Raw genomic sequence first — 57,254 nt, 5'->3', positions numbered from 1 at the left:
CGAACCCGTCCGCGAACCGCTCGTTGATCAGCGGCCCGTACAGGACGTCGCCCGCCGGATCGCCGACGACGGCGGCGCGGGTCGCCTCGTCCAGCAGCCGGACGAACTCGCCGTGCACCGACTCGTGGACGATCGCCGTCCCCAGCGACGTGCAGCGCTGCCCGGCCGTCCCGAACCCGGAGAACAGCGCGCCCTCGACGGCGAGCGGCAGGTCGGCGTCCTCGGTGACGACCATCGGGTTCTTGCCGCCGAGCTCCAGGCACGGCGACTGGAGGTGCCGCCCGCACAGCTCGCCGATCCGCGATCCGACCTCGGTGGACCCGGTGAAGCCGACCTTGTCGACCAGTCCCTGGCCGAGGGCCCGCTCCAGCCCCTGATAGGTCTCCGGGCCGTCCGCGTAGACGACGTTGAGGACGCCGTCCGGCACGCCCGCGTGCGCGAACAGCTGGTAGAACGCCTCCGCGCATGCCGCCGCGTACTCCGCCGGCTTCCACACGACCGCGTTCCCGCACAGCAGCGCCGGGACGATGTACCAGGACGGCACCGCCACCGGGAAATTCCCCGCCGTGATCACCGTGACGACCCCGACCGGGTCGCGGAACGTGAACAGCTGCTTGTCCGGCATCTCCGACGGCACCGTCTGCCCGTACAGCCGCCGCCCCTCCCCGAGGAAGAACGCGCAGGTGTCGGCGATCTCCTGGACCTCGCCGAGCGACTCGGCGTACGGCTTGCCGACCTCGCGGGTGACGACGCGGGCGAGGGCCTCCTCGTTGGCCTCGACGAGCCGTCCGATCGCGGCGATCACCTGCCCGCGGACGGGCGGCGGCACGTCCCGCCAGGCGTCCTGCGCCGCGCGGGCGGCGGCGCAGGCGCGGACGAGGCCGTCCGCGTCCGCGAGGGACACCTCGGCGACCACGTCGGCCGTGCGGGACGGGTCGGTGGAACGGTACGGGCGCGGCCCCGCCGGGACCCGGGCGCCGCCGATGACGGAGGAGAGCACGAGTCCAGCGTGAACAAGCCGGGCCCCTCGCGCCAAGATCGGGCAGAGCGCGGCTTCCTTACCGCGAGGCCAAGCCTCGCTGAGGCTCTGCCGGGGACGCCGTTAAGCGTTCCTTGGCCAACCGCCAACCTGTTCGGGGGCTTGCGGAGTCGACCCCGGGCCGGGCGGCGTCCCATGCTCGAACCGCGCCTGCCTCGAAACCGCGCCGTGATCCACGCAGGAGACCGCATGCCCGAGCCCGCCGACGTCCACTTCCTGGAGAAGGCCGCCGCCCTCAGACCGCCCGCCGCGCCGGTCCCGCCCGGCCCGCCGGGCGGGGAGCGCCTCCTGGAGCTGTTCGACGCCCAGCTCGGCAGCAGGCACCTCGACCTCGCCGCCCGGTGGCTCCAGTCCGAGGGCAGCGGCTTCTACACGATCGGGTCGTCCGGGCACGAAGGGAACGCCGCGGTCGCCGCCGCGCTCCGTCCGGACGACCCGGCGCTGCTGCACTACCGGTCGGGCGCGTTCTTCCTGGAGCGGGCGCGCCAGGTTCCCGGCGGCGAGCCGCTCCTCGACGTGCTCCTCGGCCTGGTCGCCGGCGCCGAGGATCCCATCGCGGGCGGGCGCCACAAGGTGTTCGGGAGCCACCGCCTGCACGTCATCCCGTTGACGTCCACGATCGCGTCGCATCTTCCTCGCGCGCTCGGCGTCGCGTTCGCGATCGAACGCGCCGCCCGGCTCGGCGTCGAGACGCCCTGGCCGCGCGACGCCGTGGCCGTGTGCGGTTTCGGCGACGCGTCCGCCAACCACTCCACGGCCGCGGGCGCCGTCAACGCCGCCGTCAACACCGCCTTCCAGGGCCTGCCGCTGCCGCTCCTCTTCGTCTGCGAGGACAACGGCATCGGGATCAGCGTCCGGACGCCGCCCGGCTGGATCCACGCCGCCTACGGGTCGCGTCCAGGGCTTGCCTACTTCCATGCCGACGGCTGCGACCTCGCGGACGCCTTTGCCGTGGCGTCGCGGGCCGCGGATTGGGTGCGCGAGCGCCGCCGTCCCGCGTTCCTGCATCTGCGGACCGTCCGGCTGATGGGCCACGCGGGCTCCGACGTCGAGTCGTCCTACCGGACCCCCGCCGAACTGGCCGCCGACGTCGACCGCGACCCCGTCCTGCAGACGGCGCGGCTGCTCGTCCGCACCGGTGTCGCGACGCCCGGCGAGATCGTCAACCGCTACGAGGCGAAGCGCGCCGAGGTGATGGCCCTGGCCGCGAAGGCCGCCGGCGCGCGCCGCCTGACGTCGGCCGCCGAGGTCATGGCGCCCCTGCGCCTTGCCGCGACCGCTCAGGACGCGGCACCGCCGGGCGGGGAGCCGGTGACGGTCGCGCAGGCCGTCAACCGGACGCTCGGCGACCTGCTCGACCAGCGGCCCGGCGTGGTCGTCTTCGGTGAGGACGTGGCCCGCAAGGGCGGCGTCTACGGCGTCACGCGCGGCCTGCTGAAACGGGCCGGGGCGGCGCGGGTGTTCGACACGATCCTGGACGAGCAGTCCATCCTCGGCCTCGCGCTCGGGTTCGGCCTGGCCGGGATGCTGCCGGTCCCGGAGATCCAGTACCTGGCCTACCTGCACAACGCCGCCGACCAGATCCGCGGCGAGGCGGCGACGATGGGGTTCTTCTCGTCGGGGCGGTACCGCAACCCGATGGTCGTCCGCGTCCCCGGCTACGCCTACCAGAAGGGCTTCGGCGGCCACTTCCACAACGACAACGCCGTCGCCGCGCTGCGCGACATCCCGGGCCTCGTCATCGCCTCACCGGCCCGGCCCGACGACGCCGCGGGCATGCTGCGCGCCTGCGCGGACACCGCCGAGACCGACGGGCGCGTCTGCGTGTTCCTGGAGCCGATCGCGCTCTACCACGTCCGCGACCTGCACGAGGACGGCGACGACGGCTGGCTCGCGCCCTCCGGCGGGCTCGTCCCGATCGGGCGGGCCCGCACCTACGGGGACGGCCGCGACCTCACCATCGTGACCTTCGCCAACGGGCTGCGCATGAGCCTGCGCGCCGCCCGCCGCCTGGAGGCCGCCGGCGTCCGGTGCCGCGTCCTCGACCTGCGGTGGCTGGCGCCGCTGCCGGCGGCCGACCTGCTCCGCGAGGCCCGCGCCACCGGCACCGTCCTGATCGCGGACGAGACGCGCCGCACCGGCGGCGTGTCCGAGGCCGTCCTGACCGCGCTCGCCGACGCCGGATTCCAGGGACGCACGGCCAGGGTCGCCAGCGAGGACAGCTTCATCCCCCTCGGCGACGCCGCCTACCACGTCCTGCTCTCGGAGAAGTCGATCGAGGAGGCGGCGGAACGCCTCCTCACTGGGACTCGATGACCGGGTCGCCGCCGAGGTAGGCGGCCTTGACGCGGTCGTCCTGCGCGAGGTCGGAGGCGGGCCCGGACAGCACGATCCGGCCCGTCTCCAGCACGTACGCCCGGTCGGCGAGGCGGAGCGTCTGGTGGGCGTTCTGCTCGACGATCAGGATCGTCGTCCCCTGCTCGCGGATCTCCCGGATGACGCGCATCACCTGCTGCGCCATCTGCGGCGCCAGGCCCATCGTCGGCTCGTCCAGGGCGAGGAGGCGGGGGCGCAGCATCAGCGCGCGGCCGATCGCGAGCATCTGCTGCTCGCCGCCCGACAGCCACCCGGCGAGCTGATCGCGCCGCTCCCCGAGCCGCGGGAACATCTCGTACACCGCCTCCCGGCGGGCCGCGACGGCGCTCCGGTCGCGGCGGCGGAGGTACCCGCCGAGCAGCAGGTTCTCGGCGACGTTCAGCGCCGGGAACACGCGCCGGCCCTCCGGGACGTGCCCGATCCCGGCCGCGACGACCTTGTGCGCGTCGAGGCGGGTGATGTCGCGGCCGTCGAGCTCGACGCGCCCGGAGCGGGCCCGGTGCAGCCCGGTGATCGTGCGGAGCGTCGTGGTCTTGCCCGCGCCGTTGCTGCCGAGCAGCGCGACGATCTCGCCGTCGCCGACCTCGAACGAGATCCCGGACAGCGCCTCGACCTGCCCGTACCGGCTGCGCAGGTCGCGCACCTCCAGCAGCGGCCGTCCGCCCTCGGTCAACGCAGCACCTCCGTGACGAGGTCGGTCTCGGGGTCGTCGGGGACGCCGAGGTAGGCGGCGATGACCCGCTGGTCCTCCTGGATCTCGGCGGGCGGGCCCTCCGCGATCGTCCGGCCGTACTCCAGCACCGTCACCCGGTCGGAGATCGACATGACGAGCGCGACGTCGTGCTCGATCAGCACGACCGCGGCGCCGAGCGCGCTGATCCGGGCGATCAGCTCCATCAGCGCCCGCTTCTCGGTCGGGTTCGCGCCCGCCGCCGGTTCGTCCAGCAGCAGGACGCGGGGGTCCCCGGCGAGGGCCCGCGCGATCTCCAGCCGCCGCCGGTCGCCGTAGGCGAGGCCGCCCGCGGGGCGGTCGGCCGCGTCCAGCAGGCCGACGAAGTCGAGGCAGCGGCGGACGGTGTCGGCGTCGTCGCGGGACAGCGGGCGCAGGAGGCCGCGGTCGCGGGCGAACCGGCCGATCAGCACGTTCTCCGCGACGGTCATCTCGTCGAACAGCCGGATGCTCTGGAACGTGCGGGCCAGCCCGGCGGCGGCGACCCGGTGCGGGGCCTTGCCGCGGACGTCCCGCCCGGCGAGCACGATCGTCCCGGCGGACGGCGGGATCATCCCGGTGATGCAGTTGAACGCGGTGGTCTTGCCCGCGCCGTTCGGCCCGATCACGCTGACGACCTGCCCGGCGTCCGCGCGGAGCCCGAGGCCGTCCACCGCCTTGACGCCGCCGAAGTTGCGGGTGAGGCCGCCCACCTCCAGCAGCGTGCCCTCCGCGGACGGGAGCTCCGGCGCGGGCCCGGCCTTCGCGGGGAGGCGGAAGCGGCGGGGCCGGTACGGCCACACCCCCTGCGGGCGCAGCAGGACGATCAGGATCAGCAGGAGCGCGAAGATCAGCCCCCGGTACTCCTGGATGCTCCGCAGGACCTCCGGCAGCGCGATGATCACCACGGCGCCGATCATCACGCCGGGCCGGCTGCCCATCCCACCGATGATCACCACGAGCAGGATCATCAGCGAGGTCAGGAACGTGAAGCTGGACGGGTCGACGGTGCCGAGCTGCGCGGCGTTCAGCGGCCCGGCGACCGCGCCGGTCATCGCGCCGAGGACGTAGGCGAGCAGCTTCACCCGCCGGGCCGGGACGCCGACCGCCTCGGCCGCGGTGTCGTCCGACCTGATCGCCCGCCACGCGTACGCGAGCCGGGACCTGGCGAGCAGCGCGGTCAGCGTCAGCACGACGACGAAGAACGCCAGCGACAGGTGGTAGAAGTCCTTCGGCATGACGATCTCGCGGCCGCCGAGCGTCACCGGCGGGATCCCGGTGAGGCCGTTCGGCCCGCCGGTGACCTCCAGGTTGATCACCGTGATCCGGATGATCTCGCCGAAGCCGAGCGTGACGATGGCGAGGTAGTCGCTGCGCAGCCGCAGCGTCGGATACCCGATCACGACCCCGGCGACCGCGGCGGCGGCCACGGCGGCGGGCAGCGTGAGCCAGAAGTTCCACTCCAGCTCCACCATCAGCAGGCCCGCCGTGTACGCGCCGATCGCGAAGAACGCGGCGAAGCCGAGGTCCAGCAGGCCCGCGTACCCGACGACGATGTTGATGCCGAGGCCGAGGATCGCGTAGATCAGGATCGTCGCGCCGACGGTCAGGCCGTAGTCGTCCATCACCTGGCCCGCGACCAGCGCCACCGCGATCAGCAGCGGCCAGCCCCCGAACCGGACGGGCGTCTCCCAGCGTCCGAGGCCGGGCAGGCGCGTCCCGAGCCGCTCCAGCGCGCGGGCCTTCACGCGCGCTCCACGACGCGCTCGCCGAACAGGCCGGTGGGTCTCAGCGCCAGCACCGCGATGAGCAGCCCGAAGATGATCACGTCGGTCCAGCGGGACGAGACGTACCCGGCGGAGAACGACTGGACGAGCCCGATCGCCACGCCCGCGACCATCGTCCCCGGCAGGTTCCCGATGCCGCCGAGCACGGCGGCGGTGAACGCGCGCAGCCCGATCAGGAACCCCATGCCGAAGCTGATCTGCACGTAGTACAGCCCGTACATCACGCCCGCCGCGCCCGCCAGCAGCGAGCCGATGAAGAACGTGACGAGGATGAGCCGCTCGACGTTGATGCCCTGCAGGCGGGCGGCGTCCCGGTCCATCGCGAGGGCGCGCATCGCCGTCCCCGTCACCGTGCGGGTCACGAACAGCCACAGCCCGGCCATCAGCGCCACCGACAGCACGACCAGCGCGAGCTGCCCCCACGTGACGCGGACGGACCCGCTGAAGATCTGCCCGCCGTCCAGCGCGTTCGGGTACGACTTGAACCGCGCGTCGGTGAGGACCTTCACGCCCTCCTGCAGCGCCAGCGACACCCCGATCGCGGCGATCAGCAGCGCCAGCCGCGGCGAGGCCAGCAACGGGACGTAGGCCGCCTTCGCGATCCCGGTGCCGACGACGCCGGTCGCCAGCGCGCCGACGAGCACGGCGGCGATGATCGCGGGCAGCGCCATCCCGCCGGTCGCGCCGATCGTGGTGAGCGTCCCGAACCCGACGAACGCGCCGATCATGAACACGTCCCCGTGCGCGAAGTTGATCAGCCGCACCACGCCGTAGATCATCGAGTAGCCCAGCGCGATCAGCGCGAGGAACGCCCCGATCGTCAGCCCGTTGACGAGGTACTGGACGAATTCGCTCATAGTTCGTCGTTCATGAGGTCTTGGCGTCCACCCACGTGCCGCCGCTCTTGTCGAGCTTCTTGTAGGCGGTGAACGCGCCGCTCTGGACCCGGACGGTGATGTACAGCGGGTCGGTCCGGTCGCCCTTGTCGTCGAACGTGATCGGCCCGGTGATGCCCGGGAAGTCCTTCATCTTGTGCAGCGCGTCGGTGATGTCCTTGCCCTCCGTGGACCCGGCGTCCTCGATCGCCTTCGCGACGATCTTCACCGCGTCGTACTCGTACACCGAGAACGGCCCGGGGTCGGCGTTGTTCGCCGCCTTGTACGCCGCGACGAACTTGGAGGCCGTGGGCAGGTCCTTGGCGAGCGGCGCCGTGGTGGCGATGTAGCCGTCGGCCGCCGCGCCCGCCGTCTTCAGGACGGTCGAGTCGGTCGTCGCGTCCCCGCCCATCAGCGTGAACTTCAGCCCGAGCTGCTTGCGCTGCTTCATCAGCAGGCCCGCCTCGGCGAAGTACCCGGTGAAGTACAGGACGTCCGGCTTCGTCGAGGCCACCTTGGTCAGGACGGGGCTGTAGTCGGACTGGCCGGGCTGCAGCGCGTCCTGGTACACGACCTGCCCGCCCGCCTGCTTCACCGAGTTCGCCGTCGCGTCCGCGAGGCCCTTGGCGTAGGTGGTGTTGTCGTGCAGGAGCGCGATGCGCTTGGCGCCGAGCTGCCCCGTCATGAACTTGGCGGCGACGAGGCCCTGGTTGTCGTCGCGCCCGCAGGTGCGGAACACCTTGCCCTTGCCGGTGTCGGTGAGGCCGGGGTTCGTGGACGCGTCCAGCACGAACGGGACGCTCCGCCGCCCGAAGATCGGGATCGCGGGCACGGCCGCGCTGGAGCAGTACCCGCCGGCGACCGCGACGACCCCGCTGTTGAGGAGCTTCTGCGCGGCCTGCGCGCCCTGCTGGGCGCTGCACTGGTCGTCGGCCTCGACGATCTGGACGTCGCGCCCGTCCACGCCGCCCGCCTTGTTGATCTCGTCGGCGGCGACCTTGGCGGCGGCGAGGATGTCCTGCCCGGCGGAGGCGGAGTCGCCGCTCAGCGGCGCCGGGACGCCGATCTTGATGGCGCCCGACCCGCCGGAGTCGTCGCCGGACCCGCAGGACGCGGCGAGCGGGACCAGCAGCAGCCCGGCGCCGGCCGCGGTGAGGAGGCGGAACCCGCGTCGGCGGTCCCGGGAAGTCGATCGAGTCATCGGCGCCTCTCCGTCGCTCGTGGGCGGGTTGGTGAAAGCCTGGAACCTCGTGGGACGGCCGTCGAGACGGGCAAGCATGCGATCTCATGTAGTGATCGATAAGAACCGCTTGCCCTTTCGGCCTCGACAGCGCGGGAACGGGCTCGCGAGGATCGCAGCATGGCCGATGTCCTGCTGCTTTCCGCCGACGACGTGCGCGCGGTGTTCGACCTTCCGGCGGCGATCGCCTCGCAGCGGGCCGCGTTCGGGGCGCTCGGCCGCCGGGAGGCGCGGCTCGCGCCGCGGCTGCTCCTGGACGGCCCGGACGGCGGCGTAGCGTTCTGCTACGTGTCCCGCCTGCCCGGCACCGGCGCGGTCTCCAAGTTCGGCAGCGTCACCCCGGGCAACGCGGCGCGCGGCCTGCCGACCGTGGCGGCGCTGGTGACCGTCCAGGACCCGGTGGACGGGCGGCCCGTCGCGATCATCGAGGGCGAGGCGGTGACGACGCTGCGGACCTCGGCGGCGAGCGCGGTGGCCGCCGACCATCTCGCCGTCCCGGACGCGGCGCGGCTCGCGGTGATCGGCTGCGGCGTGCAGGGGCGGGCGCACGTCCGGGCGATGGCGGAGGTCCGGCCGATCGGCCGGGTGGCGATGGCGTGCCGCCATCCGGAGACGTGCGACGTCGCCGCCGGGCTGTCGGCCGAGGTGGGGATGCCGGTGGAGACGGCGGCGTCCGTGCGCGCGGCCGTCGAGGGAGCGCAGATCGTCGTCACCGCGACGACCAGCGCGGAGCCGATCGTCCGGGGCGAATGGCTCGACCCCGGCTGCACGGTGCTGAGCGTCGGCTCCTTCGCACCGGACCGGGCCGAGGTGGACGACGACGTCCTCACCCGCGCCGCCTCCGTCGTGGTGGACGACGTGCCGACCGCGCTCGACCACGCCGGGCCGGTCGTGGCCGCGATCCGCTCGGGTCATCTGAGCCCGGAGCAGGTGCGTCCCCTCGGGCCGATCGTCGCGGGCCTCGCCGCCGGGCGGGAGTCCGCCGGCGACGTCGTCTTCTACAACAGCGTCGGCGTCGGCGTGCAGGACACGGCGGCGGCGTCCGTCATCGTCGAGCGGGCGCGCGCGTCCGGCGCGGGGCGGATCGCGGAACTCTGACCCGCGCCCCCGGTACACTTCGTTCGGTAAAACGAACGACGGCGGCCGGACGAGAGGCGAACGTGGGCGCGTCAGGGGAATCGGTGCGGGACGTGCTGGCCGGAAACCTGCGCCGCGCGCGGCTGGAGCGCGGCCTGTCGCTGTCGGAGCTGTCCCGCCGGTCGAAGATCGGCAAGGCCACGCTGTCGCAGCTGGAGGCCGGGGCAGGCAATCCCACGATCGAGACGGTGTTCAGCCTGTCGCGCGCGCTGGAGGTCGCCATCTCCGACCTGCTCGACCACCGGGAGCCGTCCGGGCCGACGGTGGTGCGCGCCGCGGACGTGGAGGTCCTGCGCGGCGAGGGCGTCGACCTGCGGCCGCTGCGCGGCATCGAGTCCGGCGGCGCGATCTTCGAGGTGTACGACCAGCGCGTCAGAGCCGGACGCACGCAGGACTCGCTCGGCCACGGCGGGACGGAGCACACGATCGTCCAGGCGGGGCGGCTTCGCGTCCGGGTGGACGGCCGGGACGTCGAGCTGGGGCCCGGCGACTACGTGGGCTTCGACGCCCGGCTGCCGCACTCCTACACGGCGCCCGGCGGGGACGTCCGGTCCGTCCTGCTCCTGCAGTACGGCTCGGATCAGCGGCTTCACACCGCGCCCTCGGGGCCGCCCCACCTGGTGGAGCGTTGACATCCCGCGGGCGGCCGACCTAGCCTCGAAACGTTCGGTTTAGCGAACGTCGGCGGAGGGGCGATGACGCGGGTCGTGGTGCTCGGCGCCGGGATCGTCGGCGCGGCCTGCGCCCGCGAGCTGGCCCTGGCCGGATGCGCGGTCACCGTCGTGGACCGCGCCCGTCCCGCCGCCGCGACGACCGCGCACGGCGAGGGCAACGTCCTCGTCTCCGACAAGGAGCCCGGCCCGGAACTCGAACTCGCGAAGCTGTCACTCCGGCTGTGGCCGCGGATCCTCGACGCGCTCCCGGACGCCGGGGGAGCGGAGTGGGACCCGAAGGGCGGCATCGTCGTCGCGACCACCCGCGAGGGCGCCGCCGCGCTCCGGGACTTCGCGGACGCCCAGCGCGCGGCGGGCATCACGGCCGGCGAACTCGACGCCGCCGCCTTCGCCGAGGCCGAACCGCACGCCACGAGAGACGTCGCCGCCGCCGTCCACTATCCGCAGGACGCGCAGGTCCAGCCGGTCGGCGCCGCGACCGCGCTGCTCGCCGACGCCGTCCGCGCCGGGGCCGTGCTGGAGACCGGCCGCGAAGTCGTCGGCGCCGTCACGCGCGGCGGGCGGATCACCGGCGTCCGCACCGCGACCGGGCTCGTCGAGGGCGACGCCGTCGTCAACGCCGCCGGGCCGTGGGCGGGCGAGGTCGCCGCGCGGCTCGGCGTCCGGCTGGACGTCCGGCCACGGCGCGGCGAGGTGCTCGTCACCGCGCCGATGCCGCCGACCGTCTTCCACAAGGTCTACGACGCCGACTACGTAGGCGCTGTCGGCAGCGGCGCGGGGGAGCTGCAGGCGTCCGCCGTCGTGGAGTCCACCCGCGCCGGGACGATCCTGCTCGGCTCGTCGCGGCGCCGCGTCGGGTTCGACGACCGGCTCCGCCCCGACGTGCTAGCGGTGATCGCGGGCAAGGCGCTGCGGCTGTTCCCGTCGCTCGCCGGGGTCCCCGTGATGCGCGCGTACGGCGGGTTCCGGCCCTACGTCGCCGACCATCTGCCCGTGATCGGCGCCGACCCTGACCTGGCCGGGCTCTGGCACGCCACCGGGCACGAGGGAGCGGGCATCGGGCTGGCGGCCGGGACCGCCGCCGTCCTGCGCGACCTGATGCTCGGCCGCGAACCGGACGTCGACGCGACCCAGTTCCGGGTCGGCCGGCCCGCCGTCCGGCCGGAGCGGGAGGTCGCATGAGCCTGGTACGGATCACGGTGGACGGCGAGCCCGTCACCGGCGCCGCGGGCCGGACCATCGCGGGCGTGCTGCTCGCGTCCGGCCGCCGCACCTGGCGGACGGGCCCGTCCGGCGCGCCGCGCGGCGTCTTCTGCGGGATCGGCGTCTGCTTCGACTGCCTGGTCACGGTCAACGGCGTCCGCGACGTGCGGGCCTGCCGCCGCCGCGCCCGCGACGGCGACACCGTCACGACCCAGTCCCGTGCGGCGGGCGACGCGCGATGACCCGGCACGTGGTCGTCGTCGGCGCCGGACCCGCCGGGCTCGGCGGCGCGGCGGGCGCCCTGCGCACCGGGGCGGCGGTGACGCTCATCGACTCCGCCGAGAACCCCGGCGGCCAGTACCATCGGGTCCCGTCCGACGCCTACGCCGTCGCCGGTCCCGTGCTGCGGCACCCGCGCTGCGACTGGTGGCCGGAGAGCACCGTCTGGTCGATCGAACGTCCGGACGAGGGCGTGCCGCGGGTCCACGTGCTGCGCGGCGAGGCCGACGCGGACGGGCGGGAACGGCTCGTCCTCGACCCGGACGCGCTCGTCCTCGCGCCCGGCGCTTACGACCGCGTCCTGCCGTTCCCCGGCTGGGACCTGCCCGGCGTCTACACGGCGGGCGCCGCGCAGGCGCTGGCGAAGGGGGAGCGCCTGGCCGTCGGCGACTCCGTCCTGATCGCCGGTTCCGGACCGTTCCTGCTGCCGGTCGCCGCCTCGCTGCTGCGGGCGGGCGCCTTCATCCGGGCGGTGCTGGAGGCAGGTACAGCGGCGGCCGTGGCACGCGGCTGGACGCGGCGCCCTTGGGAACTCGCGGCGCACACCGGCAAGGCCGGGGAACTGGCCGGGTACGCGGCGCTGCTGGCCCGCCACCGCGTCCCCTGCCGGACGGGCCGTGCCGTGATCGAGGCCCGGGGCGACGGACGCGTGGAAGAGGCGGTCACCGCGCGGCTCCGTCCTGACTGGTCGGTCGTGCCGGGCACCGAGAAGGCCGTCGCGGTGGACGCGCTGTGCGTCTCCCACGGCTTCACCCCGCAGCTCGAACTGCCCGTCGCCGCCGGTTGCGCGCTGCGCGACGGCCCGTTCGTGGAGGTGGACGCCGACCAGCGCACCACCGTCCCCGGCGTCTACGCGGCGGGAGAGATCACCGGCATCGCGGGCGCGCAGGCCGCCCGCACGGAAGGGCTCCTCGCGGGCTGGTCCGCCGGGGGAGGCGCACCGGACGACCCCGCGGCGGTCCGCACGCGCCGCCGCCGCGACCAGGCCCACGCGTTCGCCGCCCGCCTCGCCGGTGCGCACCCCATCGGCGCGGCCTGGGCGGGCTGGCTCCGTCCCGGCACCGTCGTGTGCCGCTGCGAGGAGACGACCTACGGCGATCTGCTCAGCGCGGCGGGCGGCCCGTCCCGCAACTCCGCCCACGCGGTCAAGCTGGCGACCCGCGCGGGCCTCGGCCCCTGCCAGGCGCGCATCTGCGGCCCCACCGTCGCCGAGCTGACGGGAAGCGGCAATCCCCACCACCGGCCCATCGCGCAGCCCGTCCGGCTGGGCGAACTCGCACGGCCCCCGATCGAGAACACCCACAGGAAGGTGAACGCCCGATGAGCGACACCGGGACCGCGAGCCTCGGCGGCGTCATCGTGGCCACGGCGCTGCCCTACCGCGAGGACGCCACCGCGCCCGCCGGGCTCGCCGTCGACTACGACGCGTACGCCGAGCACTGCGCCTGGCTGGTCGGCAGCGGCTGCCGCGGCGTCGGCCCGAACGGCTCGCTCGGCGAGTACTCGTCGCTGACCGACGAGGAGCGCCGCCGCGTCGCCCGCACCGCAGTCGAGGCGGCCGGCGGCGACGGCGTGGTCGTCGTCGGCGTGCACGCCCCGGGCTCCCACCAGGCGCGGCGCTGGGCGGAACTGGCGGCCGAGGACGGCGCGGACGGCGTCCTGTGCCTGCCGCCCACCCTCTACCGGGCCAACCCCGGCGAGGTCGTCGCGCACTATGAGGCCGTCGCGTCCGTCGGGCTGCCCGTCATGGTCTACAACAATCCGATCGATACCAAGGTCGACCTCACGCCCGCCCTCCTCGGCGAGATCGCGCAGATCGACGGGGTCGTCGCGGTGAAGGAGTTCTCCGGGGACGTCCGCCGCGTCCTGGAGATCAGGGAGAGGGCGCCGGTGCTGGACGTCGTCGCGGGCGCGGACGACGTCGTCCTCGAATCGCTTCTGATGGGCGCGACCGGCTGGTTCGCGGGCTTCCCCAACGTGTTCCCCGCCGAGTCGGCGCTGCTGTACGAGCTGGCCACCGCCGGACGGCTGGACGAGGCCCGCGCCCTCTACGAACCGCTCGTCGCCGCGTTCCGGTGGGACTCGCGGACCGAGTTCGTCCAGGCCATCAAGCTCGGCATGGACCAGGTCGGCCGGTACGGCGGCCCGTGCCGCCCGCCGCGCGGCCCGCTCACCGCCGAGCACCGCGCCGCCGTCGCCGCCGACATGGACCGCGCCGTCGCGGCGCTCGAACGGCGGAGGGCCGCCTGATGCGCTCGATCCGGACGATCACCGCCGTCGACTCCTACGCCGAGGGCAACCCCGCCCGCGTCGTCACCGGCGGCGTCGCGCCGATCCCCGGCGGCAGCATGGCCGCCAAGCGCCTGCACGCGATCGAGCACCTGGACGGCCTGCGCCGCTTCCTGATGGACGAGCCGCGCGGCCACTCGGCGATGAGCGGCGCGATCCTCCAGCAGCCCACCCGCCCCGACGCCGACTGGGGCGTCGTCTACATCGAGGTCTCCGGGTTCCTCCCGATGTGCGGGCACGGCACGATCGCGCTCGCGACCGTGCTGGTCGAGACCGGGATGGTCGAGGTGACCGAGCCGGAGACGGTCGTCCGCCTGGACGCGCCCGCTGGGCTCGTCGAGGCCCGGGTCGCGGTGCGCGACGGCAGGGCCGAGAACGTCACGCTGCGGATGGTGCCGTCCTTCCTCCTCGAACGCGACGCCGTCGTGGACGTCACGGGGCTCGGCGAGGTCCGCTACGACATGGCCTACGGCGGCAACTTCTACGCGATCACCGAGCTGGACGCGCTCGGGCTGCCGTTCGAGCGGTCCCGCAAGGACGACATCCTCCGGGCCGGGCTCGACATCATGGCCGCGATCAACGAGCGGAACCCGCCGAAGCACCCCGAAGACCCGGGCGTCGCCGGATGCAAGCACGTCCAGTTCCTGGCCCCGGGCTCGGACGCCGCGCACTCGCGCAACGCGATGGCGATCCACCCCGGCTGGTTCGACCGGTCGCCGTGCGGCACCGGCACCTGCGCCCGGATGGCGCAGCTCCACGGACGCGGCGAGCTGCCCCTGAACACCGGCTTCGTCAACGAGTCGTTCATCGGGACCCGCTTCCACGGACGGCTCGTCGCCGCCACCGAGGTCGGCGGGCTGCCCGCCGTCGTCCCGGAGATCTCCGGACGCGCGTGGATCACCGGCACCGCGAACTTCCTGCTCGACCCCACCGACCCCTTCCCCGAAGGCTTCACTTTCTGATGTCACCGAACGAAGCCGTCGCCGCCGCCGTAGCCGCCGCACCCGGATGGGCCGATGCGCCGCCGGAGACCCGCGCCCGCGCCCTGACGTCCGTCGCCGCCGCGCTGGAGGACGCCCGCGCCGAGCTGACGGCCCTCGCCGATGAGGAGACGCGTCTAGGCGCGGCCAGGCTGAACGCGGAGCTGACGCGCACGACGTTCCAGCTCATGCTGTTCGCCGAGCAGGTCAGGGAAGGCGCGTTCTACGACGCCCGCATCGACGCCGCCGACCCCGGATGGCCCACCGGCCCTCGCCCCGACCTGCGCCGCTACCGGACGGCGATCGGGACGGTGCTCGTGTTCGCGGCGAGCAACTTCCCGTTCGCGTTCAGCGTCGCGGGCGGCGACACGGCGTCGGCGTGGGCGGCGGGCTGTCCCGTCGTCGTCAAGGCCCACCCCGGCCACCCGCGCCTGTCCCGCCGGACGGCCGAGGTCATCGGCGGCGCCGGGCTTCCGGGCGGCGTGTTCGGCCTCATCGAGGGGGAGAAGGCGGGCGTCGAGGCGCTCCGGCACCCCGGCATCGCCGCCGCCGCGTTCACCGGCTCGCAGCGGGGCGGCCTGGCGCTGGCGAGGATCGCGGCGGAGCGTCCCGTGCCGATCCCGTTCTACGGCGAGATGGGCAGCGTCAACCCGTCCGTGGTGACGCCCAGCGCGGCGCGGTCGCGCGGCGAGGAGATCGTCCAGGGGTACGCGGCGTCCCTCACGATGGGCGCGGGACAGTTCTGCACCAACCCCGGCCTCCTGTTCGCGCCCGCCGGACTGCTCGGCACGGCGGCCCGGCGGCTCCGCGAGATCGACGCCGCGCCGATGCTGAACGACCGCATCGAATCCGGCTACCTGACGGCGGCGGACGCGCTGGCCGCGCGTCCCGGCGTCCGGCGGCTCGTCTGGCCGGACGACGGCGCCTCCACCGCGCCGCGCCTCCTCACCATGAGCCTGGACGCCTTCAAGTCCGACGCCGACGCCGCTGCCGAGGAGTGCTTCGGCCCGCTCGGCCTCATCGTCACCTACGAGCGCCTCGCCGACGTCGCGGACGTCCTGGCGGGACTGCCCGGCCAGCTCACCGCGTCCCTCCACGCCGAACCCGGCGAGGCCGCCGACCTCGCGGCCCTGACCGCGGTGCTCGCCGGGCGCAGCGGGCGGGTCCTGTGGAACCAGTGGCCCACCGGTGTGTCCGTCACCCACGCGATGCAGCACGGCGGCCCGTTCCCGGCGACGACCGCGCCGTCCACGACCTCGGTCGGCACGGCCGCGATCGACCGGTTCCTGCGTCCGGTCGCGTACCAGGGCTGGCCGCAGGACCTGCTCCCGCCGCCGCTGCGGGACGGCAACCCGTGGAAGATCCCGCAGAGCGTCCGCTAACCCGGGCTCAGCCGACCCAGACGGTCTTGGCGTTGCAGAACGCGTGCATACCCTCCGCCGACAGCTCCCGCCCGTAACCGGAGCGCTTCGTCCCGCCGAACGGAAGCTCCGGATAAGACGTCACCATGCCGTTGACGAACACCTGCCCGGCGTCCAGCTCCCGGACGAACCGCTCCCGCTCGACTTCGTCGCGCGTCCAGGCGTTCGAGCCGAGCCCGAAGCCCGTCGCGTTCGCGACCGCCACCGCCTCCGACACCCCGCGGACGCGGAATACCGACGCGACCGGCGCGAAGACCTCCTCGTGGTACATCCGCATGTCCGGCGTCACCCCGGAGACCACGGTCGGCGGGTAGAACCAGCCGGGGCCGTCCGGGCGCTCGCCGCCGCACAGCACCGTCGCGCCCTTGCCGACCGCGTCCGCGACCTGCTCCTCGGCCTCCGCGCGCCCCTCCTCGCTGACGAGCGGGCCGATGTCGGTGGCGTCGTCCATCGGGTCGCCGACCCGCTTCGCGCGCATGTTCTCCACGAACAGCCGCTCGAACTCGTCCGCGCAGCCGATGTCGACGATGAAGCGCTTCGCCGAGATGCAGCTCTGCCCGTTGTTGAGGCACCGCGACTCCGCGGCCGTCCGCGCCGCCGCCTCGATGTCGGCGGACGGCATCACCACGAACGGGTCGCTGCCGCCGAGCTCCAGCACGGACGGCTTGACCTCGCTTCCCGCGATCGACGCGACGGACCGTCCCGCGGGCTCGCTGCCGGTGAGCGTCGCCGCCTTCACCCGCGGGTCGCGCAGGACGCGCTCGACCTTGGACGAGCCGATGAGCAGCGTCTGGAACGCGCCCTCCGGGAACCCGGCGCGGCGGAACAGGTCCTCCAGGAACAGGGCCGTCTGCGGGACGTTCGACGAATGCTTCAGCAGCCCCACGTTGCCCGCCATCAGCCCCGGCGCCGCGAACCTGACCACCTGCCAGAGCGGGAAGTTCCACGGCATCACCGCCAGCACCGGCCCGAGCGGCTGGTAGCGCACATAGGCGTCCCGCGCGCCCACCGCCTCCGCGCCGGCGGGACGGCGGTCGGCCAGGAACTCCTCGGCGTGCGCGGCGTAGTACCGGCACGCCTTCGCGCACTTCTGGACCTCCGCGCCGGCGGCCTTCAGGGTCTTGCCCATCTCGGTCGTCATCATCGCGGCGATCTGCTCGGACTCCCGGTCCAGAATGCCCGCGGCGGCGTTCATCCACTCCGCGCGCTGTGCGACGCCGGTCGTGCGGTAGGAGGCGAACGTCTCCGCCGCCCGCCCGATGCGCCGGTCGACCTCCTCGTCGGTCAGCGCGTCGAAGGTCTTCTCGACCTCGCCCGTCGCGGGGTTGGTCGTGGCGATCGTCGTCATGGTCCGGGACGTGCCCGAGCGACCCGCCCGGAAACACCCGCCCGGACGGGCTCAGACGGGGATCACGCAGACCGGGGACGGCACCGGCAGCGGCGTCCCGGCCGGTTCGGGGACGCCGTCCGCGCCGAGCCGGAACGTCGCGATCGTGTCGCTGTGCTCGTTGGCCACGTGCATCCACGGGCCGTCCACGTGCAGGTCGCGGGGCCAGGCGCCGCCGGACGGGACGTCCGCGACCGGTTGAAGGGCCGCGCCGCCGTCCAGCACCCGGTGCGCGGTCACCACGGCGGTTCCCCGCGTCGAGGTGTAGACGTACCGGCCGCCGTCGCCGAGCTTGATCGCCGCGCACAGCGCCTGGCCGTCCACGGGCTCGGCCGTCGCGGGCGACTCCGCCACGACCTCCAGGCGCGCGTACCCGTCCAGCGGGCGCAGCACGAGCATGGACGCCGACAGCTCCGCCACCACATGGACGTGCCCGCCCGGATGGACGACCAGATGCCGCGGCCCCGATCCGGCCGGCAGCGCAGTCTCTCCGGCGAGCCGCAGCACGCCGTCCTCGATCCGGAAGGAGCGGATCAGGTCGGCTCCCAGGTCGGTCGTCAGGATCGTCCCGTCCGGGGCGTTGACGCTCGCGTGCGCGTGCGGGCCCTCCTGCCGGTCGGTCACCGGGCCGCTGCCATGCCCCTCCGCCACGTCCGGCTCGCCCACGAACCGGCCGTCCGGACCCAGCGCAACGGCCCTGACCGTCCCTGACCCGTAGTCGGCGACGATCAGAGACCCGCCGCCGGGCGTCACCGACAGGTGGCAAGGCAGCGCCCCCGCCGTCCGCGCCCCGATCTCGCGGAGCCGCCCGCCGGACGCGTCGAAGGCCACGACGCCGCCCGCGTCCTCCTCACGCACCGCGTAAAGGACGTCCCTGCCCGGATGCACCGCCAGATACGACGGGCTCACCGCCTCCGCGGCGAGCTCCGGCCCCTCCAGGACGCCGTCGTCCCGCCGCGTCACCCGGTAGATCCCGGCGCCGTTCCCGGCCTCGCCCGTGTACGTGCCGACCCAGAACGCCCGCCCGCTCAACCCGGACTCCCTCCGCCGCGGTGATCCGCCCGCCCCGGAGCGGGCGGCCGAGGGCGAGCCTAGCCCCAGCCCCGCGGCGGGATTCGCGATGTGCCAGGTCAGCAGGCTCTGACCAGGTGAAACGTGACATGTCTCATACACTTCGCCGGTTTGGAACGCGCCAAGGAGCCGTGGCGTTTATCCCGGTTTGGTGTGACCTTTGGGGGGAGAAGACCTTGGCGTTCCCGGTGATGCTGCGCTCGCTGCGCCATCACAACTACCGGCTGTGGGCCGCGGCGGACTTCGTCTCGATCACCGGGACGTGGATGCAGGTCCTCGCGCTGAACTGGCTCATCCTGTCCATCACGGGCTCGGCGACCAGCGTGGGGCTCGGCCTGGTGCTGCAGGCGCTGCCGACGATGCTGCTCGGCCCGTGGGGCGGCGTGATCGCCGACCGGCTGCCCGCCCGGTACGTCGTCGCGGCCGGGCAGGGCGCGCAGGCGCTGCTGTCGGGGCTGCTCGCGGCCATCGCGGCGGGCGACCCGTCCGGCACCGCGGGGCTGTACGCGATCTCGCTGGCGTCCGGCGTCGTCACGGCCACGACGTCCCCCGCCCTCGGACGGTTCGGCGCCGAGGTCGTCGGGCCGGAGGACCTGTCCAACGGGCTGGCGCTCGGTTCGGTGCTCAGCTCCGGCGGGCGGATCCTCGGGATGAGCCTCGCCGGGGTCGTGATCCCGCTCGCGGGCATGCCCGGCGCGTTCGTGACGAACTCCGCGAGCTTCCTCGCCGTCCTCGCCGCCATCGCGCTCATGCGCCCGAAGGAGCTGCACGCGCTGCCGCCGGCCGAGCCGGGGGAGCGGGGGCTCGCGGCCGGTTTCCGGTACGTCCTCGCCTCGCCCCGGCTGCTGATCATGTTCGGGCTGGCGTTCGTGCTGGGCAGCCTCGGCCGCAACTACCAGGTCACCATGGCGGCGATGAGCCAGGGCCCGCTGGACGCCGGCGCGGGCGGGTACGGCGCGCTGTCGGTGGCGTTCGCCGCCGGCACCGTCCTCGGCGGCGTCTACGCCGCGTCCAGAGCCCGCCTCCCGCTCCGGCTGCTGCTGATCACGGCGACGCTCTGCGCGGCCGGGCAGATGCTCAGCGGCGCCGCGCCGAGCCTGCTGCTGTTCGGCGCCGCGATGCTGCCGATCGCCGCGTGCGCGGTCGTCCTGGACACCACCGTCAGCACGCGGGTGCAGCTGGACAGCCCCGGCCACCTGCGCGGCCGCGTCATCGCCGCGCAGGGCATGGTCGGCGCCGCGTCCGGCGCGTTCGGCGGTCCCGCGCTGGGCGCGCTGTGCGACGTCCTGGGCCCGCGCACGGCGCTGGTCTCCGCGGGCGCGGTCAGCCTCGCCGCGGCCCTCGCCGCGGCCTACGGGCTGGCCCGGGTGCGCCGGGCCCGCGCCGCCGGCGCCCCCGCCGCCGCCGAGCCCGTCCCCGTGCTGGCCGCCGAGGCCGCCTGACCTCCCGGTCACGCCGGTTCGCTGCGGCGGCGGGGAGAGCCCTGATACGGTCTCGCGCGGTCGACCTATGATCGCCGGTTGGGGACGGGCGGCGCCGCGGGGGACGTCGGCGCGCCTCACCCGCCGAGGAGATGAGAGAGGCAATGGCAGATATCACCGAGTCGCCCGAGTGGTCCGCGCTGGCCGAGCACCAGGCGGCGCTCGCCGGGCGGCACCTGCGCGAGCTCTTCGCCGACGATCCGGGGCGCGTCGGCCGCATGACCGTGACGGCGGGGGACCTTCACCTGGACTACTCCAAGCACCGCGCCACCGCCGAGACGGTGCGGCTGCTGGTGGCGCTCGCCGAGCGGGCCGGGCTGCGCCGCCGGATCGACGCGATGTTCTCCGGCGAGCACATCAACGTCAGCGAGGACCGCGCCGTCCTGCACACGGCGCTGCGGCTCCCGCCGGGCGAGGCCCTGGCGGTGGACGGGCAGGACGTCGCGGCCGACGTGCACGCCGTGCTGGACAAGATGGCCGACTTCGCGGGACGCGTCCGCTCCGGCGAGTGGACGGGCTTCACCGGCAAGCGCATCACCACCGTCGTCAACATCGGCATCGGCGGCTCCGACCTCGGCCCCGCGATGGCCTACGAGGCCCTCCACGACTACGCCGACGCGGGCATCTCCTGCCGGTTCGTCTCCAACATCGACCCGGCCGACATCCTCGGGAAGCTCGCGGGCCTCGACCCCGAGCAGACGCTGTTCGTCGTCGCGTCCAAGACGTTCGGGACGCTGGAGACGCTCACCAACGCCAAGGTCGCCCGGAAGTGGCTCGTCGACGGGCTCGGCGACGGCGAGGCCGTCTCCCGGCACTTCGTCGCCGTGTCGACCAACGCCGAGCGGGTCGCCGAGTTCGGCATCGACACCGCCAACATGTTCGGCTTCTGGGACTGGGTCGGCGGCCGGTACTCCTTCGACGGCGCCATCGGCCTCGCGCTGATGATCGCGATCGGCGGGGAGGCGTTCCGGGAGATGCTCGCCGGGTTCCGCGAGATCGACGAGCATTTCCGCGGCGCGCCTTTCGAGGCGAACATGCCCGTCCTGATGGGGCTGCTCGGCGTCTGGTACACCGACTTCTTCGGCGCGCAGACCCGTGCCGTCCTGCCCTACAGCCAGCGCCTCGCCCGGTTCCCCGCCTACCTGCAGCAGCTCACGATGGAGTCGAACGGCAAGTCGGTGCGGGCGGACGGCGCGCCCGTCGTCGCGCAGACCGGCGAGATCTTCTGGGGCGAGCCCGGCACCAACGGCCAGCACGCCTTCTACCAGCTCCTGCACCAGGGCACCCGGCTCGTCCCCGCCGACTTCATCGGCTTCGCCGAGCCGTTCGAGGACCCCCCGGCCGACGGCGCGGCGGGCATGCACGACCTGCTCACCGCGAACATGCTCGCGCAGACGTCGGCGCTCGCGTTCGGCAAGACCGCCGAGGAGATCGCCGCCGAGGGGACGCCCGCCGCGGTCGTCCCGCACAAGGTCATGCCGGGCAACCGGCCGACGAGCACGATCCTGGCGCCGAAGCTCACCCCGAAGACGCTCGGCTCGCTCGTCGCCCTCTACGAGCACATCGTGTTCGTCGAGGGGACGGTCTGGGGGATCGACTCCTTCGACCAGTGGGGCGTCGAGCTCGGCAAGGTCATGGCGATGGACCTCGCGCCCGCGCTCACCTCGCAGGAGCCCCCGGAGGACGCGCCGGACGCGTCCACGGCCGCGCTCGTCCGGACGTACCGTGCGCTGCGAGGCCGGAGGGTCTAGCCCCGGGCCTCCATGACGGCGCGGAACTCCTCGAAGGAGATGAAGCCGTCGAGGTTGCTGTCGGCCTTCTCGAACCTGTCCTGCGTCTCGGCGCGGGTCCAGGAGAGGCCCAGGTCCTCCAGGACGAGGGTGAACTCCATCAGGTCGAGCCTCTGGTCGCCGCCGAGGTCCGCGCGGGTGAACAGGGTGTGCAGGTCGTCCCCGGCCGGTGTGGTCGTCATCTCGCTCCTCGTCGCGGTCCGCCCGCCCGAATCATCCCACAGGGCGGGGGCCGGACGGCCCGTCCCCGGTCAGCTCGGGGACGCGGTGCCGGTACCGCTCCAGCAGCGCGACGTTCAGCTCGTCGCTGCCGGGGACGTTCGCGCTCGTCCAGCGGAGCAGGTCCGCGCCGCGCGCCGCCGCGAGGTCGTCGAGTGCGGCCAGGACGCGCGACCACGCGTACGCGGCGAGGATCGTGGAGGCCGCCGCCGTGCGCGGCGCCGCCGCCGGGTGCAGGACGTCGCCGGGCGGGACGCAGGTGTCCAGCACGATCGAGGCGTGGTCGGCCAGCGTCGTCGCCGCCCGCGCCGCCGCGCCCTCCGACGCCCGCGCCGAGGTCACCGCGATCACCGGCACGCCCCGCGCGGCGCACTCCTGGGCGATCTCGACCGGATAGGGGTTGCGGCCGCTGGTGGAGAACACCACCGCCACGTCGGGCGGGGCGGGCGCGGCCTCCTCGACCACGGCGCGCCCGGTCCCGGCCTGCCGCTCGGCGCGGGTGCTCAGCACGGCGTCGTCGAGCGGGAACACCCGCGGGTCCCAGATCGGGCGGACGGCGGCGAGCCCGCCCGCCCGGTAGAACGTCTCCAGCACCATCGCCAGCGAATGCCCCGCGCCGGCGACGTGCACGATCCCGTCCGCCTCGACCGCCTCCAGCAGCAGCCCGGCCGCCTCGCCGATCGCGTCACCGGAGGCCGCGTCGAGGTCGTCCAGCAAAGTTCGCACCCGGTCGGGGAGCTGCGGCCTGGTGAGCTCACGCATCAGGGAGGGCCTCCTTCAGGGTGCTGGACAGGTCGTCCTGGCCGGACGCGGCGCGGAGCCGGTCGGCCAGGCCGCCGGACAGGGCGCGGGCCAGGCCGGACAGCGTCCCGACGTGCGCGTCCGGGTCGGGCGTGCAGAACGCGAGCAGCAGGTCCACCGGGTCGTTGTCGGGGTGGCCGAACTCGACGGGCGCCGCCAGCCGGGTCACGCCGACGCCGACGGCGAGCCCGCCTTCCTCCGGACGGGCGTGGACGAGCGCGAGCCCCTTCGTCAGCACGATGTACGGGCCGTTCTCCTCGACCACCCGGACGCAGGCGTCCGGGTACCCCTCGCCGGCGGCGCCCGCCTCGACCAGCGCGGAGGCCGCCTTCCGGACGGCCTCCCGCCAGTCCCCGGCCGTGACCTCGTCGGTGGCGGTGACGATCGTCATGAAAGCCAGCCCTGGGCGGTCAGGTGCTCGCGGAGCTGCGCCTCCAGGCCGTCCTTGTCGAGGAAGTCGCTGATCGTGATGACGACGGGCGCGAGGTCGGCGATCTCGCTGGTGTGCATGCCCTGCCCGATCACCACGTCGGGCGACATCCCGCGCGCCGTGGACACGTCGGTGTTCTCCACCCGGGCGTCCACGCCGAGCGAGCGGAGCGCGTCCTCGGCGGTCATCTTGAGCATGAGGCTGGAGCCCATGCCGACCCCGCAGACCGCGAGGATCTCCAGTTGCCGGTCGATTGCCATGTCGTCCTTCTCCCCTGTGATGGTGGTGGTCAGGCCTTCGCCGGTGCCTTGTCCTCGGGCGCCGGGCCCTCCGCCGCGGCGCGGCGCTTCTCGGTGCGGCCGAGGATGAGCAGCGTCGCGACCGTCGCGGCGAGCGCGACGGCGGGCACGGCCCAGACCGAGCCGTCGCCGATGACCGGGTCGACCGCCTTCAGCAGCCACGCGATCGCGTACCAGTCCGGGTCGGCGAGGGTGGCCAGCTCCGGCGCGGTCTTCTCGAACAGGTCCCACGTGACGGCCTGCCCGATCGCGAGGATCAGGCCGGTGATCACGCCGCCGAGGACGGCGCCGCGCCAGCCCGCCACCACGTTGCCGAACAGCCCGGCCGCGCCGCCCACGAAGAACAGCATGATCATGGGCGGGGCGAGGGTGAACCAGCCGGCCCCGGCGAACACGCCCAGGCAGATCAGGAACACGCCCGTGGACGCCACGAACCCGACCATGACGGCGGTCGGCGCGACGGGGAACACGGTCGGCGCGTCCAGCGCGGGACGCGTCCCCGGGATGACCTTGTCGCTGAACCCCTTGAACGCCGGGACGATCTCGCCGAGGAACATCCGGACGCCGAACAGCAGGATCGCGATGCCGCCCGCGAACCGCAGGCCGACCAGCAGCGCCCACACCCATGGGGACAGTTTGGGGTCCATCTCCGTCGCGGCCTTCGACACCACGCCGTCGTCGGCGAGCGCGACCCCGACCAGCATGATCACGGAGATGATCAGCGCGGTGCTGACGTTGACGTCCTTGAAGAACGACAGCTGGCGCGGCAGCTTCAGCTTCTCGGTGTCGTGCTTCTCACGGCTGCCGAGCGGGCGCGCGGCGTACCCGGTGATCAGGCAGGCGAGCGAGCTGGTGTGCGCGAACCCGAACCGGTCGTCCGGCATGACGCGGCGCATCAGCGGCCGCATCCACAGCGGCTGGACGGTCCAGTACGCGGCGACGAACCCGGCCCCGCACAGCACCAGCGTGAGCTGGTCGGCGCCCGGCGCGATCGTCACCAGCGACGCGACCGTCACCGTGCTGACCCAGAACATCAGGTGCCCGGTCAGGTACAGGTACCTGGCCGCCGGGAACAGCCGCACGATCAGCACGTGGACGAGGAACGCGACCGTGATGACCAGCGCGATCGTCCCGCCCTGGTCGCCGAGGAAGTCGGTGAGGGTCTTGTCGGCCTTCGGCGGCGTGGTGCCCATCGCGCTGGCGAGGACGTTCTGGAAGCTGGTCAGCCCGCCGGTGAACACCTCGACGCCGATGAACAGGATGACCACGCCGATCGTGGCGCGCAGCGCCCCGGCGAAGACGTCCTCGAACCGTTTGCGCTGCAGGATCAGCCCGATGAGCGTGATGAGCCCGATCAGGATGGGCACCTGGCCGAACACGTTGTCGGCCAGGAAGGTGAGGATGTCCTTGATGACGTCCATGGTGAAGTCGCCTCACTTCTCGGGGGTGGGGTGGTGCGCTGTCGCCCCCGTCAGCGCGGTTGGACGGCCGTGGATCCCGGGCGGCGCGCCCGGGGGCCGGTCAGTGGCCCGGTGTGTCTCGGTCGGTCAGTGGTTCGGTGGTCTCAGGTCCAGCTCCAGGCGGTACCGGTCGCCGCGGTACACCGACCGGACGTACTCGAGCGGCCGCCCGTCCAGGTCCCTGGTGATCCGCTCGAACAGGAACGCCGGCGTGTGCACGGGGACGCCCAGCTCGGCGGCCTCCTCGGCGGTGGTGACGGTCGGCTCGATCGTCTCGGTGCCCGAGGCGATCACGATGCCGCCGCCGCGCAGCAGGTCGTAGAACGACTGCCCCTCCAGGTCCTGCCGGCGCAGGCCGGGCAGCAGCGACCGCGGCAGGTAGAGCGTCTCGATGGCCATGGTGGCGCCGTCCGCCAGCCGCAGCCGCCGAATGGTAAATACCTCTTCGATGGGTGACAGGGCCAGCCGCCTGCCGATCCGCGCCCCCGCGGCTTCCGTGCGGAACGACAGGACCCGGCCGCCGGGCTTCATCCCGCGCCTGATCATGTCCTCGGTGAACGACGTCATGGTCAGCGACACGGCGATCCGGGGTTCGGCCACGTAGGTGCCGCTCCCGTGCCGCCGGTCGAGCAGGCCCTCGGCGACCAGGCCGTCGATGGCCTGCCGCAGCGTGGGCCGCGACACGCCGAGTTCGGCGGCCAGCCGGCGCTCGGACGGCAGGGCGTCCCCGACGTCCAGGCCGTCCAGCATCGCGAGCAGCTCGCGGCGCACGGCCTGCCGTTTCGTGCTCCCGGACCGGGACTCGCCGGTGGATGTCACGCCGCTCACCCCCTTCGATGCTGTTCCTGTCGTGGCACACGGTATGTCCCAATATGGCGACTGGTCAATACCACTTTGTCGATGTTTGCCGTGGTCGTGGCGCTGGGGCCCGACCTACCGTCGCGGAATGAGGAATCTCACACGCGGCGCCCTGGCGCTGACGCTTCCGCTGGTCCTGCCCGCGGCCCTCTGCGCGGCCCCCGCCCAGGCGGCCCCGCCGTCCGCCCCGCCGGGCGCCAAGGAGGGGTGGCGGTTGGTGGCGGACGAGCCGTTCAACCGGCACCTGGACGACCGCAGAGCACCCTGGAAACCGGACGGCGACGGCCCGTCCAGCCCCTACAACGTCGACATGTACGACAACGACGGCGCCTACTTCGACACCGTCGGCGGCCCGGCGTTCCGGCAGCAGCTCGCGAAGATGAAGACCTACCGCAAGTCGTTCGCGTTCGGGAAGCGCGGCTGGCTCACCGCCGAGCTCGCCGCCCGCGACGCCGACGGGGACGGCCGCCCGGACACGCCGCCGACGCTCACGTCCCGCGGGGGAGTCGCGCACCTGGACGAGCCGGCCCACCAGGCGGGCGTCGTCATCCGCTCCACCCGCGACCTGCCCGCCGAGTACAGGGTCGAGATGACGCTGCGCGGCCTCGACTTCGGCGGGCAGCGCGGCGGCTCGTGGGACTACCCGGACGGCCGGATCAACGGCTACTCCCCGGACGGCTGCAAGACCAACTTCCCCTGGGCGTCCGGCGGGGACTTCGCCAGGCCGGAGTGCGAGTGGGCGAACGTCCGCACCGACTCCAACGGCTTCTACTACATGTCGATCATGGACTACCGGCAGGTGGCGCCGCACAACAACGTGTTCGTCCACGCCCACCGCAAGGTCGCCATGGACGGCTACAACCGCTACAAGTACACCGGGACCGGCCTGCTGAACTGCAACCCCGTCACCAAGCAGTACGAGCCGTACTCCGCCGGGACGGGCAACGGCGTCAACGCGCTGTTCATGACCGACGACCGCCGCTACGCGACGATGCCGGGCACCGAGTACCTGATGCAGAGCGAATGCGGGTTCAGGAAGGGCGGCGCGATCGTCTCCGCCGTCGACATGAAGCCCGAACTGCTGCCGGAGCAGCCCTACACGTTCGCGATCGAGCGGCGCGACGGCGCCTATACGATGGAGATGTCCGGCGTGTTCGCGCACGTGGGCCGCGCGACGTTCCGGTACACGCGGGCGTTCGTGCAGGACGGCGAGCCCATCTGGCACTACAACCAGCGCCCGGACGAGTACGACGGCCGGTTCGACGCCGACTGGACGTGGCAGGGCCCGGGCGGGACGCTCACCGACCGCGGCACCTGGCCCGCGGGGTCCGCGTACCCGGACCGGTTCATGATCGGTGACCCGCACATGAATTTCTACGAGGGATCGGCGAAGGTGGACGATATTCGCCTCTACGTCCCGGACTAATTGTCGGTGGCGTCGGCTAGGTTCCGTGGGAACGTGCCAGCCTTCGCTATGGGGGGACCCGTGATCAGGCGGACGACGTGATTCGGCAGGCGACGTGACCCCGCGCACGACCGCACCGGGGGCACCGGGCGGAGGGGCCGCGCAGACCGTGCGGGGCGGGCCGGCCGGGCAGACCGTGCAGGGCGTGCCGCCCGAGCCGTCCCTCGCCGACCCCTGCGCCGAGCGGGAGCCGGCGGGGGAGCGGCTGCACGGCGGCTCGGCCGCGCCCCCGGCGCTGGACGTGTTCCTGTCCGGCCGGGTCTTCATGGACATGATCTTCACCGGGCTGCCGGGGCTGCCGCCGCCCGGCACCGAGATCGTCACCGACGGGCTCGGCTCCGCGCCCGGCGGCGTCGCGAACATCGCCGTCGCGATGAGCCGGCTCGGCCTGCGGGTCGGGCTGGCCGCGGAGTTCGGCGACGACATGTTCGGCGCCTACCTGTGGCGGACGCTCGCCGAGCAGGAGGGCGTCGACCTCGGCCTGTCCCGGCGGGTGCCGGGCTGGCCGACGCCGGTGACGGTGTCGATGGCCTACGACTCCGACCGCAGCATGGTGACGTACTCGCGCCCCGTCCCGGGCCCACCGGACGGCCCGCCGGGCGGGACGCCGGGCATGCCGCCGCCGTCCGCGCGGGCGTGCTTCGTCGACGTCGACCAGCCGCTGCCGCCGTGGGCCGCCGCGATGCGCGCGTCCGGCACGCTCGTCTTCGGCGACCTCGGCTGGGACCAGACCGGCGCCTGGCCCGCCGAGGTCCTCGACCGCCTCGACCACGTCGACGTGTTCCTCCCGAACGCCGCCGAGGCCATGGCCTACACGCGCACGGGCACCCCGTCCGACGCCGCCGAGGCCCTCGCCGAGCGCGTGCCCGTGGTCGTCGTCAAGCGCGGCGGCGACGGCGCCATCGCCGTCGACTCGGCGGCGGGGGAGCGGGCCGAGGTCCCCGCCCTGCCGGTCGAGGCGCTCGACCCGACCGGCGCGGGCGACGTGTTCGCCGCCGGGTTCGTGTTCGCGACCCTCGCCGGGCTCCCGCTCGCCGAGCGGCTCCGGTTCGCCAACCTGTGCGCCGGGCTGTCGGTGCGGCACCACAGCGGCTCGCTCGGCTCGCCCTGCTGGGGCGAGATCGCCGCGTTCGGCGAGTCCGGCGAGGTGCCCGACGCGGTGCTGGCCGACTACGCGTTCGTGATCCCGTTCATCCCGGACGCGGCCGACGAAACGGCCGAGACGGTCGTCCGCGCCGAGCCCACCCTCCGCAAGGAGCGGTAGAAGCATCGGCGCATGCGACCGCAGCGCCACGATCACAAAGCCGCACGGTCTCAGCGACCCGCATCGTGGCGTGAGGATCGACCGGCTCGCGACGGGGGTTCCAGGGGTCGCCCCCTGGGCTAGCCGGCGAGGCCGGTGCGGTACTCCTGCGGGCTGACGCCGTGCTCCCGCTTGAACGCGGTGCTCAGCGCGAACGCGTTGCCGTAGCCGACCTGCCGCGCCACCGACTCCAGCGTCGCGTCGCTTTCCCGCAGCAGGTCGGCGGCCTGCGCGAGGCGGATCCCGGTCAGGTATGACATGGGCGGCTCGCCGATCAGCTTCGCGAACCGCTGCGCCAGCGCCGCGCGCGACACCCCGACCTGGGACGCCAGGTCGGCGACCGTCCACGGGTGGGACAGGTCGTCGTGCAGGAGCCGCAGCGCCGGGCCGACCACGGTGTCGCCGTGCGCGCGGTACCAGCCGGGCGTCTCGGCGTCCGGGCGGGAGAACCAGGCGCGGAGCGTCGCGATGAGCAGCAGGTCGAGCAGCCGGTCGAGGACGACGTCCTGCCCGGGCTCGTCCTTGCCGATCTCCTCGCCGAGCACGTCGACGAGCGGCGACTTCCACGTGTCGCCGCGCACGATCGCGATCGGCGGCAGCGCGGACAGCAGCCGCTGCGTCACCGCGCCGCGCATCTGGTACGCGCCGATCAGCATGACCGCCGAGCCGTCCGGGTCGTTGCCCCAGGCGCGGACACCGAGGTCCATCGCCTCGGACATGCTCGTCCCGTCGGGGGTGCTGCAGCGCTGCCCGGGGTGGATGATGATCTGCGGTTCGGTCGCCGGGTCGTCGCCGACCGTGTACGGGTCGGGGCCCCGGAAGATCACCATGTCGCCGGGCGAGACACGCTGGGGCTCGCCGCGGTCCGGGATCACCCACGCGTCGTCGCGCACCATGGACATCAGCGTGATCGGCGCCTCGTCCTGGATCCGGACGGACCAGGGCGGGCTCAGCGACGCGCGGAGCATGAACGCTCCCCGCGCCCGCGGGCCGTCGAGGAGGTCGGTGAGCGCGTCCATGGGACCAGCGTAGACGCTCGCGTATGCGGGCGAGCTTCTCAACGATGGTGGCCGGGACCGGCCGGCTGTTGACTTAAGGGCATGACGAACAACGCGCAGAACATCATCGAGAACGGCCTCACCCTCGTCCTCGGCGGGACCGGCAAGACCGGCCGCCGCGTGGTCGAGCGGCTGGAGGCGCTGGACGTCCCGGTCCGCATGGGCTCGCGGTCGGCGTCCCCGGCCTTCGACTGGACGGACGAGTCCACCTGGGCGCCCGTGCTGCAGGGCGTCGAGAAGGTCTACCTGTCGTACTACCCGGACCTGGCCGCGCCCGGCGCGGTCGACGCCGTCCGCTCGTTCACGGCCGCCGCGGCCGGCGCGGGCGTCCGGCACGTGGTCCTGCTGTCGGGACGCGGGGAGGACGAGGCGCAGGAATGCGAGCGGATCGTCCAGGCGTCCGGCGTCGCGTGGACGGTCGTGCGGGCGAGCTGGTTCGCGCAGAACTTCAGCGAGGACTACCTCCTCGACCCCGTCCGGGAGGGCGAGGTCGTCCTCCCGGCGGGCGACGTCCCGGAGCCGTTCGTGGACGCCGACGACATCGCCGACGTCGCCGTCGCGGCCCTCACCCGCGACGGGCACGCCGGCGAGGTCTACGAGGTGACCGGCCCCCGCGCCCTGACCTTCGCCGACGCCGTCGCCGAGATCGGCCGCGCCGCCGGACGCGACATCGCGTTCGTCTCCGTCCCCGTGGAGGACTACGCGGCCGCGCTCAAGCACCAGGGCCTTCCCGACGACCTCATCGAGTTCCTCACCTACCTGTTCGGCACCGTCCTGGACGGCCGCAACGCGCAGCCCACCGACGGGGTCCGGCGGGCGCTCGGCCGCGAGCCGAACGACTTCGCCGACTTCGCCCGGAACACCGCGGCCAGCGGCATCTGGTCCAGCTGACCATCCGCAGCTTGAGAAGAAATGGAGCACGACGATGCAATCCGCACTCGCCGCCGTCGCGGCGACCCTCGCCATCATCATGGCCGCCGGCATGGCCGGGACGTTCTTCGGCTTCTCCACCAGCGTGATGCCGGGCCTGGACGCCGCGCGGCCCGCCTCGGCGATCGACGCCTTCAAGGGCATGGACCAGAAGATCCAGAACCCGCTGTTCATCTCCATGTTCGTGCTGCTCCCGGTGGCGGCGATCGCGGCCGGGGTGCTGCTGCTGACGCTCGACGAGAACTCGGCGGCCGTCCTGTTCTTCGTCGCGGCGGGCGTGTACTTCGTGGGCGCGTTCGTCCCGACCATCGCGGTCAACATCCCGATGAACAAGGCCCTGGAGGCGGTGTCGATCCCGCAGGACGCGTCCGAGGCGGCGAAGATCTGGTCGGACCACTCCGGCCGCTGGACGACCTGGAACACCGTCCGCACCGTGTTCAGCTGGGCGAGCCTCCTGGCGATGAGCCTCGGCGTCTACCACTGGGGCAAGAACAACTGACACCGAACGCACCAAGGAAACGCGGCCCGCGCTCCACCCGGAGCGGGGCCGCGTTGTCGTTCCGCCCGTCCCGCGCTAGGGAACGAGCAGTCCCCAGTAGACCGCCCAAGGGACGAACACCACGCCCGCCGTGACCAGCAGCCCCAGCCGTACGCGCTCGCCCGCCGGGACGGTCGCGGCGTCCCGCCGCCATGCCACCGCCGTCGCGATCCCGGCCGCGACGGCCGCGACGGCGAGCGCCTGGAGCACCAGCCACGGCAGCGGCCTGCCCGCCAGGACGGGTCCCGGGTCCGGCGTCCGTCCGGCGGCCATGAGATAGAAGATGTAGAAGAGCAGGCCGACCGCCGAGGTCAGCCCCGCTCCGGCGAGCAGCCGCGCCCACCGGCTCACCGGACGCACCGCCCGCCCGCGGAGCCGCCGCACCAGCGCCACCAGCGGATAGGCCGTGAACGCGACGATGAACAGCGCGAACGCCGCGAGCTGCATCCACCACGACGCCCACCACGGCGACGGCGAGATCTCCACGCTCGCGTAGTCCTGCTCGGTCGGCGTCGCGGCGTCGGCGACCGGCGGCCGTCCGCTCGTCACGTCGCGGACCCAGGTGCCGACGAGGTCGGCGTATCCGGGAGCGAGCGCCTCGCCGCGCGTGACGCCGCCGTCCGGGGTGGTGTGCGCGGCGTGGTCGGCGTCCGCGAAGAAGCGGAACGTGTAACGGGTGTTTCCGCCGCGACGGAGAGCCTGCGCGAACAGCGGCGGGTTGTCCTCGGGCGGGGTCTGGAGGTCGCGTCCGCCCCACACGCCGAGCAGCGGCTGCCGGACCCGTTCCAGAACGCCCTGCGCGTCGAAGAACGCCTCGGCGAACAGGCCCGCGTCCGCTCCGAACCGCGCGAAGTTGCGCTTGCCGTGGTCGATGAGCGAGCCGGAGACGCCCGCCCGGCGCAGCGCGGACGTCTCGTTCCAGACCTGCTGCCGCATCGGCGTCATGGCGTTGCCCCCGACGACGATCACGAACGCGACGTCCGCCGACCGGGACGCGGCGAGCGGCGCCACCCAGCCGCCCTCGCTGAGCCCCCACAGCCCGACCTTCGCGGGATCCACGCCGGGACGGGCGCGCAGCGCGCCCACGGCCCCGAGCGCGTCGTCCGCGAGTTCGGAGTAGGAGCGGCGGAAGTTCGAGTAGCCCTCGGACCTCTTGTCGTAGATCAGGACGGCGAGGCCCCGCCGCGCGAACTCCGTCGCCTCCGTCAGCAGATGCTCGCGCGGCACGCCCGCACCGGACCCGGTGACGAGCACCACACCCGGCACCGGCCGGGCGGCCTTCGCCGGCGCCAGCACCGTGCCGTGGAGGGTGAGGCCGCCGAACCCCTTGAAGCTCACATCGGCGGAGGTCAGCCCCGGCGGCGCCGGAATCGGACCGGACGCCGAGGCCGGGGCGCTGCCCAGCAGGGCGCAGACGACGAGTGCCAGCGCGACCGTGATTGCTCTCTTCATACCGAGCACCGTAGATTGCAGAGAAAGCTCTGCAAAGAGTTCTCTGCAAAGATACCTCTGTAGTACTAGACTGCTCCTCATGAAGGACGATGCGGAGCCCGTCATCCTGGACGACCCGGGACGGATCAAGGCGCTGAGCCATCCGCTGCGCCGCCGGATCCTGCACCGGCTGCGCGCGCACGGCCCGGCGACGTCCACCACGATCGGCGAGGTGCTCGGCGCCAACACCGGCACGACCAGCTACCACCTGCGGCAGCTGGAGAAGTACGGGTTCATCGAGGAGATCCCCGAGCGGTCCGCCGGGCGGGAGCGCTGGTGGCGCCCCGCCGAGACCCCGCGCGACCTGCGGCTGCCCGCCCCGGAGACCGTCGCCCCGGAGGACCGGGCCGTCCTGGACGAGCTGATCCGCGTCGGGCACGCCGAGGACCTGGAGCTGTTCCGCCGCCTGCCCGCCGAGTACGAGCGCGACCGCGCCTGGGCGCTGCTGTCGCGCGGCTTCGCGCACATGACCGAGGAGGGCCTCGCCGAGTTCTTCGAGGCCTACATCCGGCTCCTGCACGAGCACGGCCACCGCCGAGAGGACGCGCCGCCGGGCGCCCGCCCGGTGCACATCCGGCTCTTCACGCTTCCCGCCGACGGGGACTGAGCCCGCGCGCGACGGCCTACGATCTTTGGATGAGCAGTGTCCACGCCATCAGCGACTTGCACGTCGGGTTCGCCGAGAACCGCGAGTTCGTCGAGGGGCTGTGGCCCGCGTCCGGCGACGACTGGCTGATCGTGGCCGGCGACGTCGCGGAATACGTCTCCGACGTCGAGTGGACGCTCAGAACTCTGCGCGAACGCTACGCCACCGTCATCTGGACGCCCGGCAACCACGAACTCTGGACCGTCAAGAACGACCCGGTGCAGCTGCGCGGCGAGGCCCGCTATCGCGCGCTCGTCGACATGTGCCGCAGCATCGGCGTGCTGACCCCCGAGGACCCGTACCCCGTGTGGGACGGCGACGGCGGCCCCGTCACGATCGCGCCGCTGTTCCTCCTGTACGACTACACGTTCCGGCCGGAGGGGACGTCCAGCAAGGAAGAGGCCCTGAGGGTCGCGCAGGAGGCGGGCGTCGTCTGCACCGACGAGGTCTACCTGCACCCGGACCCGCACCCCACGCGCGACGCCTGGTGCGACGCGCGCCTCGCCTACACCGAGAAGCGCCTGTCGGCCCTCGAACCCGGGACGCGGACGGTGCTGGTCAACCACTGGCCGCTCGTCCGCGAACCCACCCGCGTGCTGTGGTACCCGGAGTTCGCCCAGTGGTGCGGCACCGAGCGGACCGCCGACTGGCACACCCGGTTCGGCGCGGTGTCGGTCGTCTACGGGCACCTCCACATCCCCCGGACGATCTGGACCGGCGACGTCCCGCACATCGAGGTGTCGGTCGGCTACCCCCGCGAATGGCGCAAGCGGGAGGGCGGCGCGCCGCGCGGCCCCCGCCGCATCCTGCCCGTACCGGAGACCACCTGACCGAGTGGGTCCTCGCCCCGACGCCCCTGACGCCCTGACGCCCTGACGCCCCCGGACGGCCTAGTCGCCGCGGGCGCTCTTGCCGGGGGCCAGGCCGGTGGCGGCGAGGGCCAGCAGCCGGTCGGCCGCCTGCGGGTCGCGCTCGGTGACCATCGCGATCGCGCCCGCGAGCCTGAGCGCGTCGGCGAACACGGCGTCCGCGGCCACGTCCCCGGCGTCCTGCGCGCGCCGGAACAGCGCCTCGCCCGCGTCGCGCACCGCCCGGCGCGGCCCGGACGGCTCGGGCCGCTCGTCTCGCAGTGACACCACGGCCGCCGCCGCCATTCCGGGGAACGCTGTGATCCGCACGATGAACGCGCGCAGCCACGTCGTGAGCGCCTCGCCGGGCGCGGGGGAGACGAGGAGCTCGCGCCCCGTCGCGGCCAGCCCGTCGTAGACGTCGGCGAGCAGCGCCTCCAGGAGGTCCTGGCGCGTCGGGAAGTGCCGGTAGAGCGTCCCGATGCCGACGCCCGCGAGCCGTGCGACGCCCTCCAGGGAGGCGCCTGCCCCGTCCCGCTCGAACATCTCCCCGGCCGCGGCGAGCAGCCGGGCGCGGTTGCGGCGGACGTCGGCGCGCACCGCCCGAGGCGGGCCGGGCCTCGGAATATCGTCGCTGGTCACCTGAGTCGTCGGTCCTTCCCGGCGGGTCGGCGGGCCCGCGGCGATCCGGGGGATCCGCGGCTTTGGAACGGTCCCTCGATCTTAGCCGCGCGCCGTCCGCGGCGAGGCGGCGACCTCTGCGAGTGACGAGGAGGCCCGCCGCGGCGGGCCTCCCGTCGTCGCACGGGACCGCGTCAGGTCTTGCCGGGGGAGAGCGGCAGGTAGACGCGCCCGCCCGCGGCCTTGAACTCGTCCGCCTTCTCGCGCATCCCCGCCGAGAGCGCCTCCTCCTCGGCCAGGCCGTGCTCGTCGGCGTACCGGCGGACGTCCCGCGTGATCTTCATGGAGCAGAAGTGCGGCCCGCACATAGAGCAGAAGTGCGCCGTCTTCGCCGGGGCGGCCGGGAGCGTGGCGTCGTGGAACGCGCGGGCGGTGTCCGGGTCGAGGGACAGGTTGAACTGGTCCTCCCACCGGAAGTCGAACCGGGCGTCCGACAGCGCGTCGTCCCACGCCTGCGCGCCCGGATGGCCCTTCGCCAGGTCGGCGGCGTGCGCGGCGATCTTGTAGGCGATGACGCCGGCCTTGACGTCGTCGCGGTCCGGCAGCCCGAGATGCTCCTTCGGCGTGACGTAGCAGAGCATCGCGGTGCCGTACCAGCCGATCATCGCCGCGCCGATCGCCGAGGTGATGTGGTCGTAGCCGGGCGCGATGTCGGTGGTCAGCGGCCCGAGCGTGTAGAACGGCGCGCCGTCGCACCACTCCTGCTGCAGGTCGACGTTCTCCTTGATCTTGTGCATCGGGACGTGGCCAGGTCCCTCGTTCATCACCTGGTTGCCGTACTCGGCGGCGATCTTGGTCAGCTCGCCCTGGGTGCGCAGCTCGGCGAACTGGGCCTCGTCGTTGGCGTCGGCGATCGAGCCGGGGCGCAGGCCGTCCCCGAGCGACCACGTGATGTCGTACGCGGCGAAGATCTCGCACAGCTCCCGGAACCGCGTGTACAGGAAGTTCTCCTCATGGTGCGCCAGGCACCACGCCGCCATGATCGACCCGCCGCGGGACACGATCCCGGTCTTGCGCCGCGCCGTCAGCGGCACGTACGACAGCAGCACCCCGGCGTGGACGGTCATGTAGTCCACGCCCTGCTCGGCCTGCTCGATCACCGTGTCGCGGAACACGTCGAAGGTCAGCTCCGCGGGGTCGCCGCCGACCTTCTCCACCGCCTGGTACAGCGGGACGGTCCCGACCGGCACCGGCGAGTGCCGCAGGATCCACTCGCGCGTGGTGTGGATGTCCCGGCCCGTCGACAGGTCCATGATCGTGTCGGCGCCCCAGCGGGTCGCCCACGTCATCTTCTCGACCTCGTCCTCGATGGACGACGCCACCGCCGAGTTCCCGATGTTCGCGTTCACCTTCACCAGGAAGTTCCGCCCGATGACCATCGGCTCGATCTCGGGATGGTTGACGTTGGCGGGCAGCACGGCGCGTCCGGCGGCCAGCTCGTCCCGGACGAACTCCGGCGCCACGCCCTCGCGCAGCGCCGCGAACTCCATCTCCGGCGTGATCTCCCCGCGCCGCGCGTAGGCGCGCTGCGTCACCGCGCCGCCGGTCGCGCGGCGCGGCCGCCGCGGCAGGAAACCCTCCTGCAGCGGCGGCGGCTGGAGCGGCGCCTTGCGGCCGTCGTCCTCGGGGCGGACGGCACGGCCCTCGTACGGCGCCGTGTCGCCGCGCCCGGCGATCCACGGCTCCCGCAGCGCGGGCAGCCCCCGGCGGACGTCGGTCTCCTGCGCCGGATCGGTGTACGGCCCGGACGTGTCGTACAGGACGACGGTGTCGCCGCTGGTCAGCGGCACCTCCCGCATCGGGACGCGGATGTCGGGGCGCGAGCCCCGCAGGTACGTCTTGCGGGCGGCTGGAACCAAAGGTTCGGTCATGACGACTCGATCTCTCCCTACGCCGGCATTACCCGGTCAGGTTCATGCGGTCAGCGGCCGTCTCAGCCGCTATCTCAGCCCGGTTCGCCGGACCCCCGCGATCTGTCGTGCTCGACGCTAACCCGGCCCACCCCCGTTGCGGCAACCGCCGTCCATGGGATAAGGCCGCGTCGGCGGGCGGTGTCAGGAGGACTGGCGCGCGAGCCGCACCACCATCGGCAGCGCCAGGGTGAGGGTGCGCAGCTGGTCCGGGGCGGACCGCGAGCGCTCCAGCCACATGCGGCTGTCGTCGGCGCCGGTCTTCGTCCTCAGCGACGCGGACTCGCGCCCGTCCACGCCGGTGACGACGTGGCGGTCGCCGTGCCGCCGGGTGGTGCCGAGGAGCGTCCCTCCGGCCGAGTGGAAGGACGGCTCCCGCAGGCCGTTGACCGTGCCGATGTGCCGGCCGTCCGCGTCGAACACCCGCATGCGGCCCCCGCCCGTCAGCCGGGACGTCTTCTTGAAGGCGAGCAGCCTGCCCGCGTGGGGGTCGCGCAGCACGATCGTCCGGCGGCCCCGGTCGGGGTTGCGGCGGAAGCGGGCCGGGCCGGGCCCGCGCCTGGCGAGCCGCCCGCAGGCGACGGCGATGAGCGCGCCGCCGCCCTGGTCGCGATAGCGGCCGGTGCCGTCTACCAGGAGGCGGTCGGCCTTGGACAGCGCGTCCGCCCGGGGCCGCTCGACCTCTTCGCCCTTGTCGTCGAGGACGCGCCAGGACGCGCCGAGGCTCTCGGTCGCGGCGGCGCGCACGGCCGGAAGCCACCCGGCGGGGAGCGTCCGGTCCCGGTGCAGCGTGGCCGCGTCGCCGTCGACCTTCGCAAGAGCGCTGACGTCCGGTGCCGCCTCGGTGTCGAACCAGACCGTCAAGACGGGGTCGGAGACCGGCCAGACGATGCCGACCGCGCGCACGGCGTCCGCCGGGATGACCGCCTGCCTCTTGGCGCGGCGCAGGACGAGCCCCTTCTCCCCAACGGTCACGACCAGGCGGTTACGGAAGATCACCAGGGCCCAGATGATCGCGGCCAGGGCGATGAGCGCCCCGCCGCCGCCGTAGACGGCGATGACCCGGCGGGCGTCCCCGGACTCCCACGCCGCGCTGCCGCCGGTGCGCGTGGACAGCGAGACGAGCAGGCCGACCGCGAGTGCGGCGAGGCCCACCCGGAACGGCCATCGGTAGGCGCCCCGGCCGAGCGTGATCCGGAGGTCCGGCAGGGAGCGGGTCGGGGGAGGGACGGACACGGTCAGCCCTTCGTGATGGAGTTTGCAGAACTATAGGGCGGGACGACCCCCTTCATCCCGGCCGTTCAGCAGGTCGAGTGGAAGAGCCCGCGGGGGCGGTGTGCGGTGTTCGGAGGGTTCGGAGAAAATGGACGCGTGCTGACGGCCCCCAGACGCGGTGTGACACCGGGCGACGCCCTGTTCGCGGCGCTGCTGGCGTGCGTCGCGGTCGCGGTCGCGGTGATGTGGCCCGGCGTCCGGGACCTGGACGCGGCCGGGACTCTCCTGCTGGTGGCCGCGCACGCGCCGCTCGCGGTGATGCGGCGGTGGCCGACGCCGGGGCTGGTGGCCCTGCTGATGCTGGCGCTGCCGTACCACCTGGCGCAGTACCAGCATCACGCGCTGGTGCCCGCCGAGGTGATCGCGCTGTTCGCGTACGCGGTGCTCGGCCGCCGGGTCCGGGGCGTGCTCACCGTGGCGGGCGCCCTGCTGTTCGTGTGCGTGATCGGGATGGCGCTGCAGGCGGGCGGCAAGTCCCTGCGCGAGCAGATCGCGGTCATCGAGGCCGTGATCTCCGTCGTGATCGCCGTCCAGGTGTGGCGGGTGCACCGGGCGCGGCTGGCGACGATCACCGAGCGGGCCGAGCGGGCGGAGCGGACGCGGGAGGAGGAGGCGCGGCGGCGCGTCGCCGAGGAGCGGCTGCGGATCGCCCGCGACCTGCACGACCTCCTCGCGCACAGCATCACGGTCATCGGCGTCCAGGCCGGGGCGGCGGCGCACCTCGTCCGCGGGGACCGGCCGCTCGACCGGAAGGAGCTGGCGGAGGCGCTCACGTCGATCGCCGACACCTGCCGGGACGCCCGGACGGAGCTGCGCGGCACCCTGCAGGTCCTGCGCGGGACCGATGTCGAGACGTCCGGGCGGCTGCCGGGCCCGGACGGGATCGCCGACCTCGCGCAGGCCGCGCGCGCCGCCGGGATCGAGGTCGACCTCGACGACGCGGACGCGGGGCCCCTGCCGCCGGAGGTCGGCGTCGCGGCGTACCGGATCGTCCAGGAGGCGCTGACCAACGTCGTCAAGCACGCGGGGGCGGAGCGCGTCGCGGTGACCCTGTCCCGGGACGGCGGCGGGCTCGTCGTGCGGGTGGCCGACGACGGGACGGGACCGTCCGGCGGGACGCCGGGCGGCTTCGGGATCCTCGGGATGATCGAGCGGGCGCGGAGCGTCGGCGGCACCCTGGACGCGGGTCCCGGCGACGGCGGCGGGTTCGTCGTCACCGCAGTCCTCCCGGTCGCGGACGTCGTCACCCCGCAGTAGCGGCCGGTCCTCAGGGGACGCTGACGGACGCGAGGATCTGGTCCATGTCCCCCTGGGCGGCGAAGGCGCTCGGGACGGACACCAGAAGGATCCCCGGCGGGCGGCCGTCCCCCCGGTTCCGGTCGACGATCAGAAGCGCCATCGTGTCGCTGGTGACCGGCCAGCCGTTGGCCTTGGCCTGCGGGAAGTCGAAACGCACCTTCTCCAGCCAGGCCTTGCCCCCGCCACCCACGTCGAGGGGACCGGACTTGAGCGGCCTCTCGACGTGCTCGGCGGTGAACAGCTCTTTGGTGACGCGGGTCTTCACCCGGGCCGCGAGGGCGCCGAGGTCCTGGGGCCCGGTGTAGCCGCGGTTCTCGTCGGCCCTGGGCAGCCCGGCCAGCGAGGTCGCGTTGAAGGTCGAGTCGCCGTTGCGCTGCGGCAGCGGAGAGATCTGGCCGCTGGTGAACATGCCGGGTCTCGTCCAGGCCCCTCCCGCCGTCACCCACGGCGCGCCCAGGCGGGCGTAGGAGAACCCGGCCCGCGGGTCGTCGAACCGCCCCGCCACCGCCGAGACCGGCTGCTTCTGCTGGGTCGCGGACGGCGACGCGGAAGGCCGGCCCGACCCTTTGTCGCCGTCCCGGATCAGCGTCAGGACGACCCCGGTCACCAGCAGCGCCAGACCGGCGGCGAACGCGACGCCGCCGAGAATCCACCGGGCCCGCGACCCGGACCGGCGCGGCGGCGGAGACAGGGGAGCGGTCGCGGGACGGTGCTCGTACGGCCCCGGCGGCGGCCCCGCCGGAGGCAGGCCGCCTGGACGCGTCAGGCCCTGCGGGGCGGGGTTGTCGTGCTCGGTCGGCTGCGCGGCGCCCGCGCCCGGGCCCATCGCCGTGGCCATCGCGAGGACGGCCGGGGGCAGCCAGCCGTCGCCCGCCGCGCCCGCGCAGCGCTCCAGCACGTCGGCCAGGGCGGGACGGTCCGCGGGGTCCTTCGCCAGGCACGCCGCGACCAGGTCGCGCAGTTCGGCGGGGACCCGGCCCAGGTCGGGCTCCTCCCGGACGATCCGGTACAGCACCGCCTGGGCCTGGCCGTGGCCGAACGGGGCCGAGCCGGTGGACGCGAACGCCAGCACCGACCCGAGCGCGAACACGTCCGCGGCGGGCCCGATGTCCCGGTCCCCGCGGGCCTGCTCGGGCGACATGTACGCGACCGTCCCGGTGATCGCCCCGGTCGCGGTGCCGGACGCGCTCTCCAGCGCCCGGACGATCCCGAAGTCGATCACCCGCGGCCCGTCCGGGGCCAGGATCACGTTGCCGGGCTTGAGGTCGCGGTGCACCAGCCCGCAGGAGTGGACGGCCGTCAGCCCCTCCGCCAGGCCCGCCCCGAGGACGCGCACCGCGCGGGCGGGCAGCGGCCCCTGCTCGTCCACGGCCGCTTGCAGCGACGGGCCCGGCACGTAGGCGGTGACGAGCCACGGCCGGTCCGCGTCCGGGTCGGCGTCGACGACCTGCGCGGTGAAGAACCCGCCGACCCGGCGGGCCGCCTCGACCTCGGCCGCGAACCGGCGCCGGAACAGCGGGTCGTCGCCGTACTCGGGGCGGACGAGCTTCACCGCCACCGGCCGCCCGCCGGGGGAGCGGCCGAGGTACACCTGGCCCATGCCGCCGCCGCCCAGCCGCGCGGACAGCACGTATCCGCCGACGGCGCGCGGGTCGTCAGCCTTGAGGGGATCCAACGCGACGCCCTTTCTGATCGTTTCGGTGAAGAAGACGCCGCGGGGGCGGTCTTTGTTGGCGGCGGTTCTGCCATGAAGGGCTTTCAAATTCCTTACCGGTAGGGTCAGGATCAAGGGACCAGGGAGGCGAGCGCGTCGGTGAGCACAGAGCAAGAGGCCCCGCAGGACCGGATCTTCACGGTGCCCAACAGCCTCAGCCTGGCGCGGCTGGTCGGCGTCCCGCTGTTCCTGTGGCTCGTCCTGATCGAGGCGGACTGGTGGGCGCTCGGCCTGCTGGTGTTCGCGGGCCTGTCCGACTGGCTGGACGGCAAGCTGGCGCGGATCCTGAACCAGACCAGCAAGCTCGGGGCGGTGCTCGACCCGGCCGCCGACCGGCTCTACATCCTGGCGACGCTCGTCGGCCTCACCATCCGCGACATCATCCCGCTGTGGCTGGTGGTGCTGCTCGTCGCCCGCGAGCTGGCGATCGTGCCGATCGCGCCGATCGTCCGGCGGCTCGGGTACAGCGGGACGCTCCCCGTCCATTTCATCGGCAAGGCGGGCACGCTGTGCCTGCTGTACGCGTTCCCGCTGCTGCTGCTGGGGGACCATGACGGCGCGGCGGCGACGGCGGCGAAGGTCGTCGGCTGGTCGTTCGCCATCTGGGGCGCGGGCCTGTACTGGTGGGCGGCCGTCCTGTACTGGGAGCAGACGCGGCAGCTCGTGGTCGCCGGGCGGGAGACCGCCGGCAGGGAGACGGCCCGATGAAGGCCGTCGTGATGGCGGGCGGGGAGGGGACGCGGCTGCGCCCGATGACCGCCAACCAGCCGAAGCCGCTGCTCCCGCTCGTCAACCGGCCGATCATGGAGCATGTGCTGCGGCTGCTGAAGGCGCACGGGTTCAGCGAGACCGTCGTCACCGTCCAGTTCCTGGCCGCGCTGATCCGCAACTACTTCGGCGACGGCGAGGAGCTCGGCATGTCGCTGAGCTACGCGACCGAGGAGATCCCGCTCGGCACCGCGGGCAGCGTCAAGAACGCCGAGGAGGCGCTGCGCGACGACCGCTTCCTGGTGATCTCCGGGGACGCGCTCACCGACATCGACCTGACCGACATGGTGCGCTTCCACGAGCGCAACGGCGCGCTCGTCACGATCGGGCTGAAGCGCGTCCCGAACCCGCTCGAGTTCGGGATCATCATCGTGGACGACGAGGGACGCGTGCAGCGCTTCCTGGAGAAGCCGACGTGGGGCCAGGTGTTCTCCGACACCGTCAACACCGGCATCTACGTGATGGAGCCGGAGGTCCTTGAGCACGTCGCGGAGGGGGAGCCGGTCGACTGGTCCGGGGACGTGTTCCCCGCGCTGCTCGCCGAGGGCGCCCCGCTGTTCGGGTACGTCGCCGACTGCTACTGGGAGGACGTCGGCACCCACGAGAGCTACCTCAAGGCCCAGGCCGACATGCTGTCCGGCCAGGTCGGCATCGACCTGGACGGGTTCGAGGTGTCGCCGGGCGTGTGGGTCGCCGAAGGCGCCGAGGTGGACGCGGAGGCCGTCCTCAAGGGCCCGCTCTACATCGGCGACTACGCCAAGGTCGAGGCGGGCGTCGAGCTGCGCGAGTACACCGTCCTCGGCAGCAACGTGGTCGTGAAGGAGGGCGCGTTCCTGCATCGCGCGATCGTCCACGACAACGTGTTCGTCGCGCCGTCCACGAACCTGCGCGGCTGCGTGGTCGGCAAGAACACCGACATCATGGCCGGCGCCCGCGTCGAGGAGGGCGCGGTCATCGGCGACGAGTGCGTGATCGAGGCGGAGGCGTACGTCTCGTCCGGCGTGAAGGTCTACCCGTTCAAGACGATCGAGGCGGGCGCGGTCGTCAACACCAGCGTGATCTGGGAGTCGCGGGGGCAGCGCAACCTGTTCGGGCCGCGCGGCGTGTCCGGGCTGGTCAACGTCGAGATCACGCCCGAGCTGGCGGTGCGGCTCGCCAGCGCCTACGCGACGACGCTGAAGAAGGGCACGACCGTCGTCACCGGACGGGACGTCTCCCGCGCCGCCCGCACCCTGAAACGCGCCGTGAACAGCGCCCTGACCGCCAGCGCGATCAACGTCAACGACCTGGAGGCGACGCCGCTGACCGTCGCCCGGTTCGAGACCGGCCGCATGGACGCCGTCGGCGGCATCTACATCCGCACCACGCTCGGCGACCCGCAGGGCGTCGACATCATCTTCTTCGACCCCGACGGCGCCGACCTGTCGCAGAACGCGCAGCGCAAGCTGGAGCGCGTGTTCGGGCGGCAGGAGTACCGGCGCGCGTTCCCCGGCGAGATCGCCGAGCTGACCTACCCGCCGCGCGTCGTCGAGACCTACACCCGCGACCTGCTGCGGCGCGTCGACATCCGCGGGGTCCGCGAGGCCGGGCTGAAGATCGTCCTGGACTGCGCGGGCGGCGTCGCGTCGCTCGTCCTGCCGAACCTGCTCGGCAAGGTCGGGGTGGAGGTCCTCACCCGCAACGCCGGGCTGGACGAGGCCAACCCGACCGAGACGCTCGCCGAGCGGATGCGCGACCTGGAGCGGCTCGGGGAGCTGGTGTCGTCGTCGCGGGCCGCGTTCGGCGTCCGGTTCGACCCGGTCGGGGAGCGGATCTCGCTCGTGGACGAGAACGGCGAGCTGGTCGGCGACGACCGGGCGCTGCTGGTCATGCTGGACCTGGTCGCGGCCGAGCGGGGCGCGCAGGTCGAGCAGGGCCGGGTCGCGCTGCCGGTGACGACGACGCGGGTCGCCGAGCAGGTGTGCCGGTTCCACGGCGTCCAGGTCGAGTGGACGTCCACGTCCCAGGACGTCCTCACCAAGGCCGCCGCGCAGCGCGGCGTGATCTTCGCGGGGGACGGTCGCGGCGGGTTCCTCATGCCCGAGTTCAGCGGCACCGTGGACGGGATCGCGGCGTTCGTCCGCCTCGTCGGGCTCGTCGCGCGGACCCGGCTGACGCTGTCGCAGATCGACCGCCGCATCCCGGACGCGCACCTGCTGCGCCGCTCCGTCCCGACGCCGTGGGCCGCGAAGGGCAGCGTGATGCGGCACGTCGTGGAGGCCGCCGGGGACCGCACGATCGATACGACCGACGGCGTCCGCGTGGTCGAGGACGACGGCCGCTGGGTCCTCGTCCTGCCCGACCCGGCTGAGGCCGTCACCCACCTGTGGGCCGAAGGCCCGGACACCGACGCCGCCCAGGCGCTCCTGGAGGAGTGGGCCGTCGTCGTGGAACGCGCGGGCTCCTGATCTCTCGCGCCGGGCTCAGCAGCGTTCGCGGGGCTTGAGGCCCGTGGCGTCCGGTTCCCTGTCGCGGTAGGCGGCGGCGAGGAAGCCGATGAGGCGCTCCACGTCCGCGATGTTCGAGACCAGGCCGAGGGACGCGCGGACGGCGCCGCCGCTGGGCAGGCCGAGCACGCCCAGGTAGTCGTCCAGCGTCCGCATCCGCCGGTGCGCGGTGAGGCGCAGCGCGCGCTCGGGGATCTCGAACGCGCCCTCGCCCGCGCCCGGATTGCAGAAGCAGCCCGTGCGGATCGAGATGCCCGCGGCCGCGGTGTCGCGGGCGACGATCCGCTCGTCGACGATCCCGCCCCGCGCGCCGAGGACGTTGAACGCGACCGTGCCGCCGCGCCGGTCCGTGCCGTCCGGCCCGTACAGCCTGATCATGGGGGAGCCGTCGGAGTGCCGCAGGCCCGCCAGCCTCCGCAGGAGCAGGTCCGTCAGGCACGTCACGCGGAGGTGGATCAGGTCCATGCCGATGCCGTCGACCCAGTCGACGCCGAACTCCACGTCGGGGATGGACAGGAAGTTCAGGGTGCCGTCCTCGAACGCCGTCTCGTCGGGCGCGAGGACGTGCCAGTCGCCGAGCGCGCTCACCGCCTGGATCGTCCCGCCCGCGAACCAGGGCCGCCGCAGCCGCGCCAGGGCGTCGCGCCGCGCGACCAGGCAGCCGACGCCGGTCGGGTACCCGAACACCTTGTACCAGCTCACGGGGACGAAGTCGGGACGCGTCCGGCCCAGGTCGAGGCGGTTGGCGGGGACGAACGCCGCCGCGTCCAGCAGCACGTCGTAGCCGTGCGCGTGGGCCTGGTCGATCCAGGCGAGCGGGTGCTGGACGCCGGTGAAGTTGCTCTGCGCGGGGTAGACGAGCAGGCCCCGGTGGTCCGCGAGCGCCGCGCCGACCTCCTCGCCCTCGACGCGCAGCTCCGGCCCGCGGACGGGAACGTGCACGATCCCGGCGCCCCGGGCCCGCGCGAACTCCCGGAGCCCGTTCACGGAGTTGTGGTTGTCGCCGGTCAGGACGAGCCGGGCCCCGGGCTCGAACGGGTACGCCTCGCCGACCAGCCGGCACGCGCCGGTCGCGTTCGCCGTGAATACCACCGCGTACTCGTCGGGGGAGGCGTTGAAGAACGCCAGGATCCGCTCCCGCGCTCGATCGACCAACGCGGTGGACGCGCTGGACGTCGGGTTCTCCGAGTGCGGGTTCCCGTAGCAGCGGCTGGTCAGCCGCTCGACGTGCGCACGTAACTGGGCGGCGGCGGCCACGCCCGATCCGGTGTAGTCGAGGTAGATCTGCCCGTGCTCGTCCAGGTGGCGGTATTCGGTCGCGCGGAGCTCGTCCAGGCGCCGGGTGTCCTCGTAGCCGGACGTGCCGACGTAAAAATCGGATGAAGCGCTCACGGTGCACCCCCGCTGGCGTAAAGCCGCATCCATAACAGAACAGTCCAAAATCGGGAGATCATGCGCAAGGGGGTATTCTGGCCGTAATTGGCCCGTCACAGGGTGTTTGTCAGGTTCGTCGGGCGAGGAGCAGGCACGTCCCCGCGAGGAAGACCGCCGTGAACCCGGCCAGCACCGCCCAGTCGGCGGCGACCGCGCGCCCGAACGTGTCGCCGTACGAGGCCAGCAGCGGCGGCCCCAGCGGCGACCGCCCGGACCCCCACAGCCGCTCCACGCCGAGGCTGTGCCCGAGCCCCTCGAACGCCCACCGGTTCGACATGGCGTAGCTCAGCCACCGTCCCGGCGCCGCCATCACCGGGACGGGCAGGATCGCGCCCACGAACAGCACCTGCGGGAAGCACAGCATCGGCAGCGCCATCGTCGCCTGCGCCGGGTCGGTGACCGCCGCCGACACCAGGAGACCCAGCGCGAGGGCGGCCAGCGAGCACAGCAGCAGGGTGACGAACAGCTCCGCGTACGTGCCCCAGCCCATCGCGGGCAGCCTGTCCAGGCCCCGCAGGACGCCGAGCATCAGCGCGTCCACGAGCGCCAGAAGCGGCAGGAGCACCGCCACCTTCGCCAGCACGTACGAGCCGACCCGCAGACCCGTCAGGCGTTCACGCCGCACGACGGGCAGCTCCGTGCAGATTTGCAGGAGCCCGTACGTCAGGCCGAAGAAGAACCCGCCGAACGCGATCCAGAACAGGATCATCACCGTCGCGCCGGGGCTCGGCGACTCCGGCGAGAACGCGCCGGGCCGGAACAGCACCGCGAACATCGCCAGCACCATGACCGGCGACCCCGCCAGGACGGCGAGCGTGAGCCGGTTCCGCGACAGCAGGTCGAGGTTCCGCCGGGCCAGCAGCGCCCACTGCCCGAACGCCCCCACGCCCGGGCCCACCGCCGGGGCGGCGTCCGTGCCGAACCGGCCCTCCCACTCGTGCGGCTCGGTTTCGGCGAGCCGCAGATAGATGTCCTCGATCCCCCCGACGCGGAACTCCTCCCGCGCCACGTCCGGCTCGCCGTAGAACGCCAGCCGCCCGTCCTGCGTCAGGACGGCCACCCGGTCGCACACCGCGACGTCCGGCGGATGGTGCGTCGTGAGGACGACCGTCGTCCCCGAATCGGCCAGGCCGCGCAGCAGCCGCATCAGATCGGCCGCTGTGGCCGGGTCGAGGCCCGACGTCGGCTCGTCGAGGAAGAACACGCGGGGACGCGTCAGCAGCTCGACCGCGATGCTGGCGCGCTTGCGCTCGCCGCCGCTGAGCGACCCGACCCGCTGGCCGGCGCGCTCGGTGAGAGCGAGCGCGTCCATGACGGCGTCCACGGCCCTTTCCGCCCGCTGCGGCGGCGTCCCGGACGGCAGCCGCAGGCCCGCCGCGTACCGCAGCGTGCGCCGCAGCGGCATCTCCAGGTGGACGATGTCGTCCTGCGGCACGTACCCGAAGGCGCCGCCGTTCACGCGGGCATCCCCGTTGACGCGGGCCTCGCCGTCGAAGCGGACCTCGCCCTCGGCCGGAGGGCGCACGCCCGCGATGGCGTCCAGCAGCGTCGTCTTGCCCGCCCCGCTGCCACCGATGATCGCCACCAGCTCGCCGGACTCGATCGTCAGCGACACGTCCCGCAGCGTGCGGCGCCCGCCGCCCGCGCGCTGCCCGACCCCCCGTACCTCGATCATCCGCCTGGCTCCCGCCCGGGCCTGAGCCCCTCGCGTCCGCCGTGCCGGGCATCGCACCCAAAACCAAGATGAACGACCACACCCCCGGCAGTCCAGAGCGGGGGCCGGGGGCTGGGGGACGGTCAGTCGACGGGGACGTCCTCGGGGGATCCGGCCGCGATCCCGGCGAGGACGTCGAGCGCCCGCGCGAGCGTCTCCGGCGGTGGCGAGGCCAGGCTGACGCGAACGGCGCGGGGCGCGGCCGTCGTCCCGGCGGCGAAGGCGGCGGCGGGCGTGACGGCGATGCCGTGCCGTGCCGCCGCGGCCACGAACGTGTCGGCGCGCCACGGGGAGGGCAGCTCCCACCAGCGGAAATAGGAGGCCGGCCCCGCGCCGGCCGCGCCGGGGAGGCGATCGGCGGCGATCCGGGAGCGGGACGCGGCGTCCGCGCGCTTGGCGCGGGTCACCGCCGCGACGGCCCCGCCGGCGATCCAGCCGGACGCCGCCGCGAGCGCGAACCCGGTCGGCGCCCACCCGCCGGAGCGCAGGGCGGCGGCGACGCGCCCGGCAAGCGCGGCGGGCGGGAGGACGAACCCGACGCTCAGGCCCGGCGCGAGGCGCTTGGAGAGGCTGTCGACGAGGACCGTCCGCCGCGCGGCGAAGGACGCCAGCGGCGCCGGGCCGTCCTCGACGAGGAACGCCCACACGCGGTCCTCGATCGCGTAGAGGCCGAGGCGTTCCAGGGTTTCGGCCAGCTCGGCGCGGCGCGGCTCCGGCATCGTCGTCCCGGCCGGGTTGTGGAGCGTGGGCTGTACGTACACCGCGCCGAGCGGGGCGGCGCGGTGGGCGTCGGCGAGCGCCTCGGGGCGCAGCCCGTGCTCGTCGGACGCGACCGGGACGAGCGTCACGCCGAGCCGCGCCGCGACGCCCTTGACCACCGGATAGGTCAGCGCCTCGACCGCGAGCCGCCCGCCCGGCGGCACGAGCGCGGCCACGGCGCCCGCGATCGCCTGCCGCCCGTTCCCCGCGAACAGGACGCCGGACGGATCGGGCCGCCAGCCGGGCACGGCGAGCAGCTCCGCCGCCGACTCGCGGGCCGCGGGCGTCCCCGCGACGCCGGCGGGCCCGAGCGCCGCCTCCAGGACGTCCGGGCGCAGCAGCCGCTCCATCCCGGCGGCCAGCAGCGCGGTCTGCTCGGGCACCACGGGGTAGCTGAACTCCAGATCCACGCGGGCGTCCGCGGGCTCGGCCAGCGCCGTGGCGGGCGGGCCCTCCGCCGCGCGGACGAACGTCCCGCGGCCCACCTCGCCGACCACGAGACCGCGCCGGCGCAGCTCCCGGTACACGCGGCTCGCCGTCGAGGCCGCGATGCCGCGCTCCCGCGCGAACGCGCGCTGGGGCGGCAGCCGGTCGCCGGGACGGAGCCGTCCCGCCGCGATGCCGGCGGCCACCTCGTCCGCGACCCGCCGGTAATCCTCCACCACACCTCCGAACGGTCGATTGCACCGAGATCAATTTCATTATTGCACTGAGATTACTCGGACATCTAGCATCGGATCACGTCGAAATGTCAGGAGTGCAATGATCTCGTCCAGTGCGATGGCGGCCGTCGCGGTCTTCGCCCTCGTCCTCGTGCTCACCCCAGGCCCCAACATGATCTATCTGGTGTCGCGGTCGGTGACGCAGGGCCGCCGCGCGGGCATGATCTCCCTCGCCGGGGTCGCCGCCGGGTTCCTCGTCTACGTCACCGCCGTGACCGCCGGCATCGCCACCGTCTTCGCGCTCGTCCCGGAGATCTACACGGCGATCAAGGTTGCGGGCGCCGCGTACCTGCTGTGGCTCGCCTGGCAGGCGGTGCGGCCCGGCGGGACGACGCCGTTCGCCCCGAAGGAGCTGCCCGCCGACCCGCCGCGCCGCCTGTTCGCGATGGGCCTGGTCACCAACCTGCTCAACCCGAAGATCGCGATCCTGTACGTGTCGCTGCTGCCCCAGTTCACCGACCCGGAGCGCGGCCACGTCGGCGTCCAGATCATGCTGCTCAGCCTCACCCAGATCACCATCGCGATCACCGTGAACGCCCTCATCGTGCTGGGCGCCGGCGCCATCGCGGTGTTCCTCGCCCGGCGGCCCGGGTGGCAGCGGGCCCAGCGCTACGTGATGGGCTCGGCGCTCGCCGGGATCGCCGTCCACCTGGGGCTCACCCGCACCGCCGCCCACTGACCGCCCGCCCCCGCGGAGCGGCCGGCGGGCGGGGGCGGGGACCGGCGGTCAGACGGGGATCGGGACGCGGTCCGCGCCGTCCGGCTCCGGGAGGGGCGAGGGCCGGACGCGCAGCACCCGGGCGGCCCAGCCCGGCAGCCACCAGTTCCAGCGGCCGAACAGCGACACCGCCGCCGGGACGAGCAGCGCCCGCACCACGGTCGCGTCCAGCAGGATGCCCAGCCCGAGGCCGGTCGCGAAGATCTTCACCTCGACGATCGGGGCCGCGGCGAGCGACGCGAACGCCAGGAACAGGATCAGCGCCGCGCTCGTCACCAGGCGTCCCGTCCGGCCGAGGCCCTCGACGATCGCGGCCTCGGTGGAGCCGGTGCGGTCGTACTCCTCCCTGAGCCGGGCCAGGATGAACACCTCGTAGTCCATCGACAGCCCGTACAGGAACGCGAACACCATCGCCGGGACGAACGCGGCGATCGAACCCGTCGCGGAGATGCCCCAGAACAGATCGCTGCCGTGGCCCTGCTGCCACACCAGGACGATCGCGCCGAGCACGGCGGCCAGCGACAGCAGGTTGAGCACCACCGCCTTGAACGCCAGGAGCAGCGACCGGAACGCGCGGGCCAGCAGGACGAACGTCAGCAGGCAGATGAGCCCCAGCATGTACGGGAACGTCCCGTACACCTTGGCCGCGAAGTCGATGTCGGCCGCGGCCTCGCCGCCCACCTGCGCGCCCGGCGGAACCGCTTCGCGGACGGCCTTGACGAGGTCCTTGCCCGCGTCCGTCCCGCCCTCGTCGACGGGCACGACGGTGATCAGCGCGGTCCCGTCCCGCCGCCACATCCCGCCGTCGGGCGCCGCGACCGTGTGGACGCCCCGCAGCCCCCGGAGCTCGGACGCGGCCGCCGCGGGGTCGGCGCCCCGCGGCAGCAGCACGTCCACCGGGGTGAGGACGCCGGTCGGCGCCCCCGCCCCGCGCAGCTCCGCCAAGCCCTCGTAGGCGGGACCCGACTTGGCCAGAGCGCTGCTGCTCGGCTCGCCGAGGTTCATCCCCAGCGCGGCGAACGCGAGGCCCCCGAGGACGGCGAGCGCCGCCAGCGCCGCCGGGATCCGGAACCGGATGATCTGCCGCGCCCACGCCGTCCAGGCCCGTCCCGCGCGGGACCCGTCGCCGCGCCACCGCGGCGCGATCCGGTCGAGGGCCGGTCCCATCGTGGCCAGGACGACCGGCAGCAGCGTCAGCGTCGCGAGCGCGCTCACCGCCGGGATGATCACGCCGCCGTAGGCCACGCTGCGCATGAACTCGACCGGCATCACCAGCATCGCGACGAGCCCGATCCCGACGGCCGCCGCGCTGAACACCACCGCGTGCCCGGCCGTCGCCATCGCGCGCCTGGTCGCCTCGTCCGCGGACAGGCCGCGCGACCGCTCCTCCCGCCACCGCGTCACCAGCAGCAGCGAGTAGTCGACGGCGACGCCGAGCCCGATGAGCGCCACGACGAACTGCACCATGAAGTTCACGTCGGTGACGCCCGTGATCCCGTAGACCAGCAGGAACGAGGTCAGGATCGACACGGCCGCGATCACGAGCGGGACGACCGCCAGCACCGACCCGAACACGAACGCCAGGACGACGAGCGCCCCGAGCCCGCCGATGAGCGTCTCGGTGAGGACGCTCGGCCCCTCGCTGCCCGCCTCGTCCGCCAGCCCGTCCATGCTCGTCACGTGCAGCTCGGCCCCGGCGGGCAGGTGCGGCCGCATCGCCTCGGCGAGCGGCCCGGCCGGCTCGGGCCCGTCGTCGATCTCGCTCGCCCCCGGCTCGACACGCGGATACACCAGGCCGTAGACGACCCGGCCGCCGTCGGCGGTGAAGCGGGCGTCGCCGGTGGTCCCGTACGAGACGACGCGGGCGCCGAGCCGCTCCCCGGCCGCCGCGAACGCCTTCGCCAGCCCGGCGCGGACGCCGGGCGAGTCCGCGGTCGTCCCGGCGGGCAGCCTGACGACCGGGACCTCGGGCTTCTCGTCGGCGCCCGTCCCGTAGGCGGCCAGGATCGCCGCGTTGGCGTCCCGCGCCGCCGAGCCGGGCGGCGCGAAGTCCTCGGTGAGGCGGTCGGGCACCTGCATGACGGCGAAGGCGCCGGCGCACGCGGCGGCCAGCCACACCAGGCCGATCAGCAGCCGGTGCCGGAGCACGAAATCGGAGAATCTGTCCATGCCCACAACTGCAGCGGCCCGCTCTTCCGGCGCCGTGTGAACGCCCTTGGGGATCCCTGTGAAACCGGCTCCGACCGGCTTCACAGCGATCTCTGAGACTTCTCGCAGAACGCCCGCAGTGCGCCCGGCGGCGCCCACCGGGAAGACTGGCCCCGTGACGCCCACCAAGATCCTCGTCGTGGACGACGAGGCGTACCTCGCCGACCTCGTCGCGACCGCGCTGCGCTACGAGGGCTTCGAGACGGCCGTGGCCGGATCGGGCGCGGAGGCGCTGGCGAGCATCCCGCGCTTCGGCCCCGACCTGATCGTCCTGGACGTGATGCTCCCGGACGGCTCGGGCCTCGACGCCTGCGCCCGCCTCCGCCGGGACGGCTGCCAGGCCCCCGTCGTGTTCCTCACCGCCCGCGACGCCACCGAGGACAAGATCAAGGGCCTGACCGTCGGCGGCGACGACTACGTCACCAAGCCGTTCAGCCTGGAGGAGCTGATCGCCCGGATCCGCGCCGTGCTGCGCCGCACCCGGCCCGCCGGGCGCGACCGGGCCCGGCTGTCGTTCGCCGACCTGGAGCTCGACGAGGACACCTACGAGGTGCGGCGCGGCGGCGTCCTGGTCGACCTCACCCCCACCGAGTTCAAGCTGCTGCGCTACCTGCTCCTCAACTCCGGCCGGGTGCTGACCAAGCGGCAGATCCTCGACCACGTCTGGCAGTACGACTTCGGCGGCGGCGACGGCGTCGTCCAGACCTACGTCAGCTACCTGCGCCGCAAGCTGGACGACCGCGACCCGCGCCTCATCCACACCGTCCCGCGCGTCGGGTACATCCTCCGCATGCCCCGGGAGGGCTGATGTCGCTGCGCAGGCGCATCGTGCTGACCCAGCTCGCCCTGCTGGCGCTCGGCCTGCTGACCGCCGGCGCGTCCAGCTTCGCCGCGCTGAACGACTGGAAGAACGACAGCGAGCACAACCGGATGACCGCCGTGGGACGCGAGGCCGCCGCGCTGTTCGCCGAGAGCGGCCCCGGCGGCTCGTGGTCGCGGCTCTCGGAGGCAACCTCGGACCTGGACCGGCTGTGGCGCGCGGCCGGCGACGGCGGCGGCCTGCCGCTGTTCCTCCAGGTCCGCCGCGCCGACGGCGCCGTGGTGGAGACCGTCTCGTTCGTCGGCGAGCCGCCGCTGCCGGACGATCTGCGCCCCGGCGAGGCGACGGGCGGCAACCCGGACGGGGAGCGGTTCGTCCGCACGGAGGCGCGGCCCCGCCCCGGCAAGGACGACGACGGCCTGTTCGGACGCGAAGGCCCCGACTGGCTCGTCCGCACCGCGTGGGTGCCCGGCGAGCGGCACTACCTCGTCACGTCCATGCGCACCACCGAGCAGGACGAGTTCTTCGGCCGCACCCTCGGAACCCAGGTCAGCGTCACGCTCGCCGTCCTCCTCGGCGTCGGGCTGCTGGTGTGGCGGGCCGTCCGCCGCGCGACCCGGCCGCTGGAGGAGATCGCCGCGACGGCCGCCCGGATCGGCGACGGCGACCTCGGCCGCCGGCTCGCCGTGCACGGCCCGAAGACCGAGGTCGGACGGCTCGCCGAGGCGCTGAACGGCATGCTCGCGCAGATCGAGGCGTCGTTCCGGGAGCGGGAGGCGTCCCGCGACCGGCTGCGCCGCTTCGTCGCCGACGCCTCCCACGAGCTGCGCACCCCGGTCGCGACCGTCCGCGGGTACGCCGAGCTGTTCCGCCGCGGCGCCGCGGACCGTCCCGAGGACCTCGCGAAGGCGATGCGCCGCATCGAGTCGGAGGCCGAGCGGATGGGCCGCCTCGTCGACGAGATGCTGCTGCTCGCCCGGCTGGACCAGGGCCGCCCGCTGGAGCGCGAGCCCGTCGACCTGGCCGCGCTCGCCGCCGACGCGGTCGCCGACGCCGCCGTCGTCGAGCCGGACCGGCCCCTGACGCTGGAGGCGGACGGCCCCGTCGTCGTCACCGGCGACGCCGGACGGCTCCGCCAGGTCCTCGACAACCTGCTGGCGAACGTCCGGCGCCACACGCCCGCCGGCACGGCCGCGACCGTCCGCGTGTCGGAACGGGACGGGGAGGCGGTCCTGGAGGTCGCCGACGAGGGCCCTGGAATCCCGGCGGACGAGCGCGCCCGCGTCTTCGAGCGCTTCTACCGGGCCGACCCGTCCAGGTCCCGCGACCGCGGCGGCGCGGGCTTGGGGCTATCGATCGTCGCGGCGGTGGCCGAAGCGCACGGCGGCCGCGCGTCCGTGGCGGACGCCCCCGGCGGCGGCGCCGCGTTCACGATCACGCTGCCGCGCTGATCGGCCGTCCGTGCTGATTGGCCGTCCGCGCCGATTCGCCGTCCGCGCCGATTCGCCGTCCGCGCACATGAGTGGGCCATGATGGGCCGGTGATCGCACAACGAGAGGACGACGACCCGCCCGCAGGCCGGCCCGACGCGTCCATGTCGCTCCTCGCCGACCTGTTCAGCGGCAAGCTCCTCGATCACGGCTACGCGGAGGCCGCGGCACGGCGCGCCGCGGCCGCGCGGGAGGCGGGCGATCCAGGCCCGGCGCGGGGACGGCTGCGCGGCGGCGGCGTCCTGCTCGTCCTCGTCCTCGCCGGGACGCTGATCGCCGTCGCCGGGGCCGAGGTCCGGCGCGGCGAGCCCGTGGCCGCCGAGCAGCGCTCCCGGCTGGTCGACGCGATCCACGCCCGCACCGCCGAGACCGACGCCCTCCAGCGCCGCCTCGACCGGCTCCGGGCCGAGACGGAACGGCGCCGGGCCGCCGCGCTCGCCCGCAGCGAGGACGGCCGCCGCGCCCGCAGGACCCTCGCCCTCGCGGGCGCCGCCGCGGCGGCCGCGCCCGCCACCGGCGACGCGCTGATCGTCACCCTGGACGACGCACCGCACGACGAGCCGGACGGGCGCCCCGCCGACACCGGCGGCCGGGTCTATGATCAGGACCTCCAGGTCCTGGTGAACGGGCTCTGGGCGGCGGGCGCCGCGGCCATCGGCGTCAACGGGCAGCGCCTCACCCCGGCGACGGCGATCCGCGCCGCCGGCGAGGCGATCCTGGTCGACTACCGGCCGCTCGGCCGCCCCTACGAGGTGACGGCGCTCGGCGACCCCGGCCGCCTCCGGGACGCGCTCTCCGGCTCGGCCGCCGACCGGCGGCTGCGGGCCCTGAACGAGCGCTTCGAGATCAGATACGACACGCGCCGGTCGTCCGGGGTGCGGCTGCCCGCCGCGGGCGCCGTCCGGCTGCGGTACGCCCGCGAGGCGGGCCGGTGAGCGGGGGAGAGGAGACCCGACGTTGATCGCGCTGATCGGGCTGATGATCGGCGTGGCGCTGGGCCTGCTGCTCCAGCCGGACGTCCCGCTCTGGCTGGAGCCGTACCTGCCGATCGCGATCGTCGCGGCGCTCGACGCCATGTTCGGCGGCATCAGGGCCCGGCTGGAGGGCATCTTCGACGAGAAGGTGTTCGTGGTGTCGTTCGTCAGCAACACCGTCATCGCCGCGCTGATCGTCTTCCTCGGCGACAAGCTCGGGGTCGGCTCGCAACTGTCCACCGGCGTCGTGGTCGTCCTCGGCATCCGGATCTTCTCCAACGCGGCCGGCATCCGGCGGAAGCTGTTCGGCGCATGACCGGCGACGAGCACCGGGACGAGCACAGGGACGAGCGGCCCGCCGAGCCCGCGGAGCCCGCCGGGCTCCGCGGCCTCCTTGACTTGTTGAGACCGCGAGTCAGCATGGGCCAGCTGATCGGCGGCCTGCTCTGCCTGGTCCTCGGATTCGCGGTCGTCGCGCAGATCCAATCGAACGAGCGCGACACCACCTTCGCCACCGCGCGGCAGGACGAGCTCGTCGGAGTCCTGTCCGATCTGGGCCAGCGATCCGAGCGCCTGCGCGGCGACCTCCGCGATCTGGAGGACACCAAGGCGCAGCTGGAACGGGACGCCGAAGGAGGAACCGCCCTTGAGGAAGCGCGCAAGCGGGCGACCACCTATGGCCTCCTCGCGGGCACCCTCCCGGCCGAGGGCCCCGGCATCGAACTGCTGATCACCGACCCGCGCCGCGGCGTCAAGGCGATCAACCTCCTGGACGCGCTGCAGGAGCTCCGCGACGCCGGCGCCGAGGTCGTCCAGGTCAACGACGTGCGCGCCGGCGTCGACACCTACTTCCTGGACGGCCGGAGCGGCGTCCAGGCCGACGGGAGGCCCCTCGCCGCGCCCTACCGGTTCCTCGCCATCGGCGACCCCCACACCATGACGACCGCGCTGAACATCCCCGGCGGACTGGTCAAGACGCTCCAGGGCGCCGGCGCGGACGTCTCGATCACCCCGCGCGCGAAAATCGCCGTCGACGCGATACGGTCTCCCTAGGGGAATTCGGGGAAGCGGTAAACCGGACGCCGGGCTCGGGCGTCGCGATCGGGGACGTCCGCGCGGCGGCGTAGACCTGCGATCATCGGCGAATGTAGGTTGGTCCAGCCGGCTCGCCGTTCCAGTTGACCCCTCGGGTAATACCCGCGTAAGTTGCGGCGACCGTCCCGTAAGCGGCCGGTGAGTCAGACCGTGGTCGGGGCGGGTCCCCGGCGTGGGTTGGTTGAAGGATGCGCGTGGCGCAGGCGGCTCCCGTTGCGGCGGGACGCCCGCGGGCGGCACGCCGATGGTAGGAGGCCGAGCCGATCGATGCCGAGCGTCTACTGCACGCAGTGCGGTCACGCCAACCCGGATGATGCCCGCTTCTGCTCGAACTGCGGAACTCCGCTCACCCGGAGCCCGCTGCCTCCCCGGGAGTCGCCCGGCGAGTCCACGTCCACGATCTCCATCGGCGGGTTCGAGGCGCTGGACACCGACGCCGGCGCTGAGGAGCCGTCGCTCGGGCCCGACCAGATGGCCATGGAGGCGCTTCCCCCGGGGACGGCGCTCCTCGTCGTCAAGCGGGGCCCGAACGCCGGCAGCCGCTTCCTGCTCGACAAGGACCGCACCTCCGCGGGCCGGCACCCTTCGAGCGACATCTTCCTCGACGACGTCACCGTGTCCCGCCGGCACGCCGAGTTCGCCCGCCAGGGCTCCGCGTTCTCCGTCCGCGACGTCGGCAGCCTCAACGGCACCTACGTCAACCGGCAGCGGATCGACCAGGCCGGCCTGTCGGGCGGCGACGAGGTCCAGATCGGCAAGTTCCGGCTGGTGTTCCTGATCAACCCGGCGCACGGCTGACCGGGGAGCACGAGGCCGCGGCGACGATGGGAGGGGCCATGAACGCGCAGCCAGCCCGGTCCCTGATGACGATCGGGGACGTCCTCGGACTGCTCAGGCCCGAGTTCCCCGACATCACCATCTCCAAGATCAGGTTCCTGGAGTCCGAGGGCCTGGTCGAACCGGAGCGCAGCCCGTCCGGCTACCGCAAGTTCGGCGACGCCGACGTCGAGCGGCTCCGCTTCGTCCTCACCGCGCAGCGCGACCACTACCTGCCGCTGCGCGTCATCAGGCAGCACCTCCAGGCCCGCGACCGCGGCGAGAGC

At 73.8% G+C, this 57,254-nt stretch carries 51 protein-coding genes and 1 riboswitch (1 of these 52 running past the window's edge); of the genes, 28 read left to right on the top strand and 23 right to left on the bottom strand.

What is annotated here, in order from left to right:
• Nucleotides 1–1,000, bottom strand: the 5' portion of a protein-coding gene (locus E1287_RS12205) for an aldehyde dehydrogenase family protein (RefSeq protein WP_131965002.1). The gene continues 539 nt to the left of window position 1, outside the view; the window shows 1,000 of its 1,539 coding nt (coding positions 1–1,000); it begins with the start codon at nt 998–1,000; the stop codon falls past the left edge of the window.
• Nucleotides 1,001–1,228: 228 nt separating this feature from the next.
• On the opposite strand from E1287_RS12205, the gene E1287_RS12200 reads away from it, so the two are divergent.
• Nucleotides 1,229–3,355: a thiamine pyrophosphate-dependent enzyme gene (locus E1287_RS12200; protein ID WP_131965001.1), complete on the top strand. Its 2,127-nt coding sequence runs from the start codon at nt 1,229–1,231 to the stop codon at nt 3,353–3,355.
• On the opposite strand, the gene E1287_RS12195 is transcribed toward E1287_RS12200, so the two are convergent.
• From E1287_RS12195 to E1287_RS12180, 4 genes are read right to left on the bottom strand one after another with little or no spacing between them, the layout of a single operon-like run.
• Nucleotides 3,339–4,088 (bottom strand): ABC transporter ATP-binding protein, encoded by a 750-nt coding sequence (locus tag E1287_RS12195; RefSeq protein WP_243718891.1) that lies wholly within the window; start codon nt 4,086–4,088, stop codon nt 3,339–3,341. The genes E1287_RS12200 and E1287_RS12195 overlap by 17 nt on opposite strands.
• Nucleotides 4,085–5,872, bottom strand: coding sequence for a branched-chain amino acid ABC transporter ATP-binding protein/permease (locus tag E1287_RS45565; protein WP_131965000.1), 1,788 nt, complete (start codon nt 5,870–5,872; stop codon nt 4,085–4,087). Before E1287_RS45565 ends, E1287_RS12195 begins: the two co-directional genes overlap by 4 nt.
• Nucleotides 5,869–6,768: a branched-chain amino acid ABC transporter permease gene (locus E1287_RS12185; protein ID WP_131964999.1), complete on the bottom strand. Its 900-nt coding sequence runs from the start codon at nt 6,766–6,768 to the stop codon at nt 5,869–5,871. Before E1287_RS12185 ends, E1287_RS45565 begins: the two co-directional genes overlap by 4 nt.
• Before the next feature lie 10 nt (nt 6,769–6,778).
• Nucleotides 6,779–7,987: a branched-chain amino acid ABC transporter substrate-binding protein gene (locus tag E1287_RS12180; protein WP_165968972.1), complete on the bottom strand. Its 1,209-nt coding sequence runs from the start codon at nt 7,985–7,987 to the stop codon at nt 6,779–6,781.
• A 159-nt stretch (nt 7,988–8,146) separates the two neighbouring features.
• On the opposite strand from E1287_RS12180, the gene E1287_RS12175 reads away from it, so the two are divergent.
• From E1287_RS12175 to E1287_RS12140, 8 genes are all read left to right on the top strand, one after another.
• Nucleotides 8,147–9,124 (top strand): ornithine cyclodeaminase family protein, encoded by a 978-nt coding sequence (locus E1287_RS12175; protein ID WP_131964997.1) that lies wholly within the window; start codon nt 8,147–8,149, stop codon nt 9,122–9,124.
• 62 nt (nt 9,125–9,186) lie between these two features.
• On the top strand, nt 9,187–9,795 hold the full coding sequence (locus E1287_RS12170) for an XRE family transcriptional regulator (RefSeq protein WP_131964996.1): 609 nt from the start codon (nt 9,187–9,189) through the stop codon (nt 9,793–9,795).
• Between the two features lie 63 nt (nt 9,796–9,858).
• The gene (locus E1287_RS12165) at nt 9,859–11,019 is read left to right on the top strand and encodes an FAD-binding oxidoreductase (protein ID WP_131964995.1); all 1,161 of its coding nucleotides are present in this window, start codon (nt 9,859–9,861) and stop codon (nt 11,017–11,019) included.
• Nucleotides 11,016–11,282, top strand: a complete 267-nt coding sequence (locus E1287_RS12160) for a (2Fe-2S)-binding protein (RefSeq protein ID WP_131964994.1) — start codon at nt 11,016–11,018, stop codon at nt 11,280–11,282. Before E1287_RS12165 ends, E1287_RS12160 begins: the two co-directional genes overlap by 4 nt.
• The gene (locus tag E1287_RS12155) at nt 11,279–12,643 is read left to right on the top strand and encodes an NAD(P)/FAD-dependent oxidoreductase (RefSeq protein WP_131964993.1); all 1,365 of its coding nucleotides are present in this window, start codon (nt 11,279–11,281) and stop codon (nt 12,641–12,643) included. The genes E1287_RS12160 and E1287_RS12155 overlap by 4 nt, the downstream gene beginning before the upstream one ends.
• Complete coding sequence (locus E1287_RS12150; protein WP_131964992.1) at nt 12,640–13,569, top strand: dihydrodipicolinate synthase family protein; 930 nt, start codon at nt 12,640–12,642, stop codon at nt 13,567–13,569. Before E1287_RS12155 ends, E1287_RS12150 begins: the two co-directional genes overlap by 4 nt.
• On the top strand, nt 13,569–14,570 hold the full coding sequence (locus E1287_RS12145; protein ID WP_131964991.1) for a proline racemase family protein: 1,002 nt from the start codon (nt 13,569–13,571) through the stop codon (nt 14,568–14,570). The genes E1287_RS12150 and E1287_RS12145 overlap by 1 nt, the downstream gene beginning before the upstream one ends.
• Nucleotides 14,570–15,970, top strand: coding sequence for an aldehyde dehydrogenase (NADP(+)) (locus E1287_RS12140; protein ID WP_131964990.1), 1,401 nt, complete (start codon nt 14,570–14,572; stop codon nt 15,968–15,970). The genes E1287_RS12145 and E1287_RS12140 overlap by 1 nt, the downstream gene beginning before the upstream one ends.
• Nucleotides 15,971–15,977: 7 nt before the next feature.
• On the opposite strand, the gene E1287_RS12135 is transcribed toward E1287_RS12140, so the two are convergent.
• Together E1287_RS12135 and E1287_RS12130 are read right to left on the bottom strand one after the other, a co-directional pair.
• Entirely contained in the window at nt 15,978–17,357 is a 1,380-nt protein-coding gene (locus tag E1287_RS12135; protein WP_131964989.1) for an NADP-dependent succinic semialdehyde dehydrogenase, read from the bottom strand.
• A gap of 51 nt (nt 17,358–17,408) precedes the next feature.
• Nucleotides 17,409–18,428 carry a lactonase family protein gene (locus E1287_RS12130; protein WP_131964988.1) on the bottom strand — a complete coding sequence of 340 codons (1,020 nt, stop codon included), beginning with the start codon at nt 18,426–18,428 and terminating at the stop codon, nt 17,409–17,411.
• Nucleotides 18,429–18,643: 215 nt separating this feature from the next.
• Between E1287_RS12130 and E1287_RS12125 the strand changes: the two genes are divergently transcribed.
• Both E1287_RS12125 and pgi read left to right on the top strand, forming a co-directional pair.
• Entirely contained in the window at nt 18,644–19,909 is a 1,266-nt protein-coding gene (locus E1287_RS12125; protein ID WP_207934158.1) for an MFS transporter, read from the top strand.
• A 143-nt stretch (nt 19,910–20,052) separates the two neighbouring features.
• A complete protein-coding gene (gene pgi / locus E1287_RS12120; RefSeq protein ID WP_207934157.1) occupies nt 20,053–21,699 on the top strand; it encodes a glucose-6-phosphate isomerase in 1,647 nt (548 codons plus the stop codon).
• Here the strand turns inward: pgi and E1287_RS12115 are convergent.
• From E1287_RS12115 to E1287_RS12090, 6 genes are all read right to left on the bottom strand, one after another.
• Nucleotides 21,696–21,920, bottom strand: a complete 225-nt coding sequence (locus E1287_RS12115; protein WP_131964986.1) for an EF-hand domain-containing protein — start codon at nt 21,918–21,920, stop codon at nt 21,696–21,698. The two genes, pgi and E1287_RS12115, sit on opposite strands and share 4 nt — an antisense overlap.
• Before the next feature lie 31 nt (nt 21,921–21,951).
• Nucleotides 21,952–22,719: a sugar isomerase domain-containing protein gene (locus E1287_RS12110; RefSeq protein WP_131964985.1), complete on the bottom strand. Its 768-nt coding sequence runs from the start codon at nt 22,717–22,719 to the stop codon at nt 21,952–21,954.
• On the bottom strand, nt 22,712–23,149 hold the full coding sequence (locus E1287_RS12105) for a PTS sugar transporter subunit IIA (RefSeq protein ID WP_131964984.1): 438 nt from the start codon (nt 23,147–23,149) through the stop codon (nt 22,712–22,714). Before E1287_RS12105 ends, E1287_RS12110 begins: the two co-directional genes overlap by 8 nt.
• On the bottom strand, nt 23,146–23,448 hold the full coding sequence (locus E1287_RS12100; protein ID WP_165968971.1) for a PTS sugar transporter subunit IIB: 303 nt from the start codon (nt 23,446–23,448) through the stop codon (nt 23,146–23,148). Before E1287_RS12100 ends, E1287_RS12105 begins: the two co-directional genes overlap by 4 nt.
• A gap of 29 nt (nt 23,449–23,477) precedes the next feature.
• On the bottom strand, nt 23,478–24,908 hold the full coding sequence (locus E1287_RS12095) for a PTS ascorbate transporter subunit IIC (RefSeq protein ID WP_131964983.1): 1,431 nt from the start codon (nt 24,906–24,908) through the stop codon (nt 23,478–23,480).
• A 126-nt stretch (nt 24,909–25,034) separates the two neighbouring features.
• The gene (locus E1287_RS12090; RefSeq protein ID WP_243718889.1) at nt 25,035–25,775 is read right to left on the bottom strand and encodes a GntR family transcriptional regulator; all 741 of its coding nucleotides are present in this window, start codon (nt 25,773–25,775) and stop codon (nt 25,035–25,037) included.
• Nucleotides 25,776–25,893: 118 nt separating this feature from the next.
• On the opposite strand from E1287_RS12090, the gene E1287_RS12085 reads away from it, so the two are divergent.
• The gene (locus tag E1287_RS12085; protein WP_131964982.1) at nt 25,894–27,231 is read left to right on the top strand and encodes a hypothetical protein; all 1,338 of its coding nucleotides are present in this window, start codon (nt 25,894–25,896) and stop codon (nt 27,229–27,231) included.
• A 148-nt stretch (nt 27,232–27,379) separates the two neighbouring features.
• Nucleotides 27,380–28,534, top strand: a complete 1,155-nt coding sequence (locus E1287_RS12080; protein WP_165968970.1) for a carbohydrate kinase family protein — start codon at nt 27,380–27,382, stop codon at nt 28,532–28,534.
• Nucleotides 28,535–28,653: 119 nt separating this feature from the next.
• Here E1287_RS12080 and E1287_RS12075 read toward each other — a convergent pair whose 3' ends face one another.
• The gene (locus E1287_RS12075) at nt 28,654–29,592 is read right to left on the bottom strand and encodes an AraC family transcriptional regulator (RefSeq protein ID WP_131964981.1); all 939 of its coding nucleotides are present in this window, start codon (nt 29,590–29,592) and stop codon (nt 28,654–28,656) included.
• Nucleotides 29,593–29,673: 81 nt separating this feature from the next.
• On the opposite strand from E1287_RS12075, the gene E1287_RS12070 reads away from it, so the two are divergent.
• Together E1287_RS12070 and E1287_RS12065 are read left to right on the top strand one after the other, a co-directional pair.
• The gene (locus E1287_RS12070) at nt 29,674–30,522 is read left to right on the top strand and encodes an NAD(P)H-binding protein (RefSeq protein WP_131964980.1); all 849 of its coding nucleotides are present in this window, start codon (nt 29,674–29,676) and stop codon (nt 30,520–30,522) included.
• Between the two features lie 34 nt (nt 30,523–30,556).
• The gene (locus E1287_RS12065; protein WP_131964979.1) at nt 30,557–31,060 is read left to right on the top strand and encodes an anthrone oxygenase family protein; all 504 of its coding nucleotides are present in this window, start codon (nt 30,557–30,559) and stop codon (nt 31,058–31,060) included.
• Nucleotides 31,061–31,135: 75 nt separating this feature from the next.
• Here the strand turns inward: E1287_RS12065 and E1287_RS12060 are convergent, their stop codons facing one another.
• Nucleotides 31,136–32,551, bottom strand: coding sequence for a prolyl oligopeptidase family serine peptidase (locus tag E1287_RS12060; RefSeq protein ID WP_207934156.1), 1,416 nt, complete (start codon nt 32,549–32,551; stop codon nt 31,136–31,138).
• 79 nt (nt 32,552–32,630) lie between these two features.
• Here E1287_RS12060 and E1287_RS12055 point away from each other — a divergent pair, with 79 nt between their 5' ends.
• Nucleotides 32,631–33,197, top strand: a complete 567-nt coding sequence (locus E1287_RS12055) for a helix-turn-helix domain-containing protein (protein ID WP_131964978.1) — start codon at nt 32,631–32,633, stop codon at nt 33,195–33,197.
• Nucleotides 33,198–33,226: 29 nt separating this feature from the next.
• Nucleotides 33,227–34,066, top strand: coding sequence for a metallophosphoesterase (locus E1287_RS12050; RefSeq protein ID WP_131964977.1), 840 nt, complete (start codon nt 33,227–33,229; stop codon nt 34,064–34,066).
• 60 nt (nt 34,067–34,126) lie between these two features.
• On the opposite strand, the gene E1287_RS12045 is transcribed toward E1287_RS12050, so the two are convergent.
• The 3 genes from E1287_RS12045 to E1287_RS12035 form a co-directional block, all read right to left on the bottom strand.
• Entirely contained in the window at nt 34,127–34,726 is a 600-nt protein-coding gene (locus E1287_RS12045) for a TetR/AcrR family transcriptional regulator (protein ID WP_243718886.1), read from the bottom strand.
• A 173-nt stretch (nt 34,727–34,899) separates the two neighbouring features.
• On the bottom strand, nt 34,900–36,636 hold the full coding sequence (gene thiC, locus E1287_RS12040) for a phosphomethylpyrimidine synthase ThiC (protein ID WP_131964976.1): 1,737 nt from the start codon (nt 36,634–36,636) through the stop codon (nt 34,900–34,902).
• A riboswitch (TPP riboswitch) is annotated at nt 36,632–36,745 on the bottom strand. It overlaps the preceding gene by 5 nt.
• Nucleotides 36,746–36,819: 74 nt before the next feature.
• On the bottom strand, nt 36,820–37,911 hold the full coding sequence (locus E1287_RS12035) for a hypothetical protein (protein ID WP_131964975.1): 1,092 nt from the start codon (nt 37,909–37,911) through the stop codon (nt 36,820–36,822).
• Nucleotides 37,912–38,046: 135 nt separating this feature from the next.
• Between E1287_RS12035 and E1287_RS12030 the strand changes: the two genes are divergently transcribed.
• On the top strand, nt 38,047–39,207 hold the full coding sequence (locus E1287_RS12030) for a histidine kinase (RefSeq protein WP_131964974.1): 1,161 nt from the start codon (nt 38,047–38,049) through the stop codon (nt 39,205–39,207).
• Nucleotides 39,208–39,217: 10 nt separating this feature from the next.
• On the opposite strand, the gene E1287_RS44650 is transcribed toward E1287_RS12030, so the two are convergent.
• Complete coding sequence (locus E1287_RS44650) at nt 39,218–40,924, bottom strand: serine/threonine-protein kinase (RefSeq protein ID WP_207934155.1); 1,707 nt, start codon at nt 40,922–40,924, stop codon at nt 39,218–39,220.
• 138 nt (nt 40,925–41,062) lie between these two features.
• On the opposite strand from E1287_RS44650, the gene E1287_RS12020 reads away from it, so the two are divergent.
• Together E1287_RS12020 and E1287_RS12015 are read left to right on the top strand one after the other, a co-directional pair.
• Nucleotides 41,063–41,671 carry a CDP-alcohol phosphatidyltransferase family protein gene (locus tag E1287_RS12020; protein WP_131964973.1) on the top strand — a complete coding sequence of 203 codons (609 nt, stop codon included), beginning with the start codon at nt 41,063–41,065 and terminating at the stop codon, nt 41,669–41,671.
• Entirely contained in the window at nt 41,668–44,178 is a 2,511-nt protein-coding gene (locus tag E1287_RS12015; RefSeq protein ID WP_131964972.1) for a mannose-1-phosphate guanyltransferase, read from the top strand. The genes E1287_RS12020 and E1287_RS12015 overlap by 4 nt, the downstream gene beginning before the upstream one ends.
• Before the next feature lie 15 nt (nt 44,179–44,193).
• Here the strand turns inward: E1287_RS12015 and E1287_RS12010 are convergent, their stop codons facing one another.
• The 3 genes from E1287_RS12010 to E1287_RS12000 form a co-directional block, all read right to left on the bottom strand.
• Nucleotides 44,194–45,609 (bottom strand): aminotransferase class V-fold PLP-dependent enzyme, encoded by a 1,416-nt coding sequence (locus E1287_RS12010; RefSeq protein ID WP_243718884.1) that lies wholly within the window; start codon nt 45,607–45,609, stop codon nt 44,194–44,196.
• Nucleotides 45,610–45,718: 109 nt separating this feature from the next.
• Nucleotides 45,719–47,326: an ATP-binding cassette domain-containing protein gene (locus E1287_RS12005; RefSeq protein ID WP_131964970.1), complete on the bottom strand. Its 1,608-nt coding sequence runs from the start codon at nt 47,324–47,326 to the stop codon at nt 45,719–45,721.
• Between the two features lie 122 nt (nt 47,327–47,448).
• Nucleotides 47,449–48,786 (bottom strand): PLP-dependent aminotransferase family protein, encoded by a 1,338-nt coding sequence (locus E1287_RS12000; protein WP_131964969.1) that lies wholly within the window; start codon nt 48,784–48,786, stop codon nt 47,449–47,451.
• Between the two features lie 100 nt (nt 48,787–48,886).
• On the opposite strand from E1287_RS12000, the gene E1287_RS11995 reads away from it, so the two are divergent.
• Entirely contained in the window at nt 48,887–49,525 is a 639-nt protein-coding gene (locus E1287_RS11995) for a LysE family translocator (protein ID WP_131964968.1), read from the top strand.
• Nucleotides 49,526–49,573: 48 nt separating this feature from the next.
• On the opposite strand, the gene E1287_RS11990 is transcribed toward E1287_RS11995, so the two are convergent.
• Nucleotides 49,574–51,733 carry an MMPL family transporter gene (locus E1287_RS11990; RefSeq protein WP_131964967.1) on the bottom strand — a complete coding sequence of 720 codons (2,160 nt, stop codon included), beginning with the start codon at nt 51,731–51,733 and terminating at the stop codon, nt 49,574–49,576.
• A gap of 154 nt (nt 51,734–51,887) precedes the next feature.
• On the opposite strand from E1287_RS11990, the gene E1287_RS11985 reads away from it, so the two are divergent.
• From E1287_RS11985 to E1287_RS11955, 7 genes are all read left to right on the top strand, one after another.
• Nucleotides 51,888–52,580: a response regulator transcription factor gene (locus tag E1287_RS11985; RefSeq protein WP_131964966.1), complete on the top strand. Its 693-nt coding sequence runs from the start codon at nt 51,888–51,890 to the stop codon at nt 52,578–52,580.
• Nucleotides 52,580–54,043: a HAMP domain-containing sensor histidine kinase gene (locus E1287_RS11980; RefSeq protein ID WP_131964965.1), complete on the top strand. Its 1,464-nt coding sequence runs from the start codon at nt 52,580–52,582 to the stop codon at nt 54,041–54,043. Before E1287_RS11985 ends, E1287_RS11980 begins: the two co-directional genes overlap by 1 nt.
• Before the next feature lie 89 nt (nt 54,044–54,132).
• The gene (locus E1287_RS11975) at nt 54,133–55,017 is read left to right on the top strand and encodes a DUF881 domain-containing protein (protein WP_131964964.1); all 885 of its coding nucleotides are present in this window, start codon (nt 54,133–54,135) and stop codon (nt 55,015–55,017) included.
• 22 nt (nt 55,018–55,039) lie between these two features.
• Entirely contained in the window at nt 55,040–55,372 is a 333-nt protein-coding gene (locus E1287_RS11970) for a small basic family protein (protein ID WP_131964963.1), read from the top strand.
• Entirely contained in the window at nt 55,369–56,109 is a 741-nt protein-coding gene (locus tag E1287_RS11965; protein WP_131964962.1) for a DUF881 domain-containing protein, read from the top strand. The genes E1287_RS11970 and E1287_RS11965 overlap by 4 nt, the downstream gene beginning before the upstream one ends.
• A gap of 309 nt (nt 56,110–56,418) precedes the next feature.
• Nucleotides 56,419–56,949 (top strand): FHA domain-containing protein, encoded by a 531-nt coding sequence (locus E1287_RS11960; protein WP_131964961.1) that lies wholly within the window; start codon nt 56,419–56,421, stop codon nt 56,947–56,949.
• Between the two features lie 38 nt (nt 56,950–56,987).
• Nucleotides 56,988–57,254 (top strand): MerR family transcriptional regulator (locus E1287_RS11955; protein ID WP_131964960.1); only part of this gene is annotated, 267 nt, incomplete at its 3' end.

It is taken from the genome of Actinomadura sp. KC06, from assembly GCF_004348735.1.
GTDB lineage: Bacteria > Actinomycetota > Actinomycetes > Streptosporangiales > Streptosporangiaceae > Spirillospora.
The sequence above is the reverse complement of the archived record's forward strand: the minus strand, read 5'-3'. Positions and strand labels throughout refer to the sequence as shown.

Bases quoted from the DNA above. Each gene is read 5' to 3' on its own strand.
- E1287_RS12075 (WP_131964981.1), bottom strand. From the start codon at position 29,592: ATGGACGCGCTCACCGACCTCCTCGACGGCCCGCGGGCGCGGGGAGCG.
- E1287_RS12165 (WP_131964995.1), top strand. From the start codon at position 9,859: ATGACGCGGGTCGTGGTGCTCGGCGCCGGGATCGTCGGCGCGGCCTGC.
- E1287_RS12150 (WP_131964992.1), top strand. From the start codon at position 12,640: ATGAGCGACACCGGGACCGCGAGCCTCGGCGGCGTCATCGTGGCCACG.
- E1287_RS12140 (WP_131964990.1), top strand. From the start codon at position 14,570: ATGTCACCGAACGAAGCCGTCGCCGCCGCCGTAGCCGCCGCACCCGGA.
- E1287_RS12055 (WP_131964978.1), top strand. From the start codon at position 32,631: ATGAAGGACGATGCGGAGCCCGTCATCCTGGACGACCCGGGACGGATC.
- E1287_RS12005 (WP_131964970.1), bottom strand. From the start codon at position 47,326: ATGATCGAGGTACGGGGGGTCGGGCAGCGCGCGGGCGGCGGGCGCCGC.
- E1287_RS12175 (WP_131964997.1), top strand. From the start codon at position 8,147: ATGGCCGATGTCCTGCTGCTTTCCGCCGACGACGTGCGCGCGGTGTTC.
- E1287_RS12115 (WP_131964986.1), bottom strand. From the start codon at position 21,920: ATGACGACCACACCGGCCGGGGACGACCTGCACACCCTGTTCACCCGC.
- E1287_RS12200 (WP_131965001.1), top strand. From the start codon at position 1,229: ATGCCCGAGCCCGCCGACGTCCACTTCCTGGAGAAGGCCGCCGCCCTC.
- E1287_RS12100 (WP_165968971.1), bottom strand. From the start codon at position 23,448: ATGGCAATCGACCGGCAACTGGAGATCCTCGCGGTCTGCGGGGTCGGC.
- E1287_RS11965 (WP_131964962.1), top strand. From the start codon at position 55,369: ATGACCGGCGACGAGCACCGGGACGAGCACAGGGACGAGCGGCCCGCC.
- E1287_RS12145 (WP_131964991.1), top strand. From the start codon at position 13,569: ATGCGCTCGATCCGGACGATCACCGCCGTCGACTCCTACGCCGAGGGC.
- E1287_RS12050 (WP_131964977.1), top strand. From the start codon at position 33,227: ATGAGCAGTGTCCACGCCATCAGCGACTTGCACGTCGGGTTCGCCGAG.
- E1287_RS12135 (WP_131964989.1), bottom strand. From the start codon at position 17,357: ATGACGACGATCGCCACGACCAACCCCGCGACGGGCGAGGTCGAGAAG.
- E1287_RS12105 (WP_131964984.1), bottom strand. From the start codon at position 23,149: ATGACGATCGTCACCGCCACCGACGAGGTCACGGCCGGGGACTGGCGG.
- E1287_RS12070 (WP_131964980.1), top strand. From the start codon at position 29,674: ATGACGAACAACGCGCAGAACATCATCGAGAACGGCCTCACCCTCGTC.
- E1287_RS12060 (WP_207934156.1), bottom strand. From the start codon at position 32,551: ATGAAGAGAGCAATCACGGTCGCGCTGGCACTCGTCGTCTGCGCCCTG.
- E1287_RS12185 (WP_131964999.1), bottom strand. From the start codon at position 6,768: ATGAGCGAATTCGTCCAGTACCTCGTCAACGGGCTGACGATCGGGGCG.
- E1287_RS12065 (WP_131964979.1), top strand. From the start codon at position 30,557: ATGCAATCCGCACTCGCCGCCGTCGCGGCGACCCTCGCCATCATCATG.
- E1287_RS12160 (WP_131964994.1), top strand. From the start codon at position 11,016: ATGAGCCTGGTACGGATCACGGTGGACGGCGAGCCCGTCACCGGCGCC.
- E1287_RS11995 (WP_131964968.1), top strand. From the start codon at position 48,887: ATGATCTCGTCCAGTGCGATGGCGGCCGTCGCGGTCTTCGCCCTCGTC.
- thiC (WP_131964976.1), bottom strand. From the start codon at position 36,636: ATGACCGAACCTTTGGTTCCAGCCGCCCGCAAGACGTACCTGCGGGGC.
- pgi (WP_207934157.1), top strand. From the start codon at position 20,053: ATGGCAGATATCACCGAGTCGCCCGAGTGGTCCGCGCTGGCCGAGCAC.
- E1287_RS11990 (WP_131964967.1), bottom strand. From the start codon at position 51,733: ATGGACAGATTCTCCGATTTCGTGCTCCGGCACCGGCTGCTGATCGGC.
- E1287_RS12180 (WP_165968972.1), bottom strand. From the start codon at position 7,987: ATGACTCGATCGACTTCCCGGGACCGCCGACGCGGGTTCCGCCTCCTC.
- E1287_RS12095 (WP_131964983.1), bottom strand. From the start codon at position 24,908: ATGGACGTCATCAAGGACATCCTCACCTTCCTGGCCGACAACGTGTTC.
- E1287_RS12085 (WP_131964982.1), top strand. From the start codon at position 25,894: ATGAGGAATCTCACACGCGGCGCCCTGGCGCTGACGCTTCCGCTGGTC.
- E1287_RS11980 (WP_131964965.1), top strand. From the start codon at position 52,580: ATGTCGCTGCGCAGGCGCATCGTGCTGACCCAGCTCGCCCTGCTGGCG.
- E1287_RS12110 (WP_131964985.1), bottom strand. From the start codon at position 22,719: ATGCGTGAGCTCACCAGGCCGCAGCTCCCCGACCGGGTGCGAACTTTG.
- E1287_RS11960 (WP_131964961.1), top strand. From the start codon at position 56,419: ATGCCGAGCGTCTACTGCACGCAGTGCGGTCACGCCAACCCGGATGAT.
- E1287_RS12015 (WP_131964972.1), top strand. From the start codon at position 41,668: ATGAAGGCCGTCGTGATGGCGGGCGGGGAGGGGACGCGGCTGCGCCCG.
- E1287_RS12155 (WP_131964993.1), top strand. From the start codon at position 11,279: ATGACCCGGCACGTGGTCGTCGTCGGCGCCGGACCCGCCGGGCTCGGC.